The 54815-nt window shown below is 67.8% G+C and carries 56 protein-coding genes, 1 tRNA gene and 2 riboswitches (1 of these 59 running past the window's edge); of the genes, 28 read left to right on the top strand and 29 right to left on the bottom strand.

Translation table 11 applies throughout. The features are described from left to right. The 4 genes from VL129_RS00285 to trxA form a co-directional block, all read right to left on the bottom strand. Nucleotides 1-933, bottom strand: partial view of an ABC transporter permease gene (locus tag VL129_RS00285; protein ID WP_325408889.1) — the 5' portion only. It extends 333 nt beyond the left edge of the window; 933 of the gene's 1266 nt are visible here — the first part of the coding sequence; the start codon lies at nucleotides 931-933; its stop codon lies beyond the left edge, outside the window. Between the two features lies 1 nt (nucleotide 934). Further along, nucleotides 935-1630: an ABC transporter ATP-binding protein gene (locus VL129_RS00280; protein WP_325408954.1), complete on the bottom strand. Its 696-nt coding sequence runs from the start codon at nucleotides 1628-1630 to the stop codon at nucleotides 935-937. A 17-nt stretch (nucleotides 1631-1647) separates the two neighbouring features. Next, nucleotides 1648-2232, bottom strand: a complete 585-nt coding sequence (locus tag VL129_RS00275) for a DUF2796 domain-containing protein (RefSeq protein WP_325408884.1) — start codon at nucleotides 2230-2232, stop codon at nucleotides 1648-1650. A gap of 147 nt (nucleotides 2233-2379) precedes the next feature. Next, nucleotides 2380-3252: a thioredoxin gene (gene trxA / locus VL129_RS00270; protein ID WP_325408882.1), complete on the bottom strand. Its 873-nt coding sequence runs from the start codon at nucleotides 3250-3252 to the stop codon at nucleotides 2380-2382. Between the two features lie 254 nt (nucleotides 3253-3506). Between trxA and VL129_RS00265 the strand changes: the two genes are divergently transcribed. The 3 genes from VL129_RS00265 (at nucleotide 3507) to yedF (ending at nucleotide 6361) form a co-directional block, all read left to right on the top strand. Next, a complete protein-coding gene (locus tag VL129_RS00265) occupies nucleotides 3507-4778 on the top strand; it encodes a hypothetical protein (RefSeq protein ID WP_325408880.1) in 1272 nt (423 codons plus the stop codon). Nucleotides 4779-4929: 151 nt separating this feature from the next. Beyond that, nucleotides 4930-6159, top strand: coding sequence for a selenium metabolism membrane protein YedE/FdhT (yedE, locus tag VL129_RS00260; protein WP_325408879.1), 1230 nt, complete (start codon nucleotides 4930-4932; stop codon nucleotides 6157-6159). Next, nucleotides 6125-6361, top strand: coding sequence for a sulfurtransferase-like selenium metabolism protein YedF (gene yedF, locus VL129_RS00255; protein ID WP_325408877.1), 237 nt, complete (start codon nucleotides 6125-6127; stop codon nucleotides 6359-6361). Before yedE ends, yedF begins: the two co-directional genes overlap by 35 nt. Before the next feature lie 4 nt (nucleotides 6362-6365). On the opposite strand, the gene VL129_RS00250 is transcribed toward yedF, so the two are convergent. Continuing rightward, the gene (locus tag VL129_RS00250) at nucleotides 6366-7022 is read right to left on the bottom strand and encodes a class I SAM-dependent methyltransferase (protein ID WP_325408875.1); all 657 of its coding nucleotides are present in this window, start codon (nucleotides 7020-7022) and stop codon (nucleotides 6366-6368) included. Nucleotides 7023-7136: 114 nt separating this feature from the next. Here VL129_RS00250 and nrdR point away from each other — a divergent pair, with 114 nt between their 5' ends. The 8 genes from nrdR to VL129_RS00210 all read left to right on the top strand — a co-directional run bounded on the left by nrdR (nucleotide 7137) and on the right by VL129_RS00210 (nucleotide 13527). Further along, nucleotides 7137-7601 (top strand): transcriptional regulator NrdR, encoded by a 465-nt coding sequence (gene nrdR, locus VL129_RS00245; RefSeq protein ID WP_325408873.1) that lies wholly within the window; start codon nucleotides 7137-7139, stop codon nucleotides 7599-7601. Next, on the top strand, nucleotides 7598-8698 hold the full coding sequence (gene ribD / locus VL129_RS00240) for a bifunctional diaminohydroxyphosphoribosylaminopyrimidine deaminase/5-amino-6-(5-phosphoribosylamino)uracil reductase RibD (RefSeq protein WP_325408871.1): 1101 nt from the start codon (nucleotides 7598-7600) through the stop codon (nucleotides 8696-8698). Before nrdR ends, ribD begins: the two co-directional genes overlap by 4 nt. A 328-nt stretch (nucleotides 8699-9026) precedes the next feature. Beyond that, a riboswitch (FMN riboswitch) is annotated at nucleotides 9027-9171 on the top strand. A 122-nt stretch (nucleotides 9172-9293) separates the two neighbouring features. Further along, complete coding sequence (locus VL129_RS00235) at nucleotides 9294-9956, top strand: riboflavin synthase (protein ID WP_325408869.1); 663 nt, start codon at nucleotides 9294-9296, stop codon at nucleotides 9954-9956. Between the two features lie 12 nt (nucleotides 9957-9968). Beyond that, the gene (gene ribBA / locus VL129_RS00230) at nucleotides 9969-11054 is read left to right on the top strand and encodes a bifunctional 3,4-dihydroxy-2-butanone-4-phosphate synthase/GTP cyclohydrolase II (protein WP_325408867.1); all 1086 of its coding nucleotides are present in this window, start codon (nucleotides 9969-9971) and stop codon (nucleotides 11052-11054) included. A gap of 58 nt (nucleotides 11055-11112) precedes the next feature. Continuing rightward, nucleotides 11113-11589, top strand: a complete 477-nt coding sequence (ribH, locus tag VL129_RS00225) for a 6,7-dimethyl-8-ribityllumazine synthase (protein WP_325408865.1) — start codon at nucleotides 11113-11115, stop codon at nucleotides 11587-11589. After that, the gene (gene nusB / locus VL129_RS00220) at nucleotides 11586-12074 is read left to right on the top strand and encodes a transcription antitermination factor NusB (protein ID WP_325408863.1); all 489 of its coding nucleotides are present in this window, start codon (nucleotides 11586-11588) and stop codon (nucleotides 12072-12074) included. Before ribH ends, nusB begins: the two co-directional genes overlap by 4 nt. 3 nt (nucleotides 12075-12077) lie before the next feature. Then, nucleotides 12078-13034, top strand: a complete 957-nt coding sequence (gene thiL / locus VL129_RS00215; protein WP_325408861.1) for a thiamine-phosphate kinase — start codon at nucleotides 12078-12080, stop codon at nucleotides 13032-13034. A 4-nt stretch (nucleotides 13035-13038) separates the two neighbouring features. After that, nucleotides 13039-13527 (top strand): phosphatidylglycerophosphatase A family protein, encoded by a 489-nt coding sequence (locus tag VL129_RS00210; protein WP_325408859.1) that lies wholly within the window; start codon nucleotides 13039-13041, stop codon nucleotides 13525-13527. 195 nt (nucleotides 13528-13722) lie between these two features. On the opposite strand, the gene VL129_RS00205 is transcribed toward VL129_RS00210, so the two are convergent. Both VL129_RS00205 and vapB read right to left on the bottom strand, forming a co-directional pair. Next, nucleotides 13723-14232 (bottom strand): hypothetical protein, encoded by a 510-nt coding sequence (locus VL129_RS00205; RefSeq protein WP_325408857.1) that lies wholly within the window; start codon nucleotides 14230-14232, stop codon nucleotides 13723-13725. Nucleotides 14233-14572: 340 nt separating this feature from the next. Then, on the bottom strand, nucleotides 14573-14803 hold the full coding sequence (vapB, locus tag VL129_RS00200) for a type II toxin-antitoxin system VapB family antitoxin (RefSeq protein WP_325408855.1): 231 nt from the start codon (nucleotides 14801-14803) through the stop codon (nucleotides 14573-14575). 150 nt (nucleotides 14804-14953) lie between these two features. Between vapB and VL129_RS00195 the strand changes: the two genes are divergently transcribed. The 3 genes from VL129_RS00195 (at nucleotide 14954) to VL129_RS00185 (ending at nucleotide 16696) form a co-directional block, all read left to right on the top strand. Further along, nucleotides 14954-15595: a retropepsin-like aspartic protease family protein gene (locus VL129_RS00195; protein ID WP_325408853.1), complete on the top strand. Its 642-nt coding sequence runs from the start codon at nucleotides 14954-14956 to the stop codon at nucleotides 15593-15595. A 73-nt stretch (nucleotides 15596-15668) separates the two neighbouring features. Continuing rightward, a complete protein-coding gene (gene ribA / locus VL129_RS00190; RefSeq protein WP_325408851.1) occupies nucleotides 15669-16283 on the top strand; it encodes a GTP cyclohydrolase II in 615 nt (204 codons plus the stop codon). Further along, nucleotides 16283-16696, top strand: a complete 414-nt coding sequence (locus VL129_RS00185; RefSeq protein ID WP_325408849.1) for an MFS transporter — start codon at nucleotides 16283-16285, stop codon at nucleotides 16694-16696. The genes ribA and VL129_RS00185 overlap by 1 nt, the downstream gene beginning before the upstream one ends. Here the strand turns inward: VL129_RS00185 and VL129_RS00180 are convergent. From VL129_RS00180 to VL129_RS00135, 10 genes are all read right to left on the bottom strand, one after another. Then, a complete protein-coding gene (locus tag VL129_RS00180; protein ID WP_325408847.1) occupies nucleotides 16678-17217 on the bottom strand; it encodes an ATP:cob(I)alamin adenosyltransferase in 540 nt (179 codons plus the stop codon). The genes VL129_RS00185 and VL129_RS00180 overlap by 19 nt on opposite strands. A gap of 7 nt (nucleotides 17218-17224) precedes the next feature. After that, nucleotides 17225-17953 carry an ABC transporter ATP-binding protein gene (locus VL129_RS00175; RefSeq protein ID WP_325408845.1) on the bottom strand — a complete coding sequence of 243 codons (729 nt, stop codon included), beginning with the start codon at nucleotides 17951-17953 and terminating at the stop codon, nucleotides 17225-17227. After that, nucleotides 17944-18930, bottom strand: a complete 987-nt coding sequence (locus VL129_RS00170) for a FecCD family ABC transporter permease (protein WP_325408843.1) — start codon at nucleotides 18928-18930, stop codon at nucleotides 17944-17946. Before VL129_RS00170 ends, VL129_RS00175 begins: the two co-directional genes overlap by 10 nt. After that, nucleotides 18918-19688: an ABC transporter substrate-binding protein gene (locus tag VL129_RS00165; protein ID WP_325408841.1), complete on the bottom strand. Its 771-nt coding sequence runs from the start codon at nucleotides 19686-19688 to the stop codon at nucleotides 18918-18920. The genes VL129_RS00170 and VL129_RS00165 overlap by 13 nt, the downstream gene beginning before the upstream one ends. A 90-nt stretch (nucleotides 19689-19778) precedes the next feature. Then, nucleotides 19779-21692, bottom strand: a complete 1914-nt coding sequence (locus VL129_RS00160; RefSeq protein ID WP_325408839.1) for a TonB-dependent receptor plug domain-containing protein — start codon at nucleotides 21690-21692, stop codon at nucleotides 19779-19781. 94 nt (nucleotides 21693-21786) lie between these two features. Beyond that, nucleotides 21787-21992: riboswitch (cobalamin riboswitch) on the bottom strand. A gap of 321 nt (nucleotides 21993-22313) precedes the next feature. Beyond that, nucleotides 22314-22838 (bottom strand): alpha-ribazole phosphatase family protein, encoded by a 525-nt coding sequence (gene cobC / locus VL129_RS00155; protein ID WP_325408838.1) that lies wholly within the window; start codon nucleotides 22836-22838, stop codon nucleotides 22314-22316. Further along, nucleotides 22823-23599: an adenosylcobinamide-GDP ribazoletransferase gene (locus VL129_RS00150; protein ID WP_325408836.1), complete on the bottom strand. Its 777-nt coding sequence runs from the start codon at nucleotides 23597-23599 to the stop codon at nucleotides 22823-22825. Before VL129_RS00150 ends, cobC begins: the two co-directional genes overlap by 16 nt. Next, a complete protein-coding gene (cobT, locus tag VL129_RS00145; protein WP_325408834.1) occupies nucleotides 23596-24639 on the bottom strand; it encodes a nicotinate-nucleotide--dimethylbenzimidazole phosphoribosyltransferase in 1044 nt (347 codons plus the stop codon). Before cobT ends, VL129_RS00150 begins: the two co-directional genes overlap by 4 nt. A gap of 233 nt (nucleotides 24640-24872) precedes the next feature. Next, nucleotides 24873-26756: a 1-deoxy-D-xylulose-5-phosphate synthase gene (gene dxs / locus VL129_RS00140; protein ID WP_325408832.1), complete on the bottom strand. Its 1884-nt coding sequence runs from the start codon at nucleotides 26754-26756 to the stop codon at nucleotides 24873-24875. Nucleotides 26757-26830: 74 nt separating this feature from the next. Beyond that, complete coding sequence (locus VL129_RS00135) at nucleotides 26831-27124, bottom strand: hypothetical protein (protein WP_325408830.1); 294 nt, start codon at nucleotides 27122-27124, stop codon at nucleotides 26831-26833. 217 nt (nucleotides 27125-27341) lie between these two features. Between VL129_RS00135 and fdnG the strand changes: the two genes are divergently transcribed. The 7 genes from fdnG to VL129_RS00100 all read left to right on the top strand — a co-directional run bounded on the left by fdnG (nucleotide 27342) and on the right by VL129_RS00100 (nucleotide 36410). Continuing rightward, nucleotides 27342-30416 (top strand): formate dehydrogenase-N subunit alpha, encoded by a 3075-nt coding sequence (gene fdnG, locus VL129_RS00130; RefSeq protein ID WP_325408828.1) that lies wholly within the window; start codon nucleotides 27342-27344, stop codon nucleotides 30414-30416. Between the two features lies 1 nt (nucleotide 30417). Beyond that, nucleotides 30418-31389 carry a formate dehydrogenase subunit beta gene (gene fdxH, locus VL129_RS00125; RefSeq protein WP_325408826.1) on the top strand — a complete coding sequence of 324 codons (972 nt, stop codon included), beginning with the start codon at nucleotides 30418-30420 and terminating at the stop codon, nucleotides 31387-31389. Continuing rightward, nucleotides 31386-32051: a formate dehydrogenase subunit gamma gene (locus tag VL129_RS00120; protein ID WP_325408824.1), complete on the top strand. Its 666-nt coding sequence runs from the start codon at nucleotides 31386-31388 to the stop codon at nucleotides 32049-32051. The genes fdxH and VL129_RS00120 overlap by 4 nt, the downstream gene beginning before the upstream one ends. Nucleotides 32052-32082: 31 nt before the next feature. Beyond that, nucleotides 32083-33006 (top strand): formate dehydrogenase accessory protein FdhE, encoded by a 924-nt coding sequence (gene fdhE, locus VL129_RS00115; RefSeq protein WP_325408822.1) that lies wholly within the window; start codon nucleotides 32083-32085, stop codon nucleotides 33004-33006. Continuing rightward, nucleotides 33003-34403, top strand: a complete 1401-nt coding sequence (selA, locus tag VL129_RS00110; RefSeq protein ID WP_325408820.1) for an L-seryl-tRNA(Sec) selenium transferase — start codon at nucleotides 33003-33005, stop codon at nucleotides 34401-34403. Before fdhE ends, selA begins: the two co-directional genes overlap by 4 nt. Continuing rightward, the gene (selB, locus tag VL129_RS00105; RefSeq protein WP_325408818.1) at nucleotides 34400-36301 is read left to right on the top strand and encodes a selenocysteine-specific translation elongation factor; all 1902 of its coding nucleotides are present in this window, start codon (nucleotides 34400-34402) and stop codon (nucleotides 36299-36301) included. The genes selA and selB overlap by 4 nt, the downstream gene beginning before the upstream one ends. A 13-nt stretch (nucleotides 36302-36314) precedes the next feature. Continuing rightward, nucleotides 36315-36410, top strand: a tRNA-Sec gene (locus VL129_RS00100). A 256-nt stretch (nucleotides 36411-36666) separates the two neighbouring features. Here the strand turns inward: VL129_RS00100 and VL129_RS00095 are convergent. From VL129_RS00095 to VL129_RS00065, 7 genes are all read right to left on the bottom strand, one after another. Next, nucleotides 36667-37131, bottom strand: coding sequence for a glycine cleavage system protein H (locus VL129_RS00095; RefSeq protein ID WP_325408816.1), 465 nt, complete (start codon nucleotides 37129-37131; stop codon nucleotides 36667-36669). After that, nucleotides 37128-37493, bottom strand: a complete 366-nt coding sequence (locus VL129_RS00090; protein ID WP_325408814.1) for a DsrE family protein — start codon at nucleotides 37491-37493, stop codon at nucleotides 37128-37130. Before VL129_RS00090 ends, VL129_RS00095 begins: the two co-directional genes overlap by 4 nt. Nucleotides 37494-37503: 10 nt before the next feature. Continuing rightward, the gene (locus VL129_RS00085) at nucleotides 37504-38064 is read right to left on the bottom strand and encodes a DUF4136 domain-containing protein (protein WP_325408812.1); all 561 of its coding nucleotides are present in this window, start codon (nucleotides 38062-38064) and stop codon (nucleotides 37504-37506) included. A 34-nt stretch (nucleotides 38065-38098) separates the two neighbouring features. Further along, entirely contained in the window at nucleotides 38099-38686 is a 588-nt protein-coding gene (locus VL129_RS00080) for a DUF4136 domain-containing protein (RefSeq protein WP_325408810.1), read from the bottom strand. A gap of 24 nt (nucleotides 38687-38710) precedes the next feature. Continuing rightward, nucleotides 38711-39463, bottom strand: a complete 753-nt coding sequence (locus tag VL129_RS00075) for a methyltransferase domain-containing protein (protein WP_325408808.1) — start codon at nucleotides 39461-39463, stop codon at nucleotides 38711-38713. Beyond that, a complete protein-coding gene (locus tag VL129_RS00070; RefSeq protein WP_325408806.1) occupies nucleotides 39460-39765 on the bottom strand; it encodes a nucleotide pyrophosphohydrolase in 306 nt (101 codons plus the stop codon). The genes VL129_RS00075 and VL129_RS00070 overlap by 4 nt, the downstream gene beginning before the upstream one ends. A 172-nt stretch (nucleotides 39766-39937) precedes the next feature. Continuing rightward, entirely contained in the window at nucleotides 39938-40795 is an 858-nt protein-coding gene (locus VL129_RS00065; RefSeq protein ID WP_325408804.1) for a MaoC family dehydratase, read from the bottom strand. Between the two features lie 182 nt (nucleotides 40796-40977). On the opposite strand from VL129_RS00065, the gene VL129_RS00060 reads away from it, so the two are divergent. Beyond that, nucleotides 40978-41985: an AraC family transcriptional regulator gene (locus tag VL129_RS00060; RefSeq protein ID WP_325408952.1), complete on the top strand. Its 1008-nt coding sequence runs from the start codon at nucleotides 40978-40980 to the stop codon at nucleotides 41983-41985. On the opposite strand, the gene VL129_RS00055 is transcribed toward VL129_RS00060, so the two are convergent. Then, a complete protein-coding gene (locus VL129_RS00055; RefSeq protein ID WP_325408802.1) occupies nucleotides 41982-43328 on the bottom strand; it encodes a 3-oxoacyl-ACP reductase in 1347 nt (448 codons plus the stop codon). The two genes, VL129_RS00060 and VL129_RS00055, sit on opposite strands and share 4 nt — an antisense overlap. Nucleotides 43329-43488: 160 nt before the next feature. Between VL129_RS00055 and VL129_RS00050 the strand changes: the two genes are divergently transcribed. Beyond that, nucleotides 43489-44769 carry an acetyl-CoA C-acetyltransferase gene (locus VL129_RS00050; protein ID WP_325408800.1) on the top strand — a complete coding sequence of 427 codons (1281 nt, stop codon included), beginning with the start codon at nucleotides 43489-43491 and terminating at the stop codon, nucleotides 44767-44769. 335 nt (nucleotides 44770-45104) lie between these two features. Beyond that, nucleotides 45105-45572, top strand: a complete 468-nt coding sequence (gene bfr / locus VL129_RS00045; RefSeq protein ID WP_325408798.1) for a bacterioferritin — start codon at nucleotides 45105-45107, stop codon at nucleotides 45570-45572. A 168-nt stretch (nucleotides 45573-45740) separates the two neighbouring features. On the opposite strand, the gene cueR is transcribed toward bfr, so the two are convergent. From cueR to VL129_RS00030, 3 genes are all read right to left on the bottom strand, one after another. Further along, complete coding sequence (cueR, locus tag VL129_RS00040; RefSeq protein ID WP_325408796.1) at nucleotides 45741-46160, bottom strand: Cu(I)-responsive transcriptional regulator; 420 nt, start codon at nucleotides 46158-46160, stop codon at nucleotides 45741-45743. Between the two features lie 4 nt (nucleotides 46161-46164). Continuing rightward, nucleotides 46165-48543: a heavy metal translocating P-type ATPase gene (locus VL129_RS00035; RefSeq protein WP_325408794.1), complete on the bottom strand. Its 2379-nt coding sequence runs from the start codon at nucleotides 48541-48543 to the stop codon at nucleotides 46165-46167. A 67-nt stretch (nucleotides 48544-48610) separates the two neighbouring features. Then, entirely contained in the window at nucleotides 48611-49228 is a 618-nt protein-coding gene (locus tag VL129_RS00030) for a TetR family transcriptional regulator (protein WP_325408792.1), read from the bottom strand. 128 nt (nucleotides 49229-49356) lie between these two features. Between VL129_RS00030 and VL129_RS00025 the strand changes: the two genes are divergently transcribed. The 4 genes from VL129_RS00025 to VL129_RS00010 all read left to right on the top strand — a co-directional run bounded on the left by VL129_RS00025 (nucleotide 49357) and on the right by VL129_RS00010 (nucleotide 53465). Continuing rightward, nucleotides 49357-50526 carry a Bcr/CflA family multidrug efflux MFS transporter gene (locus tag VL129_RS00025; RefSeq protein ID WP_325408790.1) on the top strand — a complete coding sequence of 390 codons (1170 nt, stop codon included), beginning with the start codon at nucleotides 49357-49359 and terminating at the stop codon, nucleotides 50524-50526. 109 nt (nucleotides 50527-50635) lie between these two features. Continuing rightward, complete coding sequence (locus VL129_RS00020) at nucleotides 50636-52531, top strand: propionyl-CoA synthetase (RefSeq protein WP_325408950.1); 1896 nt, start codon at nucleotides 50636-50638, stop codon at nucleotides 52529-52531. A 58-nt stretch (nucleotides 52532-52589) separates the two neighbouring features. Then, nucleotides 52590-52943 carry a DUF2946 family protein gene (locus VL129_RS00015; RefSeq protein ID WP_325408788.1) on the top strand — a complete coding sequence of 118 codons (354 nt, stop codon included), beginning with the start codon at nucleotides 52590-52592 and terminating at the stop codon, nucleotides 52941-52943. 51 nt (nucleotides 52944-52994) lie between these two features. Then, nucleotides 52995-53465, top strand: a complete 471-nt coding sequence (locus VL129_RS00010; RefSeq protein ID WP_325408786.1) for a copper chaperone PCu(A)C — start codon at nucleotides 52995-52997, stop codon at nucleotides 53463-53465. Nucleotides 53466-53513: 48 nt separating this feature from the next. On the opposite strand, the gene VL129_RS00005 is transcribed toward VL129_RS00010, so the two are convergent. After that, entirely contained in the window at nucleotides 53514-54098 is a 585-nt protein-coding gene (locus VL129_RS00005) for an IMPACT family protein (RefSeq protein WP_325408784.1), read from the bottom strand. Nucleotides 54099-54815 lie beyond the last annotated feature (717 nt).

Genomic DNA, 54815 nt, shown 5'->3' with positions numbered 1-54815 from the left:
GATGGCGGTGAGCATGCCGACCAGGCCGATCAGCACCACGAACAGCGCGACCACGAACAGCGCCTGCTCGGCGACGCCCATCAGGCTCCACAGTTCCTGCAGGGCCACGCCGGGCAGGATCGCCAGCAGCGGTTCGCCGCCGTACTGGTTGATCTCCCGCTGCAGGGCGAAGGTGCTTACCCGGCTATGCAGGCCGAGCAGCACGGCGGTGATCTGCTTGGGCTGCAGATCGAGCTGGCGCGCCTGCTCGGCGCTGACGCGGCCGGCGCCGCGCGCCGGCATGCCGTTCCGCCAGTCCACATGCAGGGCTTCGATGCCTTGCAGCGGCACGTGCAGGGTGCGATCCACCGGTGTGCCGGTGCGCTTGAGAATGCCGACAATGCGAAACGGCTTGTCGTCATGGTGGGTCAGGCTCACCCGGGCCACGCCGTGGGCCAGCACGATCTCCTGGTCCAGCCGGTAGCCGAGGCTGCCGGCCACTTCCGCGCCCAGCACCACTTCGAAAGGCTCGCTGCCGAACGGCCGCCCTTCGGCCAACTGCAGCGCCTGCTGGCGGCCGTGACGGAAATGCTCGAAGTAGGCCGCGCTGGTGCCCAGCACCCGGAAGCCCCGGTGCGAATCGCCCAGCGACAGCGGGATCGCCCACTTCACCCGCGGGTGCTCGGCGAAGCGCTGGTAGCTTTCCCAGCGGATGTTGTTGGTGGCGTTGCCGATGCGAAACACCGAATAGAGCAGCAGATTCACCGCACCGGAGCGCGCGCCGACGATCAGGTCGGTGCCGCTGACGGTGCTGGCGAAACTGTTGCGTACTTCGCTGCGGGTGCGCTCGACGGCCAGCAGCAGGCAGACCGACAGGCCGATGGCGAAAACGGTCAGCAGTACGGTGAAACGGCGATTGGCCAGGCTGGCCAGGGCCAGGCGAAGCAGCGGCATATCAGACTCCCGGGCGCGGTGTTGCGCGGTTCAGCTCCGCCAGTGACAGGGCGCGGTCGAACAGCGGCGCGAGGCTCTGGTCGTGGCTGACGAACAGCAGGCTGGCGCCGGCTGCGCAGCATTCGGCGAACAACAGGCGCAGGAACGCCTCGCGGCTGTCCGCATCCAGCGCCGAAGTGGGCTCGTCGGCGATCACCAGCTCGGGCTGGCCGATCAGCGCCCGGGCGGCGGCGACCCGCTGCTGCTGGCCGATGGAGAGCGACGAGGCCGGCTGCGTGCGCAATTCGGCGGGCAGGCCCAGATCGCCCAGCAGGCGCTCGACGGCGGCGACCACGCTGCCATCCCGTTCCTGGGCGCGGCGCTGGCGCAGGCGCGAGAAACGACAGGGCAGCGCGACGTTTTCGGTCACCGAGAGAAAGGGCAGCAGGTTGAACTGCTGGAAGAGGTAGCCGGTATGGTCGACCCGGAAGCGGTCCCGGGCTGCGGGGCCGAGGCTGGCGAGATCCTGGCCGAGCAGGCGCACCTGGCCGCGTCCTGGCACCTGCACGCCGCCGAGCAGGCCGAGCAGGGTGGTCTTGCCGCTGCCGGATGGTCCACGCAGGAACACACTTTCGCCGCGCCGCAGCTGGAAGGCCGGGATGTCCAGCAGCTCCGCCTGGCCGGGCCAGGCGAAGCCGAGCTGGACAATGTCGAGCAGGGGGTCGGTCGTCACGTTCAGAACTGCAGGACAGGATTGCGGGTGCTCAGGGTCTGGCCTTTCTGTCCGCGCGGGCCGATCAGCTGCACATCCAGCTCATGCACCCCCGGGTACTGGCGGAACAGGTTGCGCAGGTCGATCGAGCGCAGGGCCTGGGGCTTGGCGCAGGTGAACTGGTAATAGGCATGAATGTCGTGGTGATCGTCGGCGGGCACGGCCTCGGAGGTTTCGTCATGCAGGGCCAGGTGATCTTCATCACCGGCGGCCACGCCGAACAGCTCGCTGCTCACGGCCTCGCGTTCGAGTGCGCATCCGGCCTCGGCGGGCAGCGCGAACATCTTTTCCGGCTGGGTGAGGAAATCCCGCACGGCATTCAGGCGGGCCTGTTCCCGGGCATTGGCGGGAGCGCGTTCGAAGCCCGCCAGGTTCATGGCCGGACTGTGCAGCTGCAGCTCCAGCTGCTTGCCCTCCAGCGCGACATCCAGCCCGGCCTCGCCGTGGACATGGGCGTCCAGGCTGTTGTTGGCGTGCTCGTGGTCATGAGCCTGGGCCTGGGCGAAACCGGGCAGCAGCAGGGCGAGAGAAAGCAGAAGGTAATGCATGAAACCTCCTCAGGGGATGGAGCGGATGTCTGGCGTTCGGGGTTAATTGTTACTTTATAACTAAATTCCCGGGGTGCTTGCCACCGTGCTGCCCGGCTTTTGCGGAAGCGGCTGCATTCGCGCCGCTCTGGCAAGGTGCTCCGGCACTTAATACAGCGCCTGATACAGACGGCGACGGTACTGGGTGACCAGCGGGTGATCGTTGCCCAGCAAGTCGAAGACCTGCAGCAGCGTCTTGTGCGGCAGGCCATCGGCGTAATGCCGGTTGCGCATGAACAGCGCCAGCAAACCGTCGAGCGCCGCCTCGTACTGCTGGCGCGCCAGTTGCTGGATGGCCAGTTGATAGGCCGCCTCGTCATCGCCGGCATCCCGGGCGAGGCGTGACTTGAGCAGCGCCATCTCCGGCAGGTCGGCTGCCTGGCGCAGAAAGGTCAGCTGGGCGCGGGCGCCGGCCAGCGCCTGCTTGTGTTCGTCACCGGCGGGCACGGCGTTGAGTACCGTCTCGGCTTCGCCCAGCTCGCCGCGCTCGGCCAGGCAGCGAGCGTAGAGGATCAGCGCGGGGGCGTTCTGATTATCCTCGGTGAGCAGCTGTACGAGCAGCGCTTCCGCCTCGCCGATGCGGCCCTCGGCGAAGGCCGCCCGGGCGCTGTCCAGCAGGTCGGCCTCGGGTGTGGCGGGCAGCTGCACGTGGGGTTCGAGCATGGCGCGAATCGCCGATTCCGGCTGGGCCCCGGCAAAACCATCCACCGGCTGACCGTCCTTGAACAGCACCACGGTGGGCAGGCTGCGGATGCCCAGTTGCGTCACCACGCCCTGCTCGAAATCGCAGTTCACCTTGGCCAGCAGCAGCTCACCCTGATACTCCTCGGCGATCTTCGCCAGCACCGGCATCAGCGCCTTGCACGGCGCACACCACTCGGCCCAGAAGTCCACCAGCACGGGTTTGTGAAAGGAGTTCTCGATCACCAGCTTCTCGAAGCTGGCGTCGGTGACATCGAAGACGTACGGGGTTGCGCTCATCGGGCTTTCTCAAAGGAAACGGGCAATGCAGAGATGGTAAGACGGGTTGGCGCTGGCGGAAAGTCGGGTGCGTTCCGATAAGCGGATAGGCAGGATCGGCAATCCGGCGCGTTTATTGCTTCTCGTGGGGCGCCTTGACAAGATCTGGCGCTTCGCTTCTAGGCGCTGCCGGGGAATAAAGGCAAAATAACATCGCCTGCCGAACGGAGTCTGCCAACACCGGGGTAGGGATCATCAACGGGGGAGGAAAAACTATGTTTCGTAAACTAGTGCTGGCTTCGGCCATCGCGCTGACGGCGGTGCCTGCGCAGGCGGCTTTGTTTGAAGTGGAGCTTATCTGGGATGATGCCCCCACAGAGACGGCTCCTTATAAGGTGGCTTTTAACACGGCGGAGGACGCCATTGATGTAGTCGATGTCGATTACATCCGCAGCAAGTGGACGGGGTTCAACGAAAATGCGAACACTGCTATTGCCAATATTAAGTTCCGTGGTGTGCCCATCACCTTGACCCATAAGCCCGTCATTCAGAATGGCCAGACGGTTACCCAAGTGATTCTGGACATTCCCAGCCTGGGTATTAACGGTGAGGCATTCACCGATGATCTGTATGGTGGGGATGACGCGCTCGACAAGCTGGCCGATTATCTGGTCAAGGTTGATGGCGATCGGGAAATCCTCACCGAAATCAACAAGGCTGCTGTAGCCAACACCGGCTTCGATCCGGTCGCGGGTAACCCCAACAGCTTGATGGCCTCCATGGTCGGCACCATCCACGGCCTGACCAATACCTCGATCACTGGCACCAACCAGCAGGACATCGACAACCAGTGGGACCTGGGTATCCGCTACGGTTCGCAGACCGTGGCCGGCAACGAGATCACCAGCATTCACCTGCCGCTGGCTTACACCTTCAAGCTTGACTGGCTCCCCGGCCATCGCCTGCAGTTCCGCATGCCGATCAGCCACACCGAGATCAACAGCGAAACCAACAACTACAGCCTGCAGCTGGGCTTTGGCTGGACCATCCCGCTGATCGACGGCCTGGAGACCACTCCGGCCATCGACTACGGCATCGCCGGCTCCGGCGAGCTGATGACCGCCGGCATCCTGCGCGCCCTGTCGCTGACCACCCGCTTCGACTTCTCGCTGCTGGGCCAGAACTTCACGCTGACCAACAGTCTGGCGAAGATCGATAGCGTGCGCTTCGAGTATGAAGACGAGGACGAAGATACCGGCATCACCGACGTCTATGTCATCGACTACGACCTGAGCAACAAGGCCATGACCAACGGCGTGGCCTGGCATGTTGCCCTGCCGTGGAAGCTGGCGACCCAGGTGTATCTGCGCGACACCCGCTTCTATGGCGACACGCTGTATTCGGAGCAAAACAACGAGCTGGGCGTGAACTTCGGCTGGTCGGCTTCCACCGACACCAATACCCAGTTCTTCGTCGGTGCCAGCTATCAGCGTCACGACAAGAGCGAGTTTGACGGTGCCCGCCTGAACGTCGGTCTGACATTCTGATATCGGTTGATCGGCAGGGCGGGTGACCCGTCCTGCCGGCCACTGCCCTCGGGCCGGCTGCATGCCGGCCGCATTTTTCTGCTGCTCCGTTGCTCGTGTGCGACTAGAATCCGCGCCGCCGCGCTATTGAACCGCGGCTGAGGAGCAACACATGTCGAGTCTTTCCGCCTTCCGGGAGCGCTATCTGGTGCGCTTCTGGTCGCCGCTGCCTGCCCTGGTCGCCCTGGGCATCGCCTCCGCTTACTATTTCGCAATCACCGGCACCTTCTGGGCCGTCACCGGCGAGTTCACCCGCTGGGGTGGACATGTCTTGTCCTGGTTCGGCGCCGAGCCCGAGAGCTGGAGCTATTTCCAGCTGATCGGTTTGTCCGGCACGCCGTTGGATCGCGTCGATGGCGTGATGATCATCGGCATGCTGGCCGGTGCCCTGTGCGCCGCGCTGTGGGCCAACAATGTCAGTTTGCGCTGGCCGAACAGCAAGCGGCGCCTAGCCCAGGGGCTGATTGGCGGCATCATCGCCGGCTTCGGCGCGCGGCTGGCCATGGGCTGCAATCTGGCCGCATTTTTCACCGGCATCCCGATGTTCTCGCTGCACGCCTGGGCGTTCATGTTGGCCAGCGTGGCTGGTGCCTGGCTGGGGGTGAAGATCTGCTTGCTGCCGTTCCTGCGGGTCCCGCTCAAGGTCGGCGCATCGCCGGCAGGCCTGTTCCCGGACGCCGAAGTACTGGCGCGGCGCGCCCGCCGGCAATGGCTGTTGGGCCTGGCGGTACTGGCGCTGAGCCTGGTATTCGTCATCTGGCGCTCTCAGGTCTCGCTGGTGCTTGGCCTTGCCTGCGCGTTCGGGCTGCTGTTCGGCGGGCTGATCGAGCGGGCGCAGATCTGCTTTACCAGCGCCGCCCGCGACCTGTGGACCACCGGTCGCACCCAGGTGGCCCAGGGCATCCTGCTCGGTATGGCGGTGGCCTGCCTCGGCACCTTCGGTGCCATTGGCCTGGGTGCCGATCCGAAGATCTTCTGGATGGGCCCCAATGCCATCGTCGGCGGGGTGCTGTTCGGCATTGGCATCGTGGTGGCCGGCGGCTGCGAAACCGGCTGGATGTACCGCGCGATGGAAGGCCAGGTGCAGTTCTGGGTGGTGGGCCTGGGCAATGTCATCGGCGGCACCCTGGTGGCTGTCTGGTGGGACGAGCTGGGCGGCGCGCTGGCCTTGCCCTATCCGAAGATCAATCTGCTGGAATCCTTCAGTCCCGGCGCAGGCCTGCTGCTGACCTTCGTCGGACTGGCGCTGGCCATGTGGCTGGTGCAGCTCAATTCTCGTCGTTTCAAGACCACTCGGAGTGCCGTAAATGAAACCCACCCTGTCGCTCGACCTGCGCGGTGAACACTGCCCCTACAACGCCATCGCCACGCTGGAAACCCTGGCAACCATGCGCCCGGGTGAGCTGCTGGAAGTGGTGACCGACTGCTCGCAATCGGTCAATGGCATTCCGGAAGATACGCGTGCCAAGGGCTACGACTGCCTGTCGGTGGAGCAGCACGGTTCGCTGTTCCGCTTCCTGATTCGCGTGCCGGCGCAGGCCTGATTCGTCAATCGCGAGCTGCGTGGTAGAGGTTTACATGCCTGAACTCCGCCGGCTCCGCCAGATCCGGCCAGGTGCAGGCTTCTTGCTGACCGAGATGGCGGTACTGCGGGTGCCGGAAGTCTTTCACCCGCGAGTCGGCCACCAGCGCTGCCTGCCCGCGACTGAGAAAGGCATCCAGCAGCGGCAGGTTGGCGCGGTCGTAGAGCACGTCGGCGACGATGATCAGATCGTAGCGGTCGGCCTCGGCGAAGAAGTCCGCCGAATAACCCAGGGTCACGCCGTTGAGCACCGCGTTGGCGCGGCAAGCCTCTAACGCAATCGGATCCAGGTCGCAGGCCACTACTTCGGCGGCGCCAGCCTTGGCGGCGGCAATCGCCGCCACGCCCGAGCCGGCGCCGAAGTCCAGCACGCGCTTGCCGCGTACCCACTCCGGGCGCTCGGCCAGCCAGCGTGCCAGTACCAGTCCGCTCGCCCAGCAAAAGCACCAGTAAGGTGGCTCTTCGAGAATGCACCGGGTTTCTTCCTGGCTGAAGGCGCGCTCCATATTCGCCGGGTCGATCAGCCACAGGGATACGTCCGTGCCGGGCAGCGGCGTGGCGGTCAGGCGGGCATCCCCCAGCAGGGAATCGAGGGCGGTTTGCAGGGAGGCGGGCGGCGACATGACAACAGCGCTCGGTGGCAAAAGGCGCGCCTGTATAGCGCAAACCGGCGCAATTTGTCTCGCCCGGGCTATCGAGTACCATGGCCGCACTTTCAAGCCATACGGGCGCATCCCATGCATTGTCCCTTCTGTAGTGCCCACGACACCAAGGTCATCGACTCGCGGCTGGTCGCCGAGGGCGACCAGGTCCGTCGCCGGCGCGAATGCCTGGCCTGCGGTGACCGCTTCACCACCTTCGAGACCGCCGAACTCGTATTGCCGCGCCTGATCAAGCAGGACGGCAGCCGCCAGCCATTCGATGAGGACAAGCTGCGCGCCGGTATGCAGCGGGCGCTAGAAAAGCGTCCGGTCAGCGTCGAGCGCCTCGAAGCCTCCATCGCCCATATCAAGCATCAGCTGCGCGCCACCGGCGAGCGCGAGGTCAAGTCGCTGGTAGTGGGTGAGCTGGTGATGGACGAGCTGCGCAAGCTCGACGAGATTGCCTACATCCGCTTCGCCTCGGTATACCGCCGTTTCCAGGACCTCAACGAATTCCGCGAGGAAATCGAGCGTCTGTCCCGCGAGCCGGCCCGGCAATGAACGATCTGGGTTATATGGCGCGGGCCCTGGAACTCGCGCGGCAGGGCCTGTATTCCACCCACCCCAATCCCCGGGTTGGCTGCGTCATCGTGCGTGACGGCCAGATCATCGGCGAAGGCTGGCACGTGCGCGCCGGCGAACCGCATGCCGAAGTGTATGCGCTGCGCCAGGCGGGCGAGCTGGCGCGTGGCGCCACCGCTTATGTGACGCTAGAGCCGTGCAGCCATTTCGGCCGCACGCCGCCCTGTGCCGAAGCGCTGGTCAAGGCCGGCGTCGCCCGCGTGGTGGCCGCCATGCAGGATCCCAATCCCCAGGTGGCAGGGCGTGGCCTGGAGCGCCTGCGCAGCGCGGGCATCGAGGTCAGCTCCGGCGTGCTGGAGGCCGAAGCCCGCGAACTGAATGTCGGCTTTATCAAGCGCATGGAAACCGGTTTGCCCCATGTGCGGGTGAAACTGGCCATGAGCCTGGACGGCCGCACCGCCATGGCCAGTGGCGAAAGCCAGTGGATCACCGGGCCGGCGGCGCGCGCCGCCGTGCAGCGCCTGCGTGCGCGCTCCAGCGTGGTGGTCACCGGTGCCGATACCGTGCTCATGGACGCTGCGCGGCTGACCGTGCGAGGTGAGGAGTTGGGCGTCTCACCCGAACAGGCGACGCTGGCGCTGGGCCGTCCCCCGCTGCGCGTGCTGGTGGACGGTCGGGGCCGGGTGCCGCTGTCGGCGCCGTTCTTCCAGGCCGGCCCGGCGCTGGTGGTGACCGCGCTGAATACCCCGGTGGATTACCCCGCCGCCGGGCATGAGTGCCTGGCCTTGCCGGGCGACGGCGAACGGGTGGATCTGGCCGCACTGCTGCGCAACCTGGCCGAGCGCGGCGCCAACGAGGTGCTGGTCGAGGCCGGTCCGCGTTTGGCCGGGGCCTTCGCACAATTGGGATTGGTGGATGAATACCAGATCTTCATGGCCGGCAAGTTCCTCGGCTCCAGCGCCCGGCCGCTGCTGGATTGGCCGCTGGAATATATGGCTGAGGCGCCCGAGCTGCGCATCCGCGAAGTGCGCGCGGTGGGCGACGACTGGCGGATCATTGCCGTCCCGGCACGCTGAACACCCGCACGGAGCGCAGGCCTACGTAGGGTGGCCAACGCTTTTCTGCCACCGTCAGCGGTGAGCACCCTGCCGCCAATGGTGGCCAACGCTATGCGTTGACCACCCTACGGATCTGCACGAAACCTGTAGGAGCGACTTCAGTCGTGAGCTTCTGGCTACGGCCCGCACGAAACGCATCGCGGCTGAAGCCGCTCCTGCAAAGGCCCAGCAAATAACCGCCCACAAAAAACCGCCCACAAAAAACCGCGCACAAAGCCCCACTCCCCCTGTGGCTGCATGCCACAGCCATTTGTGGTAAAAACGCCGGCGGATCGGCCCTCCGATCCAACGTTCTCAGGGCGGGGTGAAATTCCCCACCGGCGGTGATGGCCTGAATGGCCCAAGCCCGCGAGCGCCCACCTTCGGTGGGGTCAGCAGATCCGGTGTGATTCCGGAGCCGACGGTCAGAGTCCGGATGAGAGAGAGCGGGACGCCTCGACGCGCGCGGTTCGTGCACGCGTCCGTTTCCCCTTCGATCAGCAGCGCCCTGTTTTTCCATGAAAACAGGAGTTCGTTCCATGCAGTGCGTTCTTTGCTCCGGCCGGGAGGCGACATGTTCACCGGCATAATCGAAGCCATCGGCACCATTCAGAGCATCACCCCCAAGGGCGGCGACGTCCGCGTCTATGTCAAAACCGGCAAGCTGGATCTGGGCGACGTCAAGCTCGGCGACAGCATCGCCGTCAACGGCGTGTGCCTGACCGCCGTGCAGTTGCCGGGCGACGGCTTCTGGGCCGACGTCAGCCGCGAGACCCTGGCCCGTACCGGTTTCGCCGACCTGAAGACCGGCAGCCGGGTCAATCTGGAAAAGGCCCTCACGCCGACCAGCCGCCTGGGCGGCCATCTGGTCAGCGGCCACGTCGACGGCGTGGGCGAAATCATCAGCCGCGAAGACAACGCCCGTGCCGTGCAGTTTCGCATCCGCGCGCCGCGCGAGCTGGCCAAGTACATCGCCCTCAAGGGCTCGATCACCGTCGACGGCACCAGCCTCACGGTGAACGGCGTCGACGGCGCCGACTTCGAGCTGACCATCGTGCCGCACACCCTGGCCGAGACCGTCATGGCCGACTACCGCGCCGGCCGCCGCGTGAACCTGGAAGTGGACCTGCTGGCCCGTTACCTGGAGCGCCTGCTGCTGGGTGACAAGGCCGCCGAGCCGACCGGTTCCGGCATCACCGAAAGCTTTCTGGCCGAACACGGCTACCTGACCAAGTAAGGAGCGGGCCCGATGGCTCTCAACACGATCGAAGAAATCATTGCCGACATGCGCGCGGGCAAGATGGTCATCCTCATGGATGACGAGGACCGCGAAAACGAAGGCGACATCATCATGGCGGCCGAGTGCTGCCAGGCCGAACACATCAATTTCATGGCCCGCCATGCCCGCGGCCTGATCTGCATGCCGATGAGCCGGGAGCGCTGCGAGCGCCTCAATCTGCCGCTGATGGCGCCGCGCAATGGCTCGGGCTTCGGCACCAAGTTCACCGTGTCCATCGAGGCCGCCGAAGGCGTGACCACCGGCATCTCCGCCGCCGACCGCGCGCGCACCGTGCAGGTGGCTGCGGCCCGCGAGGCCAAGGCCGAGGACATCGTCAGCCCCGGGCACATCTTCCCGCTGATGGCCCAGCCCGGCGGCGTACTGGCGCGTGCCGGCCACACCGAGGCGGCTACCGACCTGGCGCGTCTGGCCGGCTTCGATGCCAGCGGCGTGATCTGCGAGATCATGAACGACGACGGCACCATGGCCCGTCGTCCGGAACTGGAAGTGTTCGCCGAACAGCACGGCCTGAAGATCGGCACCATCGCCGACCTGATCCACTACCGCATGATCCACGAGCGCACCATCGCGCGGATTTCCGAGCAGCCGCTGGACACCGAGCTGGGCCAGTTCAACCTGGTGACCTATCGCGACAGCGTCGAGGACAACGTGCACATGGCGCTGACCATGGGTGACATCACTCCGGAAGAGCCGACGCTGGTGCGCGTGCACAATATGGAGCCGTTGCGCGACCTGCTGCAGGTCAAGGTGCCGGGGCGCTGGAGCCTGCGCGCAGCCATGGCGGAAGTCGCCAGTGCCGGCAAGGGCGTGGTGCTGCTGCTCGGCAAGCCGTTCAGTGGCCAGGAGCTGCTCGCCCAGCTCAGCCGTACCCAGCAGCCGACGCCGACCCCGGCGATGTACAGCACCGTCGGTGCCGGCTCGCAGATCCTGCGCGACCTGGGCGTTCGTCAGATGCGCCTGATGAGTGCGCCGATGAAGTTCAACGCGATATCCGGTTTCGACCTGGAAGTTGTAGAATACGTCGCCGCAGAATGATGCTCAGGGCGCCGCAGGAACGCGGCGCCTTTGTTCTTTTTCGAAAGAGACCTTTTTCATGACCCTCAAGACCATCGAAGGCACCTTCGTTGCACCCCAGGGCAAGTTCGCCCTGGTGGTAGGCCGCTTCAACAGTTTCGTCGTCGAAAGCCTGGTGGGCGGCGCCGTCGACACCCTGGTTCGCCACGGTGTCAGCGAAGACAACATCACCATCATCCGCGCCCCGGGCGCCTTCGAACTGCCGCTGGTGGCCCAGAAGGTCGCCCAGCGTGACGAATTCGCGGCCATCATCGCCCTCGGCGCGGTGATCCGTGGCGGCACCCCGCACTTCGAGTACGTGGCCGGCGAATGCACCAAGGGCCTGGCCCAGGTGTCCATGGAATACGGTGTGCCGGTCGCCTTCGGCGTGCTGACCGTCGATTCCATCGAGCAAGCCATCGAGCGCTCCGGCACCAAGGCGGGCAACAAGGGCGGCGAAGCGGCCCTTTCCGCACTGGAAATGGTCAGCCTGCTGACCGCTCTGGAGGTCAAGTGAGCCTGCACCACGACGACAGTCAGGACACCCCGCAGCCGGCTGGCAAGCCGACCAAGGGTGGTGCGCGCCGCGCGGCGCGCGCCCTGGGCATGCAGGCCCTTTACCAATGGCACATGGCGCGCCAGGCGCCGCACGAGATCGAAGCCCAGTTCCGCGTCGACAACGCCTTCGTCGGCGTCGACGGCGCCTATTTCCGTGAGCTGCTCAACGGCGTGATCGACAACCGTGGCGAGATCGACGAACTGATCGCGCCCTGCCTGGACCGTCCGCTGGCCGACCTCGATCCGGTGGAGCTGGCCATCCTGCGCCTGTCCACCTACGAGCTGAAGCAGCGCATCGACGTGCCCTACCGCGTGGTGATCAACGAGGGCATCGAGCTGGCCAAGACCTTCGGTGCCACCGACGGTCACAAGTTCGTCAACGGGGTGCTCGACAAGCTGGCGCCGAAGCTGCGCAGCGCCGAGCTGCGGGCCGGCAAACGCTGATCCGTGGGTGAGTTCGAGCTGATCCGCCGCTTCTTCGCCGCTGCGCGCTGTGCGCAACCCGGCGAAGGCGTGGCGCTGGGCATCGGCGACGACTGCGCCCTGCTCGAACTGCCGCCCGGCGAACAACTGGCGGTGTCCACCGACACCCTGGTCGCCGGCAGCCACTTTCCCCTGTCGTACGATCCCTTCCTGCTCGGTCAGCGCGCCCTGGCGGTCTCCGCCAGCGACCTGGCCGCCATGGGCGCCACGCCCATCGGCTTCACCCTTGCCCTGACGCTGCCGGAAGCCGACGAAGCCTGGTTGCGGCGCTTCGCCGACGGCCTGCAGCGCATGGCTGAACAGTGTCGGCTGACCCTGCTGGGCGGCGACACCACGCGCGGCCCGCTGACCCTCGGCATGACGGTGTTCGGCCGCGTGCCCAGAGGGCTGGCATTGGTGCGCTCCGGTGCGCGGGTCGGCGACCTGCTGTGTGTCGGTGGCAGCCTGGGTGACGGCGCCGGCGCGCTGCCGCTAGTGCTCGGCGAGCGACCGGCCGAGGGCGGGGCGGCGGAATATCTGCTGGCGCGCTACTGGCAGCCGCAGCCGCAACTGGCCCTCGGCCAGGCGCTGCGCAGCCGCGCCACGGCGGCGCTGGATATCTCCGATGGTCTGCTGGCCGACTGTGGTCATATCGCCCGGGCCTCCGGCGTGGCGCTGTGCATCGAGCGGGCGCGCCTGCCGCTGTCGGCGGCCTTGCGCGAACGATTCGATCTGGACGAAGCGCTGCGCTGTGCGCTGTCCGGTGGCGACGATTACCGGCTGGCGTTCACCCTGCCGGCAGGCGAACTGGATACGCTACAGGCCGAGTTCCCGGAGCTGGCCGTGATCGGCCGGGTCGAGGCGGGCGAGGGCGTGCACCTCTACGATGAGCAAGGACGCGAGTTGGCTCTGGCTGCCCGTGGCTACCAACACTTTGGATGATTCCGTGACCGAACAGACCGCCCCCGTGCCGCCATCGGTATGGCGCAACCCTTGGCACTTCCTGGCCTTCGGCTTCGGCTCCGGCACCCTGCCCAAGGCGCCGGGCACCTGGGGTTCGCTGGTGGCGCTGCCGTTCGTGCCGCTCTGGCAGATGCTGCCGGACTGGGGCTACTGGCTGATGCTCGGCGTCACCATGCTGTTCGGCGTCTGGCTGTGCGGCAAGGTGGCCAACGACCTGCGCGTGCACGATCACGAAGGCATCGTCTGGGACGAGATGGTCGGCATGTGGATCACCCTCTGGCTGGTGCCGGAAGGCTGGTACTGGCTGATCGCGGGCTTCCTGATGTTCCGCTTCTTCGACATCCTCAAACCCTGGCCGATCCGCTGGATCGACCGCCAGGTGCACGGCGGCGTCGGCATCATGCTCGACGACGTGCTGGCCGGCGTGTTCGCCTGGCTGGGCATGCAGGGGCTGGTCTGGCTGGTGGGCTGAGAGCCGCCCCGCACCGCTTTCCGCTTTCCGTAGGAGCGGCTTCAGCCGCGATGCTTTTCGTGTCGGCCGCTCAGAAGCTCGCGACTGAAGTCGCTCCTACAGGTCCGGCGGCGCAGCCGCTTGTGTGGGAGGGGCTTTAGCCGCGACGCTTTTTGTGTAGACCGAGCTTCGCAACTGAAGTCGGTCCCACAGGATCTAGGTCAGCGCCTTCCCCAGCCCCAGCCGATTCATCAGCTCCAGCAGTCGTGGATTGGCCGCCACCCGCTCCCGCATCTGCAGCCGCAGCGACTCGCTGGATTCACGGTCGAGAATCATGGCCTGGTAATGATCCGCCACGCTGTGGATGCCGTTGTCCTTCAGCAGCGCCTGATAGGTGCTCTGTAGCAGGCTGGAGTACTCGCTGCGCTCGGCGGACGAGGCCGTAGCAACCTGGGGATAGCGCTCGGTCAGCCAGCTGGCGTTTGCCCCCAGGGTATTGGGCGCCTGGATGTAGCTGCCGGCCATCCAGGCAGGTAGCTGATACATCTCCACCGGATGATCGTGCGTTTGCGCGGCGCCGGCGGCCCGCAGGCCGGCTTCGGACAGCGTGACGCGATCGGCGAGACTATTGGACGGTTCGGGCGTGGCGTCCGGTGCATGAGCCGTTTTGGCAGCGCTTGGATTGAAAGTCTGGATCGGTGATACCGAAGGCGCAGTGATTTGCATGCTGGATCTCCATTTCGCAGGGTTGCTAATGCACAGCGAGGAGATAGCAGCTTGCATGCCAGGTGCCCCAACCCTTGTGGGCTGTGGGCTCGGCCAACGGCTGGCCAAGGATGCACGGAAAATGCCTGCCGGCCCCGGCAAGCGGTTGCCGCCCGCGCAACGAACCTGTAGGGCCGGCTTTATGCCGGCCGACGGAGCTGAAGCTCCCGCTCCGGCGTCGCGTCCAGGCCGGAATGAACGGCGGCGTCAAAGTCGTAGGCGAGCACTTCCAGGCGCGCCGAGAATCCTTCGGTTCTTGATGGTGTAAATGCAGATGTTGGTATCGAGCATAACTTGAGCATCAGAGCGCCTCGCGCTCCTGGTCGGCGGGTTGCTCCCGTTCCGTCATGAAGTCGGCGCTGACGCCGGGTTCGTCAAACCAGCTGTCCCACGCTTCCCCCGCAGGCGTGATGATCCTGGTTCGACCGACGGCGACCACGTCCACGCGCCTCACCCCTTCCGGCAGGGCGACTGCCTTGGGCAAGCGAACGATCTGCCCGCGATTGCTTTGAAAAACGGAACCTCTCGCCATGACGACCTCCAACGAATGAGGCCATGGTAGTCCCGCTCCGAGATATATCAGGCGTCAGATCCACCACGCGTCTGTGAACCGTCCCCGCTCCAGCCGGCGCCAAGCTGGCTATCCTGCCCATCCCGTTCCGATGTCGCGCAGGAAGTGCCGATGCCCCGTTTCCTTTCGTTCGCCAGCCTGCTGCTGGCTGCTTCGCTGGCCCAGGCCGTGCCGGGACACGTGCAGGTGGTTGGCCTGTTCCCCAATGCCGCCGTGCTGACGGTGGATGGCGAGCGCAAGCTGGTACGGGTCGGCGAGACCGGCCCCGGCGGGGTGGTGCTGCTGGCGGCCGATGCGCAGGGCGCGCTGTTGCGCATCGCTGGCCAGACGCGGCGTGTCGAGTTGGGCCGCGAGCAGTCCGCCGGCTTCAGTGCGCCCACGCGCCAGCAGGTGAGCATCGCCCGGGGCGAGGGTGGTCATTACCGGGTGATCGGCGCGGTGAACGGCGTTTCCCTGCCGCTGCTGATAGACACCGGCGCCACCAGCCTGGCGATCAATGAGCAGCAGGCGCGACGCCTGGGCCTCGATTACCAGAAGGGCACGCCGATGCGGGCCAACACCGCCAATGGCGTGGTGAATGGCTGGCGCGTGCACCTGGATCGGGTGAATGTCGGCGGCCTGGAGGTGCCCGGCGTGGAAGCCGTGGTGCTGCAGGGCAACGCGCTCAACCAGGCGTTGCTGGGCATGAGCTTCCTCAACCGTGTGCGCTGGCGTGAGGAACACGGCGTGCTGGTGCTGGAGTCGCGCCTGTAGCCGGCCCGGCGTCGCCCGCAAGCCGCTTCACTGGGGTTATAATCCCGGCCTTTCCTTTTCTGGAGCGCCTCCGGTGTCCGTCGTTTTCGTCGCCGCTTCCAAACTGCCCACCCCCTTTGGCGAATTCACCATGCACGGTTTCCTCGACGAGGCCACCGGCAAGGAGCACGTGGCGCTGACCATGGGCAGCTTCGAGGACGGCCAGCCGGTGCTCGGTCGCGTGCATTCCGAATGCCTGACCGGTGATGCGCTGTTCAGCCAGCGCTGCGACTGCGGGTATCAGCTGGAGGCGGCGCTGAAGGCCATCGCCACCGAAGGACGCGGCGTGCTGCTGTACCTGCGGCAGGAAGGCCGCGGCATCGGCCTGCTGAACAAGATCCGCGCCTATCACCTGCAGGATGGCGGCGCCGACACCGTGGAAGCCAACGAGCGTCTGGGCTTTGCCGCCGACCAGCGCGAATACAGCATCTGCCTGCCGATGCTCGACCACCTGGGCATCCACGCGCTCAAGCTGATGACCAACAACCCGCGCAAGGTAACGGCGCTGGAAGGCTTCGGCATCCGCATCGCCGAGCGCAAGCCGCTGCTCACCGGTCTCAACCCACACAACCGCAACTACCTGCGCACCAAGGCCGGCAAGCTCGGCCACATGCTCGGCAACCTGCATCAGGACGAGTCGGAAGCCTGATGGAGCGCCTGACACAGCATCGCCGGCTGAATCGTCGCTGGTGGCTACTGTTGCTGGCCGGGGTGCTGCCCTGGCTGCTGCTGGTCAACGTCCCGGAACTGGCGCAGCTGCCGCCGATGACGTTGTTCGTCATTGGCCTGTGCGGTCTGCTGCCGACCCTGAAGGTGTTTCCGAGCTACAAGCGCGCACTCTGGGCGCTCAAGCCGCCGGTCGATGCGGCGCTGGAAGACCAGCGCTGGGCCGCCCTGGCCAGTGCGCAGCGCAACGGCATGCTGTGGGCCAGCCTGCCGGCCTGGCTCGCCGCGCTGGCCAGCCCGCTGGGTCTGGAAGGCGTGGCGGGACTGCTGCTGGTCACCGGCAGCGTGCTGTTGTCCCTCGTCTACCGCATCCCGCGTCAGGTGCTCTTGCCGTAGCTCTTGCTGGTGAAGTAGGTCTCCGCGAAACCCCGGCGCTGGTTCACCACCAGCGTCAGCACGAAGAAGAAATTGCACATCAGGTTGCACATACGCGGCAGGATCGGCGGCACCGCGATGCCTTCCTGATCGACGCGCACCAGCGCACGGATGGCCTTCTTGGCCGCCGAACGCGCCTGGTGCAGCTGCGGCACCGGTGGCAGTCCGCGCGGCAGCACGAAGCCCGTCAGCTGCTCGGCGACTTCCTCGCGGTAATGGGCCAGCCTTGCACCCAGCCAGACGATATCCGCTTCCTCGATGGCCAGCCGGCCACGCACCGAGCCGTTGACGTGGAAGGCCAGCGGTTGCAGCTGCTCCAGGTCGGCGCGCAGGTCGGGCATGTTGTCCGGCAGGTAGGCCAGCGCGCCGCCGATCAGTGCGCACAGCTCGTCGGTGACCACCTCGAAATCGCACAGGTACGAGGTGTCCTGGATGAACGGGTAGCAGACCTCGTCGAGGTTCTTGCTCAGTTTCAGCACCATGGCGAACTCACTTGGGCAGGATGATCGGCGGCTGGGCGTCGAGGTCCACATGCACCTCGACCTGGAAGGCGGCCGCCACATGGGCCTCGGTCAGCACCTCGCGCGGCGTGCCGAAGGCCAGCAACTGCCCCTCGGCCAGTAGGCAGAGCTTGTCGCAGTAGCGCGCGGCCAGGCCCAGGTCGTGGATCGACAGCACCACCGCGCGATCCTGGCGGGCGTGCTCGCGCAGCAGCTCCATCACCTTGCGCTGGTGCAGCAGGTCCAGGCTGGCCACCGGCTCGTCGGCCAGCAGCAGCACCGGCTGGCCGGCCAGCACACGGGCCAGCCACACGCGGGCCTGCTCGCCACCGGACAGCTCCGCCACCTTGCGCCGCCGCCAGGGCAGCACGCCGGTGCGCGCCATGGCCGACTCGATCAGCGCGGCGTCTTCATCGCCCCACGGCAAACGGCCGAGCGCCACCACGTCTTCGACGCACAGTGACCAGGCGCTGTGATGGCTCTGCGGCAGAAAGCCGATGCGCTGGGCGCGCTGTTTCGGCCCCAGGCGCCGGGCGTCGAAACCGAAGTAGTCCAGCGTGCCGGTGTAGGGCTGCACGCCCGCCAGCGCGTTGAGCAGCGTGGACTTGCCGGCGCCGTTGGGACCGATCACGCCGAGCATCTCGCCGGGCGCGAGGGCCAGGCGCAGCGGTTGCAGACGGCCGGGCACGGCCAGCCGGTCCAGGCGGATCAGATCCATTGCTTGCGCTCCTTCCACACCAGCCAGATGAACAGCGGCGCGCCGATCAGCGCGGTCAGGACGCCCAGCTTCAGTTCGCGTCCCGGCGGCAACAGGCGCACCGCCATGTCCGCCAGGCAGACCAGGCTGGCGCCGGCCAGCGCCGAGGGAATCAGCAGGCGATCCGGGCGATGGCGCACCAGCGGACGCACCAGGTGCGGCACCAGCAGGCCGACGAAGCCGATGCCGCCGGCCACCGCCACCGAGGCGCCGACCAGCAGCGCGCAACCCAGCACGATCAGCCGGCTGCCGCGCTTGTGGGCCAGGCCCAGGCTCTGCGCCACCTGCTCGCCGAGGCTCAGCCCGAGCAGCAGGCGGCGCTGGCTCCAGATCAGCCAGAAGCCGACCAGCAGCGCCGGGCCGAGCAGCAGCAGATGCTCCAGGCCGCGTTCGGACACCGAGCCGAGCAGCCAGAACACCAGTTCCTGCATGGCATAGGGGTTGGGCGCGAAGTTGAGCACCGCCGCCAGCAGCGCGCCGCTCAGGGTGCTGATCGCCAGACCGGCGAGCAGCACCATGCCGGCGCCACTGGAGCCGGCCAGGGCGAGCATCAGCACCAGCGCGATGGCCGCGCCGCACAGGCCGGCCAGCGCCGGAGCGAAGGCGCCGGCCCAGGGCAGCAGGCCGAAATAGAACACCGTGGCCGCGCCCAGCGCTGCGCCCTGGCTGGCGCCGGTCAGCCCCGGATCGGCCAGCGGATTGCGCAGCAGGCCCTGCAGCGCCGCGCCGGCAAGCCCCAGCGCCGCGCCCACGGTCAGCGCCAGCAGGGTACGTGGCAGGCGGATCTCGCCGATCACGATGGCGTCCGCGCCGTTGCCGCCGCTCAGCCAGTCGAGCAGGCCGGTAATGACCGACACCTGCGTCGAGCCCAGGCCCAGCGACAGCAGCGCCAGGCACAGCGCCAGCAGAACGAGCAGGGGAGTGATCAATCGAGCCATTGGTGCAGTTGTCCTATCAGTTCCCAGGTCCAGGGGCCGGGGCATTGCCAGCGCCAGTAGTCGGTGGCGAGCCAGCGTTCGGCGGGCACGGCGTGCTTGAGTGCAGCGTGTTCGGCGAACTGGTTGGCCAGCGCCTGGTGTTCCGGCGCGGCCCAGAGAATCGCATCCGGCGGATCGGTCACCACCTGCTCCAGGTCCAGGCGCTGGTAGCCATCGGCACTCAGGTAGTTGCGCCAGCCGGCGCGTTCGAGGATTTCGTGTTCCAGCGTGCCACGCCCGGTGCCGATGCCGTTGGCGCCGAGCAGCAGCAGGCGTTGCGGGCGATTCGGCGCCGGCAGCGCCGGCGGCGGGGCGCTGGCCAAGGTTTCGGACAGCTGGACGGCGCGCAGGAACTGCCGCTCATAGGCGGCCACCTGCGCCAGAGTCGTCGGCAGGGGCAGCACCTCCACCGACACGCCGATCGCCTGCAGGCGCTGGCGCAACAGGGTAGCGGCGAACTGGCCGACCACCACCTGATCAGGCTGGAGCGAGTACACCTGCTCCAGGCTGCCGTCATGGGCGGGCCACTGCGGGCCGATCCAGTCGACGGGGTAGCGCTGCTGCATCTGCGACAGCGCGGCCACCCGCGCGGGGGGCAGGTAATGGGCAACCATCCAATCCAGGCACAGGTCGAGGGAGACGATGCGCTGCGGCGCGTTGTCCGCCTGCGCCGGCAGGGCAAGCGACAGGAGCAGGGGCAGGAACAGGGCACGCAGCAAGACAACGCCTCGTCGAATCAGTGGAAGCGCCGTATCGACGGCGCTCGCGGAATATGGCGGGTTGCCGGCGCGCCGGCAACCGCTGGGGTGTTACAGGGAGGGGGTCCAGGTCACGCCGAGCATCAGGCTGAAAGGCGCCTCGCGGTAGCCATACGACTCGCCGTTGTAGGAATACAGCAGGCGGCTGTAGTCCTTGTCGAGGATGTTGGCCAGCTTCAGGTCGAAGCCCAGTTCGTTGCTGGCCTTCCAGCTGGCGCGCAGGTCGAGCACGCCATGGCCGGCGATCTCCTGCGTGTTGGTAGCGTCGTTGAAGCTGCGACTGACCGCCCGCCAGCTGGCGCCGACGCCCACGGTGCCGAATTGTCGATCCAGATCCAGGCTCAGGGTGCGCTTGGCGCGGTTGGGCAGGATACGGCCGGTTTCGCGATTGCGCGGGTCGATGACGCTGATGCCGAGGCCGGCCTGCCAGCCGAGCAGCTCCTGTTCCAGGCTGGCCTCGAAGCCGTTGATGCGGGCGACGCCCAGGTTCTGCGTGCTGCCGACCCAGGTGATCGGGTCGCTCGCATAGACCAGCAGATCGCGGAAGTCGGTACGGTAGGCCGAGGCCTCCAGGCGGGTTTCCGTAGCCAGTTGAGCACGCCACTTCAGCTCGTAGCTCCTGGATCTTTCCGGCTGCAGATCGGGATTGCCTTTGGTCCAGCCCTCATCCGGCCAGTACAGATCGGCGAAGGTGGGCACACGAAAGCCTTCGGCGTAGGAGACGATCATCTGATGGTCGGCATTGAGCGATACGCTCAGCGCGGCATTGAAGGTATTTTCATGGCCAAACTGTTCGTTCTGGTCATGACGCACGCCCAGCTCGGTGCCGAAGGATTCACCCTGGAATCTGTGTTGAAGGATGGCTGCCTGGTTCCAGCGGCTGGTCTGGTCGAACGCGTTGCTGCTGCTGACCTTGTCGTTGAGATAGTCGAGACCGACCAGCAGGCGGTGGGCGTCGTTCACGTGAAAGGTGTTCAGCCAGCCGGCGGAGTCGCGGTAGGTGTTGTTCACCGAACTGCCGGGGAACAGCTTGTCGAAGTTCTCCTGCTTGTCTTCGCTGTGGCCCAGTTCCAGAACGCTGTTCCAGCGCTCGCCGAACTGGCCGTCCACGTACAGGCTACTGCTGCTGACGGCGAATTCATCGTAGGGTGCGGCGGGGAAGCTGGTGAACAGCGTGTTGTCCCAGCGTCCGAACGGGTTGTCGATCTCGGTCTTGCCACGTTGGTCCAGCACCTTCAGGCCGGCTTCCAGGCTGTCGTTGAAGCGATGGCTCAGGCTCAGGGACAGCGCCCGGTTGCGATAGGCGTCGTCATCGGCATCGCTGGGGTAGGAGACCTGGGTGCGGTCGAAGCCGTCGGTTTCCTCCAGGCTGGCGCTGAGGTTGAAGCGCGTTTGCGCATCGCCGCCGGACAGTCCCAGGGTGCGTTCCCAGGTGTTGTCGCTACCGCCGGCCAGGCGCACGAAAGGTTTCAGCCCCTGGCCCTTGCTGCTGCGGGTGAAAACCTGAATGACACCGCCCATGGCGTCGGCGCCGTAGATGGCCGACCGCGAGCCGCGCAGCACTTCAACGCGTTCGATCTGATCGACATTCAGGTACTGCAGACTGGCGCCGCCCATGGTGGCCGAACCGACCCGCACGCCATCGACCAGGATCAGGCTCTGCGCAGTGCTGGTGCCGCGGATGTACAGGCCGTAACTGGCGCCGCGTCCGCCGTAGTTGGCGACCTGCACGCCGGGCACGTGAGTCAGCAGCTCCTGCACGGTGGCCGGGCGCAAACGGTCGATATCGGCACGGGTAAACACGCTCACCGAGGCGCTGCTGTCGCTGGCGGCTTCGAGGGTACGCGACGCCGTCACCACCACCTCCGACAGTTTCAGCTGTTTATCGAGGCGTGGCGTTTCATTGGCGGCGAAGGCCGCAGGGGAGGCCAGGGCGATCGCCAGGGCCAGACGGGACAGTTTCATCAGGAGAATTCCTCAAAAGATCAATGCTTTTGAGGAGGGCAGGATCACAAGCGCGGACGCGGAGACAGCGCTTGACGGTGCCGCCCTCCGCAACACCAGTCGCTTCCCGTCGGCCGGTCTCCGGACTCATGACCCTGACGACTCCGCCTTCCCAGGAAAATTCCCAGTGGCTGTAGGAGTCGCTGCCCGAGAGGGCGGTCATTCACCGTTGCGGGGGCAGTGCCGGGATGGCTCCTAAGAGCGCCACCGGCTTCCCGTTTAACGCAAAAACGCTTGCGCACCGACAAGAAAAACGCGCGCACCATAACGGGCGGGGCGATGGGAGGCAATGACCGGCGTTAAGAATGGCCGGGCAATGCCCGAGCGGCGGGGTTTGTGCGCGGCGGTGTTTTTTGTGGGAGCGGACTTGTCCGCGAGCTTTTGTGCGGGCCGACGCAAAAGCTCGCGAATGAATTCGCTCCCACAGGTCAGTGCGGAGGGCCGGCACCCTGGCTGCGGTCCCCGGCCGGGATAAACCCGGCCCTACAGGGGCGCGGTGCGGCTCCACGGGTGTTGCCTGGAACCTGTAGGGCCGGCTTTATGCCGGCCGAGGGACGTCAACCGCAGCGATGGGCCGACGGTTCAGCTTCCCAGCCGCAGCAGCTCGCCATAACCCACCGGACGGCGAAACGCCGTTTCCAGGGGTTCGCCGAGCAGCAGATGATGCAGGGCGCGGATCGGCCCGGCGTGGGTGATCAGCAGCGCGTCGCCGGTTTCGATCTCCGCGAGGAACCCCCGCAGCCGGGCCAGCAGCTCGGGCAGGGATTCGCCAGCGGGCGGTGCAGCGCTCTGCCAGTGGTCGCCCCAGTGACGCGCTTCCGGGGAGTCCAGCTCGGCCCAGCTGCGTCCTTCCCAGGCGCCGAAGTTCAGCTCCATCAGCCGCGCATCGGTGCGATACGGCTCGCCCAGAGCATCGGCCAGTGTGCGGCAGCGCAGGCTTGGGCTACTCCATACCGGCGGCAGGCCGTTGGGGAATTGCTGCAACAGTGCTCCTCGCACGGCCTGGGCCTCGTCCGCGAAGCCGTCCGCCAGCGGCACATCCAGCTGTCCGTAACACAGCCCCGGCGGGCAGCCCACGCGGGTGTGGCGGATCAGATAAAGCGGCACAGCGCCAAGGCCCCGAGCAGGAAGGTCAGCTCGCTCAGCTGCTGCAGCGCGCCGAGGCAGTCGCCGGTGAAGCCACCGATCCACTTGCGCAGCCAGCGGGCGAACCACAGGCGCAGGGGAATCAGCGGCAGCAGCGCCAGCCACAGCAGCGGCGGCAGCTCGATCCACAGGAACGGAGCCAGGGCCAGCGCAGCGGCGATCAGCAGGCCGAACAGCGAAATGCGCACCGCCAGCGGCTTGGCCTTGCCTTCCGGGCGCGCGTAGGACTCGGTGAGCATCATGGTCGCCGCGTTCAGCCGGCTGACCGCGTGGGCGAGGATCAGCAGCGGAATCACCAGCGCGGCGGGCAGCGACACCAGCAGCAGGAGCTTGCCGCCCAGCGCCGCCAGCAGCGTGGCGGCACCGTAGGTGCCCAGCCGCGAGTCCTGCATGATGGCGAGGATGCGCTCGCGGTCCCAGCCGCCACCCATGCCGTCCATGCAGTCGGCCAGGCCGTCCTCGTGGAAGCAGCCGGTGAGCAGCAGGCCGAACGCCATGCTCAGGAAGATGGCAATCGGCGCGTCCCACAGGAAGCTGGCGCCCCAGTAGACCAGCGCACAGGCCGCGCCGATCAGCGTGCCGATCAGCGGGAAATAGACCGCCGCCTTGTTCAGCTCGTTCTCGGAGTACGGCACCCGCGCCGGAATCGGCACGCGGGTGAAGAACTGCAGCGAGAGCAGGAAGCGGTCGATCTCCCGGCGCGGGGCGGAGCGCTCGCTCATCGGTCGGACACTCCAGCGGATTCGAACGAGGCCATCTCGTTGAGGAAACCGCAGGCGGCCTGCAGCAGCGGCCAGGCCAGCACCGCGCCGCTGCCTTCGCCCAGGCGCAGGTCCAGCTGCAGCAGCGGCGTGGCGTTGAGGTGCGCGAGCAGCAGCGGGTGGCCGCCTTCCTGGGAGCGATGGCCAAACACCGCGTAGTCGCGCACCGCCGGCGCGATCCGCATGGCGGCCAGCAGCGCGGCCGTGGCGATAAAGCCGTCGACCAGGATCAGTGCGCCTTTCTCGGCAGTGCCGAGCATGGCGCCGGTCATCATCGCCACTTCGAAACCGCCGACTTCGGCGAGGGCGGTGAGCGCCTCATGCGGGCCGGGGCCGACGCGCTCGGCCACCGCCTGCAGGGAGGCGACCTTGCGTGCCAGGCCGGCGTCGTCCAGGCCGGTGCCGCGCCCGGTGCAGGCGGCGATCGGCAGGCCGGCCAGCAGGTGGCTGAGCAGCGTGGCGGTGGAGGTGTTGCCGATGCCCATCTCGCCGAAGGCCAGCAGGTTGCTGCCCTTGGCCACTTCCTCGTGGGCGATGCGCCGGCCGGTTTCCAGGCAGCGCAGCGCCTGTTCGCGACTCATGGCCGGGCCTTCCAGGCAGTTGGCGGTGCCGTGGGCGATCTTCTCGTGGCGCAGCGGCAGGTCGGCGGGGAAGTCGTGGTTCACCCCGGCATCCACCACCTGGAAGGCGAAGCCGTGCTGACGCGCGAAGCTGTTGGTGGCGGCGCCGCCGGCGAGGAAGTTGAACACCATCTGCGGGGTCACTTCGGCCGGGTAGGCGCTGACGCCGGCGCGGGCCAGGCCGTGGTCGGCGGCGAAGATGGTCAGGCTCGGGCGCGTCAGCTGCGGATTCAGCGTCTGCTGCACCCAGCCGATCTGCAGGGCCAGCGCCTCCAGCTGGCCGAGCGCGCCGAGCGGTTTGGTCTTGCGGTCGATGGCGTGGCGCAGGGCCGGGAGGATGGCGGCGTCGGGGGCGGAAATGGCAAAGCGTGGCAGGGACATCTAAACGCTCGATAGCGCCGGCGGGACTGGTAAGCGCCGCCGGGGCGGGTGTGAATGGATGGAAAGGAATTCAGGGGGCTTGGGCTGCTTCCCCCCCTCTCCCTAGCCCTCTCCCACGAGGGGAGAGGGGACAGTTCGTGCACCAACCGCTTTTCTCCCCTCGCCCCTGGCGGGAGAGGGGCCGGGGGAGAGGGGGAAGGGGAGTCACTACCGAAGCAAAAGAATCGGCCGCCTTACAGCTTCCCCAACCGCGCCCGTACCGCCGCTTCGATCCCCGCCTCGTCCAGCCCGCACTCGGCGAGCATTTCACCGGGCTTGGCGTGTTCGACATAGCGGTCGGGCAGGCCCAGGTGCAGCAGCGGCTTGACGGTGGCTTCGCTGGCCAGGAACTCGCTGACCGCGCTGCCGGCACCGCCCATGACGCTGTTTTCCTCGAGGGTCACCAGCAGCTCGTGCTCGGTGGCCAGCTGGCGCACCAGCGCCTCGTCCAGCGGTTTGACGAAGCGCATGTCCACCACGGTGGCATCCAGGGTTTCGCCGACGCGCAAGGCTTCGGCCAGTTGCACGCCGAAGGCCAGCAGGGCGACGCGCGTGCCCTGGCGGCGCACCACGCCCTTGCCAATTTCCAGGGGCTGCAGACCGGGTTCCAGCGGCGCGTTCGGGCCGCTGCCGCGCGGGTAGCGCACGGCGGCCGGCCCGTTGTGCAGGAAGCCGGTGGTCAGCATGCGGCGCAGCTCGTTCTCGTCGCTGGGGGTCATGATGACCATGCCCGGGATGCAGCGCAGGAAGGAGAGGTCGAAGCTGCCGGCGTGGGTCGGGCCGTCCTCGCCGACCAGGCCGGCGCGGTCGATGGCGAACAGCACGTCGAGGTCCTGCACCGCCACGTCGTGGATCAACTGGTCGTAGGCGCGCTGCAGGAAGGTGGAGTAGATGGCCACCACCGGCTTGGCGCCTTCGCAGGCCATGCCGGCGGCCAGGGTCACGGCGTGCTGCTCGGCGATGGCCACGTCGAAGTAGCGGTCCGGGAAGCGCTCGCTGAAGGCCACCAGGTCGGAGCCTTCCTTCATGGCCGGGGTGATGCCCAGCAGGCGCGAGTCCTGGGCGGCCATGTCGCACAGCCACTGGCCGAACACGTTGGAATAGCGCGGGCCGGCCGGTTTCTTCGGCGCCTTGGGCGCGTCTTCCAGCTTGTTGATGGCGTGCCAGGCGATCGGGTCCAGCTCGGCCGGGGCGAAGCCCTTGCCCTTCTTGGTCACCACGTGCAGGAACTGCGGCCCGGACAGGTCGCGCATGTTGCGCAGGGTGGCGATCAGCGTCGGCAGGTCATGGCCGTCGATGGGGCCGATGTAGTTCCAGCCCAGCTCCTCGAACAGCGTGCCGGGCACCAGCATGCCCTTGGCGTATTCCTCGGTGCGGCGGGCGATTTCCCAGGCGCCGGGCAGGCGCGACAGCACCTTCTTGCTGCCCTCGCGCATGGAGGCGTAGGTGCGGCTGGAAAGAATCTTGGCCAGGTAGTTGGACATGCCGCCGACGTTGCGCGAGATCGACATGTCGTTGTCGTTGAGCACCACCAGCATGTCGGCACCGACTTCCGGGGCGTGGTTGAGCGCCTCGAAGGCCATGCCGGCGGTCAGCGCGCCGTCGCCGATCACCGCGATGGCCTTGCGCTTTTCACCGCGCAGGCGGTTGGCGATGGCCATGCCCAGCGCCGCGCCGATGCTGGTGCTGGAGTGGCCGACGCCGAAGGTGTCGTACTCGCTCTCGCTGCGGCGCGGGAAGGCGGCCAGGCCGTTCTTCTGGCGCAGGGTGGACATGCGCTGGCGGCGGCCGGTGAGGATCTTGTGCGGATACGCCTGATGGCCCACGTCCCACACCAGACGGTCATCCGGCGTGTCGAAGATGTAGTGCAGGGCGATGGTCAGCTCGATCACGCCGAGTCCGGCGCCGAAGTGGCCACCGGTCTGGCCCACGCAATAGAGCAGTTCCTGGCGCAGTTCGTCGGCCAGTTGTTCCAGTTCCGCTTCGCTCAGACGGCGCAGCTCGACGGGCGTTGCGGCGCGGTCGAGCAGGGGCGTGGCGGGACGCTGGCGGGGGAGTTCGTGGAACGTCTTGGGCATCAGACTGATCGTTTTATTGGAGGTAAAAGACGGCGCAGTTTACTCGAAGCGGAGAGACCTGCCCAAGCGGCCTGTCAATGGATGAACAGGCTCAGCAACCACAAACCCAGAAGCAACAGCAGTACCCCGGAAATGAAGGCGCGGCGCAGCAGGGCGCGCACCGCCGATACCAGGATCAGCAGGCCAACGACCAGGGCCGCCAGGCTGAGCAGCGAGGCGTCCATGCCCAGGGCGTTGGCCAGGCCGTTGAGAAAGCCGCGGCCGGCATCGGCGATCGCCTCGAACAGCCCGTACAGGCCATCGATGATCCAGCGCAGCAGGGTACCCAGCGCCTCGCCCACGCTTTCGAAAAAGCCTTCCACCCGCATCGCATCGACCTTCCGTTGAATGGACGCGCAGTGTAGGGGCTGTCGGCATGACTTTGCGAGCCTGCGGGGACGGCCGTCCGGCCGGTCGATTGCCAACTGGCCGGCATTGGCTACTGTTTAACCAGAGGTGACGGCTTCGGCAGAGGTCGCGCCTGCCGGCACAGCCTGTGGCACCGCACGACCGCAGGGACCGGCCAGCCTGAGCAGGAGATGCGTGATGGACATGAACCGTCGGCAATTCTTCAAGGTCTGCGGTGTCGGCCTTGGGGCATCCAGCCTGGCGGCGCTGGGCATGGCTCCGCCACCCGCCTACGCCGAATCGATTCGCCACTTCAAGCTTGCCCGCACCCGGGAAACCCGCAACACCTGCCCGTACTGTTCGGTGGGCTGCGGGCTGATCCTCTACAGCCAGGGCAGTGGCGGCAAGAACGTCAGCCAGGAAATCATCCACATCGAGGGCGACTCCGATCACCCGGTCAACCAGGGCACCCTATGCCCGAAGGGCGCCGGCCTGCTGGACTTCGTCCACAGCCCGCACCGCCTGACCCAGCCGGAGGTGCGCGAGCCCGGCAGCGACAAGTGGACGCCGATCAGCTGGAATGATGCCCTGGATCGCATCGCCCGCCTGATGAAGGACGATCGCGACGCCCACTTCATCGAGCGCAACGAGCAGGGGCAGACGGTCAACCGCTGGCTGAGTACCGGCTTCCTGGCGGCCTCGGCGTCGTCCAACGAGTCCGGCTACATCACCCACAAGGTGGTGCGCTCCCTCGGCATGCTGGGGTTCGACAACCAGGCGCGTGTCTGACACGGCCCGACGGTGGCAGGTCTTGCCCCGACGTTTGGCCGCGGTGCCATGACAAACCACTGGAGTGACATCCAGAACGCCGACCTGGTCCTGATCATGGGGGGCAACGCCGCCGAAGCCCACCCGTGCGGCTTCAAGTGGGTGACCGAGGCCAAGGCCCACAACAAGGCTCGGCTGATCGTCGTCGATCCGCGCTTCAACCGTTCGGCCTCGGTGGCCGACCTGTACGTGCCGATCCGCACCGGTACCGACATCGCCTTTCTCGGCGGGCTGATCAACTATCTGCTGGAGAACGATCGCATCCAGCACGAGTACGTGCGCAACTACACCGACCTGCCGCTGATCGTGCGCGAGGGGTTCGGCTTCGAGAATGGCCTGTTCAACGGCTACGACACCGAACGGCGCGGCTATCCGGACAAGTCGAGCTGGAACTACGAAATCGGCCCGGACGGTTACGCGCTGATCGACCCGAGCCTGACGCACCCGCGTTGCGTCTACCAACTGCTGCGCGCCCACTACAGCCGCTACACGCCGGAGCTGGTCAGCAGCATCTGCGGCACGCCGCTGGACGCCCTGCTCAAAGTCTGGACGACCGTCGCCGAAACCTCGGCGCCCGGCAAGGTCATGACCATCATGTACGCCCTGGGCTGGACCCAGCACACGGTCGGCTCGCAGATGATCCGCTGCGGCGCCATGGTGCAGTTGCTGCTGGGCAACATCGGCATGCCCGGCGGCGGCATGAACGCCCTGCGCGGCCACTCCAACATCCAGGGGCTTACCGACCTGGGCCTGCTCTCCAACCTGTTGCCCGGCTACCTGACCCTGCCCCGGGACAACGAGCAGGACTATGCCGCCTACATCGCCGGGCGGGCGCCGCGGCCGCTGCGGCCCAATCAGCTGTCCTACTGGCAACACTACGAACGCTTCCACGTCAGCCTGATGAAGGCCTGGTTCGGCCCCGCCGCCACGGCGGAGAACAACTGGGCCTACCACTGGCTGCCCAAGCTGGATATCCCCGGCTACGACGTGCTGAAAGTGTTCGACATGATGTTCCAGGGCCAGATCAACGGTTACTTCTGCCAGGGCTTCAACCCCATTGGCTCGTTCCCCAACAAGGCCAAGATCAGCGGCGCGCTGGCGCGCCTGAAGTATCTGGTGGTGATGGATCCGCTGCAGACCGAGACGGCCGACTTCTGGCGCAACGCCGGCGAGTTCAATGACGTCGACACGGCGGCCATCCAGACCACCGTGTTCCGTCTGCCCACCACCTGCTTCGCCGAGGAGAACGGCGCGCTGGTCAACAGCGGTCGCTGGCTGCAATGGCACTGGAAGGCCGGTGACCCGCCGGGGCTGGCGCGCACCGATGTGGCCATCATGGCCGGCCTGTTCCACCGGCTGCGCGAGCTGTACCGCAGCGAGGGCGGGGTATTCCCCGATCCGATCCTCGGCCTGCACTGGAATTACGCACGCCCCGACGAGCCCAGCGCCGAAGAGATCGCCATGGAGTACAGCGGCAAGGCGCTGACCAACCTGACGGACCCGAACACCGGCGCGATCGAGGTGCGCGCCGGCGAGCAGCTGGCCGGCTTCGGCCAGTTGCGCGCCGACGGTTCCACCGCCTGCGGCTGCTGGATCTGGTCCGGCTCCTGGACCCAGCAGGGCAACCAGATGGCGCGGCGCGACAACGCCGATCCCTTCGGCATGGGCCAGACCCTGGGCTGGGCCTGGGCCTGGCCGGCCAACCGGCGCATCCTCTACAACCGCGCCTCGGCAAGGCCGGACGGCCAGCCCTGGGAGCCGGTGAAGAAGCGCCTGGTGTGGTGGAACGGCACGCGCTGGGCCGGCACGGATGTCCCCGACTTCAAGCTCGACTCGCCGCCGGAGGAGGGCATGAGCCCGTTCATCATGACCCCCGAAGGCACGGCGCGCTTCTTCGCCGTGGACATGATGGCCGAGGGGCCGTTCCCCGAGCACTACGAGCCGTTCGAGACGCCCATCGGCCGCAACCCGCTGCACCCGGAAAATCCGCTGGCGCGCAGCAATCCGGCGGCGCGGGTGTTCAAGAACGACCTGGAGCTGTTCGGCACGGCCGAGGAGTTCCCCTACGCGGCCACCACCTACCGGCTCACCGAGCACTTCCACTTCTGGACCAAGCACTGCCGGCTGAACGCCATCACCCAGCCGGAGCAGTTCGTGGAAATCGGCGAGGCGCTGGCCAGCGAGCTGGGCATCGCCGCCGGCGACCGCGTGAAGGTGTCGTCCAACCGTGGCTACATCAAGGCGGTGGCGGTGGTCACCAAGCGCATCCGCCCGCTCACGGTGGACGGGCGCACGGTGCACCACGTGGGCATCCCGCTGCACTGGGGGTTCTCGGGGCTGGCCAGGAACGGCTTCATCACCAACACGCTGACGCCGTTCGTGGGTGACGGCAACACCCAGACCCCGGAGTTCAAATCCTTCCTGGTCAACGTGGAGAGGGCATGACATGGCGACCCAAGACCTGATTGCCCGCTCCGCCACCACCACGCAACCGCCCTCGGTGCGCGACACGATGGAGGTGGCCAAGCTGATCGACACCTCCAAGTGCATCGGCTGCAAGGCCTGCCAGGTGGCGTGCTCGGAGTGGAACGACCTGCGTGACGAGGTGGGCGAGAACCACGGCATCTACGACAACCCCATGGACCTGACGGCCGAGTCCTGGACGCTGATGCGCTTCGCCGAGTACGAGAACCCGGACTCGGGCAACCTCGAATGGCTGATCCGCAAGGACGGCTGCATGCATTGCGCCGAGCCGGGCTGCCTGAAGGCCTGCCCGAGCCCCGGCGCGATCGTGAAGTACGCCAACGGCATCGTCGACTTCAACCAGGACCACTGCATCGGCTGCGGTTACTGCATCACCGGCTGCCCGTTCAACATCCCGCGCCTCTCGGGCAAGGACAAGAAGGCCTACAAGTGCACCCTGTGTTCCGACCGCGTGGCGGTGGGCCTGGAGCCGGCCTGCGTGAAGACCTGCCCGACCGGCGCCATCGTCTTCGGCAGCAAGGACGACATGCGCAATCACGCCGCCGGGCGCATCGCCGACCTCAAGGAGCGCGGCTTCGAGCAGGCCGGCCTGTACGACCCGGCGGGGGTCGGCGGCACCCACGTGATGTACGTGCTGCACCACGCCGACCAGCCGCAGCTGTACAGCGGCCTGCCCGAAGATCCGACCATCAGCCCGCTGGTCAGCCTGTGGAAGGGCGTCACCAAGCCGCTGGCGCTGCTGGCCATGGGCGCGGCGGTGCTCGGTGGCTTCTTCCATTACGTGGGTGTCGGTCCGAACCGCGTCGAGGAAGAGTACGACCCCGAGGCCGGCGACCCGCCGCCGCCCTCCGGCGAAACCGTGGTGCATCAGGTTGACCCCGGCGTGCACCAGGTCGATCCGCGCGACCCGCGAAGCGGAGGAACCCCGAGATGATCCGCAGCAGACCCATCGTTCGCTATACCGCCGGCCAGCGCGCCAATCACTGGCTGGTGGCCCTGCTGTTCCTGGCCGCCGGCCTGTCCGGACTGGCGCTGTTCCACCCCTGGCTGTTCGGCTTGTCCGGCCTGTTCGGCGGCGGCACCTGGACGCGCATCCTGCACCCCTGGTTCGGGGTGGCCATGTTCGTGTTCTTCCTGTTCCTGGTCATCCGCTTCGCCCGCCACAACGGCATGGAGCGGCGCGACTGGCAATGGCTCAGACAGATGAACGACGTGGTGGCCAACCGCGAGGAGCGCCTGCCGGAGGTGGGTCGCTACAACGCCGGCCAGAAGCTGCTGTTCTGGGTGCTGATCGTGCTGATGCTGGTGCTGCTGCTCAGCGGCCTGGTCATTTGGCGCGCCTGGTTCAGCCACCTGTTCGACCTCACCAGCCTGCGCCTGGCCAGCGTGATTCACGCGGCGGCCGGCTGGTTGCTGGTGATGAGCATCATCGTGCACGTGTATGCCGGCCTCTGGGTGAAGGGCTCGATGGACGCGATGCTGTTCGGCACCGTCAGTCGCGCCTGGGCGCGCAAGCATCACTCCCTCTGGTACCGGCAGCTGACGGGCGAGGAGACGCCGACGACACGCAGCGTGCACAGGCCACCGCGCAGCTAGGCTCAACGCAAACCCGAAAAAGGACAGTCGTGTGACAGGGAAACTTCTCGAGCCGGGGCAGATCGAGGCGGCGGCCGAACGGCCGCCGTTCATTCAGCTGCCGCCGCACAATCTCTTCGCGCTGCGTGCCGCCCAGCTCGACACGCTGGCCACCGACCACCCGCTGGGCGACTACCTGCGCCTGCTGGCCGGCGTCTGCCGGGCCCAGCAGCAGGTGCTCGACCAGCCGCCCGCCGTGCCTGCGTTGAACGCGCGGCGCATCCAGGAATCGCTGGCGCACGGCCTGCCGCCGCTGGCCGCCGACACCCTGGTGCGCGAGAGCGCCTGGCAGCATCTGCTGGATGCCTGGCTGGATGTCTTCTACACGGCGGACAATCCCATGGTGCGCACCGCGCTGACCCGCCTGCACCGGGCCGACGAGACGCAGCGTAGGGCCTGGGGCGTGGCGCTGCTGGCCGGCCAGTACGAAGGCGTGCCAGCCGAGCTGGTGCCGTTCCTGGGGGCCGGCCTGCAACTGGCCTGGACCCATTGGCTGTTCGGCCTGCGCGAGCGCCTGGAAGCCTTGCCCGAACCGGGCGAGCTGACCCATTGCCCCTGTTGCGGCGCGCCGCCGATGGCGGGCGTGATCCGCCATCGGGGCAAACTCAACGGCCTGCGCTACCTGGTCTGCTCGCTGTGTTCGGCGGAGTGGCACTTCGTGCGCCTCAAGTGCAGCCATTGCCTGTCCACCCGCGAGCTGGACTACGTGCACCGCGACGGTACGCCCGGCGACGTGAAGGCCGAGGCCTGCCCCAGCTGTCACGGTTATCTCAAGCTGCTCTACCTGGAACAGCGCTCGGATGGTGAGTGCCTGTCCGCCGATCTGGCCAGCCTGGAGCTGGACATGCTGATGAACGAGCAGGGCTTTCATCGCCTGGCGCCCAACCTGCTGCTGGCGCCGGGAGGCGAGGGGTGAACGAGGCGGTGCGTCTGCCCTCGGTGGAACGCCTGCTGCAGACCCCGGCCATGGTGCCGCTGCAGGAGCGGCACGGACGCGCGGCGCTGCTGCACAGCCTGCGCGAACTGCTGGACGAGTTGCGCGAGCCGGCCCTGCAGGGCCGCCTGTCTCCGGTGGAGCTGGAAGCCGCCGTGCTGGCCGGGCGCGTCGGCGAGCGACTGGCCAGCCGGGAACGCAGCCAGCTGCGACGGGTGTTCAACCTGACCGGCACCGTGCTGCACACCAACCTGGGGCGTGCGCTGCTGCCGGAGGAGGCCATCGAGGCGATGTGCCTGGCGGCCCGCTATCCGTCCAATCTGGAGTTCGACCTGGCCAGCGGCCGGCGCGGCGACCGCGACGCGCTGGTCGAGGAGCTGCTTGGCGAGCTGACCGGCGCCGAGGCGGTCACCGTGGTCAACAACAATGCCGCCGCCGTGCTGCTGGCGCTCAACAGCCTGGGCGCGCGCAAGGAAGGCATCATCTCGCGCGGCGAACTGATCGAGATCGGCGGCGCCTTCCGCATCCCCGACATCATGGCCCGCGCCGGGGTGAAGCTGGTCGAGGTGGGCACCACCAACCGCACCCACGCCCGCGACTACGAGGCCGCCATCGGTCCGCGCAGCGCGCTGCTGATGCGCGTGCACACCAGCAACTACAGCGTGCAGGGCTTCACCGCCAGCGTGCCGACCGACCAGCTGGCGCGCATTGCCGCCCAGCACGACCTGCCGCTGCTGGAAGATCTGGGCAGCGGCAGCCTGCTGGACCTGTCGCGCTGGGGCCTGCCCAAGGAACCCACCGTGCGCCAGGCGCTGGCCGACGGCGCCGGGCTGGTGACCTTCAGCGGCGACAAGCTGCTCGGCGGTCCCCAGGCCGGGCTGATCGTCGGCCGGCGCGAGCTGATCCAGCGCCTGAAGAAGAACCCGCTCAAGCGCGCCCTGCGGGTCGACAAGCTGACCCTGGCCGCCCTGGAGGCGGTGCTGCGTCTGTATCGCGACCCCGAGCGGCTGGCCGAGCGACTGCCCACGCTGCGCCTGCTCACCCGCGCGCAGGGGGAGATCCGTGCCCAGGCCCGGCGTCTGCTGCCGACGCTAAGCGGCGCGCTGCCGGCCGACTGGCAGCTGGAGGTGGTGGATGCGCTGGGCATGATCGGCAGTGGCGCCCAGCCGGTTGCCCGGCTGCCGAGCGTGGCGCTGCGCTTCACCCCGCAACAGCCGCGCCGCCTGAGGAGCCGCGCCTTGCGTCAGCTGGAAGACGCCCTGCGTGGCCTGCCGATTCCGGTGCTCGGCCGCATCGACGACGACGCCCTGTGGCTCGACCTGCGCCAGCTGGATGACGAGCCGGCTTTCCTGGCCCAGTGGCCATTGCTGCGCGAATGATCATCGGGACCGCCGGCCATATCGATCACGGCAAGACCACCCTGCTGCAGGCCCTCACCGGCCAGGCCGGCGACCGCCGCCGCGAGGAACGCGAGCGCGGCATGACCATCGACCTGGGTTACCAGTACCTGGACCTGGGATTGGACGAGCCACTGGGTTTCATCGACGTGCCCGGCCACGAGCGCTTCATCCACAACATGCTGGCCGGGGCCAGCGGCATCGACCGGGTGCTGCTGGTGGTGGCCGCCGATGACGGGGTGATGCCGCAGACCCGCGAGCACCTGGCCATCGTCGAGCTGCTGGGCATTCCCCGCGCCCTGGTGGCCATCACCAAGATCGACCGGGTCGAACCGGAGCGGGTCGCCGAGGTGGCTGAGGACGTCCGCCAGTTGCTGGCGGCCGGCCCCTATGCCGGGGCGCCGCTGTTTCCGCTCTCGGCGGTGAGCGGTGAGGGCGTTCAGGTTCTGCGCGCCGCGCTGATCGACGAGGCCGGCGTGTGCCGGAAACGGCGCGCCGAGGGGCACTTCCGCCTGGCCATCGACCGCGCCTTCAGCATCGGCGGCGCCGGCACGGTGGTCACCGGCACCGCCTTTGCCGGCACGGTCAGCGTCGGCGACGAGCTGCTGCTCAGTCCCGCCGGGCTCCGGGTGCGGGTGCGTGGCCTGCACGCGCAGAACCGGGAGGGCCGGCAGGCCTGGGCGGGACAGCGGGTGGCGCTGAATCTGGCCGGGGAGCGCGTGTCCCCGGAACGCATCCGGCGCGGCGACTGGCTGCTGGCGCCGGCGCTGCATGCCCCGTCCAGCCGTCTGGATGTGCAGTTGCGCCTGCTGCCTGGCGTGCGCCCGCTGCGCCACTGGACGCCGGTGCATGTGCACCTCGGCGCGCAGGATGTCAGCGGGCGCGTCGCCCTGCTGGAAGGCGAGCTGCTGGAGCCCGGCACGCAGGGCCTGGCGCAACTGGTGCTGAACGCACCGCTGCACGCCGTGCACGGCGATGCCCTGGTGCTGCGCGACCAGAGCGCCCGCCAGACCCTGGGCGGCGGCCGGGTGCTGGATCCCTTTGCGCCCAGTCGCCAGCGGCGCAGTCCGGAGCGTCTGGCGCAACTGCAAGCGCTGGTCGCAGGCGGGCTGGAAAGCGCCCTGCCGGTGCTGCTGGCCCATGCGCCCAACGGCCTGGAACCGGCCATGCTGGAACGCCAGTTCAACCGCCTGCCCGACAGTTGGCCGTTGCCCGAAGGGGTACTGCGCATTGCCACCCGCGTCGGCCCGCGGCTGTTGCTGGCCGAGCGCTGGGAGCAGCTGGGCGAGACGCTGGTCGCCGGTCTGCAGCGCTTTCACGAGGAACAGCCGGACGAGCTGGGCCCGGATCGCGATCGCCTGCGCCGCTACGCGCTGCCGCAACTGGAACGCCCGGTGTTCATCGCCCGGCTGGAGGAGAGCATGGTCCGTGGCGAGGTGGCCAGCAGCGGACCCTGGCTGCATCGCCCGGACCATCAGGTGCGACTGGATGAGGCGGAGGAAGCGCTCAAGGCGCGTATCTGGCCGCTGCTGGAAGCCGGCGGCTTCGACCCGCCCTGGGTGCGCGATCTGGCCCGCGACACCGGCACGGCCGAAGCCGACATGCGCCTGCTGCTGCGCAAGCTGGCGCGGCTGGGGCAGCTGCAGCAGGTGGTGCGCGATCTGTTCTACCCGGAAGCCACCCTGCGGCGCGCGGCGCAAGCTCTGCTGGCGCTCCAAGCCGAGCAGGGCGCCGTGCGCGCCGCCGCCTTCCGCGACCGCATCGGCCTGGGGCGCAAGCGCAGCATCCAGTTGCTGGAACACTTCGACCGCGTCGGCCTGACCCGTCGCTTCGGCAATGAACGCCGGGTGCGGCGTGACAGCGGCCTGGCGGGCAACTAGGGTTACCGAGCCTGGAAGGCAAGCGTGTCCGGTGGCGCGGCTGGACTTCAAATTCAGTTGGGGGCGGCAGCCGCTCCCGGGTAGGTTCGACTCCTACTGCCTTCCGCCAATTCGGTGCGGGTGCCAACGGCGGCCAGAACGGCGCTGACCGTCCTACGCGCTCCGAGATGTTTTTGGATGGAACCTTGTAGGGCCGGCTTTACGCCGGCCGACGGCGCGTCGGCCACACCCGTGTTTCGTTCCCGCCCCCGGTTGGCCGGGATAAACCCGGCCCTACACCCAGCCGGACCTGTCGCTGCCCTCCTACAAAGCACAGGATCTGCAGGAGCGGCTTCAGCCGCGATCCGGCCGGTCCCCACTCCACCTCATTTCCACTTCAACGCTTGCACTGCCGGGTTGTCCGGGTCGAAGCCATCCAGGCGCATCTGTTCCTCCAGCGCCGCGCGCGCCGCTTCACCCTGGGGGAAGCGCTGGCGCTGCGCGGGCCAGTCGTTCGGGCGCAGGCGCACCAGCCAGCCGGCGCCGTAGCAGTCGCGATGAATCAGCGCCGGCCGCTGCTCCAGGGCCTCGTTGACCGCGCGCAGCTCGCCGCCCAGCGGGCAACGTGAGGAGGTGGCCGCCTTGGCGAACTCCAGCACGCCGAAGCTGCGCCCTTCCTCGATGCGCGCGCCGAGGCGCTTGGGGGTGAAGGCGAAGATCTCGCCATACAGCGCGCAGCCGTAGGCGTTCAGCCCGAGTGTCAGCTGGCCGTCCGCCTCCTCGCGCAGCCACAGGCCCAGCGCTGGGGCGTAATGGAGATCGTCGGGGAATTCCAGTCCGTGGATATTCACAAGCTCAGTACCTTTTCCGTTTCGAGAATCAGCCGCGCCAGTTCACCGCCGCTGGAGATGTCGTCCAGCTCCTCGATCAGCGCGGCCTCGTCCAGCGCCACGCCCGGCTGGCGGCACATCAGCAGGCGGGCGCCGGCCTGCTTGGCCTGGCGGATGAAGTGCAGCACGCATTCGCCCTCGGCCATGGGGCGCAGCGTTTCGGCCACCTGGCGCCGGGCCAGCTGCGTGGCTTCGCCGGTGAGGAACAGCGTGACCCGCGCATCCATGCAGGCCAGCAGGGTGGCGATGTGAAAGGGCGCGGCGCAACGGGCCGGGGTGCTCGGTCCGCTGCTCACCAGGATCAGTATGTCGCGACTGTCCATGTCGCCTCCGTCAGCGCGCGCGTGGCGGATATTGGCTGAGCACCCGCGCCGCCGTCTCGTGGATCAGCGCGGTACGTTCGCCGGGACTCTGCTGGCGGCGCGACAACACCTGCTCGTCGCTGCCGCGCCACACCAGCCGGCCATCGCGGCCGTCCAGCAGGTCGACCTGCAGGATGCCGACCCGGTATTCGTACTGGTTGGTCTGCGCGTAGCTGGGACCGCCCCACCAGCCGCCCGGGTAGCCCATGAACATGCCGCCGTAGTAGGTGGTGTAGCTGTCCTGACGGCGCTCCACGCTGAACCAGGCCTGCACCTTCAGGTCGGCCTGGTCGCTGGCCGCCTGACGCAGGCCACGCTGTTCCAGTTGCTGGCCAATCGCGTCGCGGATGCGCTGCTCGGTCAGGTCGCTCTTGATCACCGGGTCGTCCGGACGGTAGCGCACCGCCGGCTCCTGCCAGCTCCAGCTGCGGTAGGCGGCGAAGTCGCGGTTGGGGTCGTAATCCAGCTCCATGGTGCTCTGGCAGGCGCCGAGCACCACGAACAGGGGAATCAGCAAGAGGCGGTACGGCATGGCGGTAACCTCCGGTTCGGTGACGCCGGTCAGTCTACGGCGGAAAGCCGGACAGCGCTCTGCGCGCGGCCTGGTATAGCTTGGTTCGGTCGGCGCCATCGGCGGGGGACTCGCCATGGCCACGCCAGACCGCCTGGCCATCGTCACTGTCGCGCAGCTCCAGGTTCATGACCAGTATGTTGCGCCGATACGCGTAGACCCTGGGCATGGCGTTCCATCCCCCACCGAAGGCGCCGACGTGAGGTGCAAAACCCTGGCTGCCGCCGTAAGGCTCGACGACCTGTTGCAGGCGGCTGGTCTGGAACAGCTCGGCCCAGACCGTCAGGTCGGCGCTGGCGTCGTGGCGTTCACGCAGACCGAGCCGTTCCAGCTCGGCGGTGACGGCGTCGCGGACCTGCGTGGCGCTGTAATGGGCGCTGCCGGTCGGCTCCTGTTGCCATCGCCAGGTGCGGTAGGCGGCGTAATCACGCGGGGTCGCCGGGTAATACGCCCCGGGGGCGGGCTGGACGACATCCGGGCTGTCGGTGCCGGCTTGCGCCGGCAATGAGGTGGGAGAGGTGCTGCTGGTTGTCTGGCAGGCGACCAGCAGCGCATACAGGACCAGCAGGACTGAACGGGGCATACACGACTCCCACACCCCGCACGGTCATACAACGGGGCGACACACCCAGTGTAGATAGCGACCCAGCCCGATGAAGGCCGGATGGCGACGATAGGTCAGTTCCATCTCCAGCAGGTCGTCGAGCGCGGCCTTGGCCTGGAACTCCGCCGGCATGTAGTCGTGGAACACGCGCACGCCGCTGCGCGCTTCGATGCGCCAGTGCGGCGCCAGTTGCGTTTCCAGCTCGCGGGGGGCGAGCGGGCGCTGCGGCGTCAGGCTCTGCCCCTCACCGGCGAACCGCTCCTTGCGCAGCTTGCGGAAGTGGCCCTTGAGCAGGTTGCGGTAGATCAGTGCGTCGCGGTTGTAGAACGCCAGGCTCAGCCAGCCGCCTTCGGCGGTCAGCTGGCGTAGCGGCGCGAGGATGGCGGCCGGCTCGGCCAGCCACTCCAGCACGGCGTGGCAGAGCACCAGGTCGTAGGGTTCGTGGGCCTGCGCCGCCAGTTCCTGCCAGGAGGCCTGGATGAACTGCGCCGGCAGGTTGGCCGTCGCGAAGCGCTCGCGCGCGCCATCGAGCATCGGCGCGGCCGGCTCGGCGAGGGTCACCTGGTGACCCTGGCCGGCCAGCCAAAGGCTCATGTGCCCGAGCCCGGCGCCGACGTCCAGCACGCGCAGCGGCCGCGCGGGCAACGCCTCGGTCAGATCGGCCTGCAGCACGGCCAGGCGGATGGCGCCCTTGGCGCCGCCGTATATCTTCTCGGCGAAGCGCGTCGCCAGTTCGTCGAAGTGGCGGTCGCTCATTTGCCGTACCGCCGTTCGGTATCGGCCAGCTTGGCGCGCACCACCTGGTCCAGGTCCAGGCCGAGCTCCGCGCACAGCAACAGCAGGTAGAGCACCACGTCGCCGATTTCCTGGCCGGCATGTTCCAGTTGCTCAGGCGACAGGTGGCGCGACTCGTCCTCGCCCAGCCACTGGAAGATTTCCACCAGCTCGGCCATTTCCACGCTGGCGGCCATGCTCAGGTTCTTCGGGCTGTGGAAGCGCCGCCAGTCGTTGGCGTCGCGGATGGCGTGCAGGCGGGCGGTGAGGGCGTCGAGATTCATGGCGGCTCCGGGGTGCGAGCCGGGGATTATCCCGGAAGATGCCGACGGGGATAACCCCGGGCCAGCACCCGGCTGGCAGGAGGGACTTTAGCCGCGACCGGGTGCCCACGAACGTCGCGGCTAAAGCCCCTCCTACAACAGCAGGCCGGGCGGTGGCCCGGTCCAGCCCACGTTACGTTGGCGTCGCCCGCCAAGCGCCGCTCATGTGCGGCAGGTCATCACGGCCACGCAGTACGAACTGCCCCTCCGGTGCCGGGGTGCTGGCCAGCAGGCGCACCTCGCCGGGCAGCAGCACCGGCTTCTGGAAGCGCACCTCCACCTCATAGCCGCTATCCGGCAAGCGCTCGCCCAGGGCACTCAACGCGCGACCCTTGTTCCACAGGCCATGGGCGATGGCGCGGGGAAAGCCGAACAGCTTGGCGGTCGGTGCGGTCAGGTGGATCGGGTTGAAGTCGCCGGCCACCCGCGCGTAGCGGCGGCCGATGTCCGCCGGCGCCTTCCAGTGCGCGATTTCCTCCAGGGGCAGGGGTTCCGGCTCGACCCGTGCTGGCGGCGTGCCGTCCAGGCGCAGGCCGCGATAGAGAATGCGGCTGTCGCCTTCCCAGAGCAGGCCGAGCTGATCTTCCAGGCGCGTCACGATGCTGAAGGTCACGCCCTTGTCGTGGGGTGCCAGCCGCTCGGTGGTGACACTGATGCGAAAGGGTCCCAGTCCACCGAGCGCGCGCAGCACGCGAATGCGGTTCTCCAGATGCACCAGGCCGAGCAGCGGGAAGGGAAAATCGCTGGCCGTCAGCAGCTTCATCTGCAGGGCGAAGGCCAGGACATGCGGGTAGCTGGGCGGCAGTCGGCCATCGTCGGCGAAGCCGCACAGCTCGCGGTAGCGCGCCAGATTGCCGGGGTCCACGCTCACGCTGCAGGCCAGGCCACGCCGGGGCAGCGTGGTGCCCCGGGTGCCCCGGCGCAGGGCGGCGCGGGCAAACAGGCCGGGCAGGGCGGGGGCGCGCGGCAGTTCTTGCCAGTCGGTCAGCATCGGTGACTCTCCTTGATTCCGATGACCGCACAGGTTCCCGGGCTTTGCCGGTGCTGGCATTGGCCAGACTGTCGCGCAAGGGTGACGCAGCAGCCATTCCGCAGCGCCGTCGCCTTGAGCACCTGGCGAAAAGCTGTCTAAGATGCGGGCGTCACGCCTCACAAGAAAAATCAAAAATGACGATGCGAGATCTGACCGATGACGCGGCGCTGTTGCGCCCGGTGATCGAGGCTTTGCGTGCCAGCGGTGTCGATCCGGCCCCCGTGCTGGTCCAGTTGGGCCTGCCGGCGCAGGGCTTGCCGCAGGGGCGTTTTCCCCACAGCGCCCAGGCGCCGTTCTGGCAGGCCTGCGCCGAAGCGTGCGGCGAGGAGCATGTGGGGCTGCATCTGGTGGCGCACCTGGCGCCCTACCACGGCCTGCTGCTCGAATACCTGTTTCTCTCCAGCCCGACCTTCGGCGATGGCCTGCAGCATGCGCTGCGCTATGCCCGTCTGCTCTCCGACACCCTGTCCGCCAGCCTGGAAACCGGCGACGGCCGGGCGGTGCTGGTGCTGGGCGCGACGCCCAACCTGTCCCGGCACTTTCCGGAGATGCTGGCCGGCGCGGCGATTCGCCTGTTCGCGGCGCTGACCGACGGGCAATTCCGGCCGCTGGAAGTGCAGCTCATGCATGGCCAGGGCGCGCCGGCCGAGCGCTATGCCGAGGTATACGGCTGTCCGACCCGCCTGGGCGAGCCGCGCTATGCGCTGGTGTTCGACGCCAGCGTACTGGAGCGCCCCTCGCGGCATGCCGCGCCGGACCTGCTGCGCATGCACGAATCGCTGGCGCGTCGCCAGCTGCACGAGGTGGAGCGCCTGGATCTGGTGCGCCAGGTGCGCGAGCTGATCGGTCAGTTGCTGCTGGACGGCGGTCCCACCCTGGAGCAGGTGGCGGCGCGCCTGAACATGCCCACCCGCCGCTTGCGCGAACGCCTGTCGCTGGCCGGCGTGCGCTTCAACGACCTGGTCACCGATTACCGCTGCCGACTGGCCAAGGACCTGCTGCTCAAGACCGATGAGCGCATCGAGGTGATCGTCGAGCGCACCGGCTTCTCCGAACCGAGCACCTTCTACCGCGCCTTCAAGCGCTGGGTCGGCGAAACCCCGGTGGAATTCCGCCGCCGCGGCAAGGCCGCCGCCCGAGTGTCCTAAGCGCCCAGCAGGCTTTGTCCGCAGACGCGCAGCACCTGGCCACTCACCGCGCCGCTGCTCGGCTGGGCCAGCCAGGCCACCGCCTCGGCGACATCCTGCGGCAGACCACCCTGGTTCAGCGCGTTCATGCGCCGGCCGGCTTCACGGATGGTGAAGGGGATGGCGGCGGTCATCTGCGTTTCGATAAAGCCCGGCGCCACCGCGTTGAGGGTGATGCCACGCGGCGCCAGCAGCGGCGCCCAGGCCTGGGCCAGGCCGATCAGGCCGGCCTTGCTGACCGCATAGTTGGTCTGTCCGAGGTTGCCGGCGATGCCGCTGATCGAGGCGATCAGCACTACCCGACCCTCGTCGCGCAGCGTGCCGCTGTCCAGCAGCGCCTGGGTGAGGCGTTGCGGGGCGCGCAGGTTGACGTCGATCACCGCGTTCCACTGTTCCTCGCTCATCTTCGCCAGGGTCTTGTCACGGGTGATGCCGGCGTTGTGCACCACGATGTCCACGCCGTCCGGCAGCGCTTCGACCAGGCGCTGCGCGGCGTCCTCGGCGCAGATGTCCAGTGCCAGGGCGCGGCCACCCAGGCGCGCGGCCAGGGCTTCCAGCGCGGTGCCGGCCTGCGGCACGTCGAGCAGCAGCAGGTCGGCGCCATCGCGGGCCAGCGTTTCGGCGATGGCCGCGCCGATGCCGCGCGAGGCACCGGTGACCAGCGCCCGCTTGCCGGCCAGCGGGCGGCTCCAGTCCTTGACCTGGGCGCGATTGGCCTGCAGGCGGATCACCTGACCGGACACGTAGGCGCTCTTCGGCGAGAGGAAGAAGCGCAGCGCGCCTTCCAGTTGGTCCTCGGCGCCGTCGGCCACATACAGCAGTTGCACGGTACCGCCCCGGCGCACCTCCTTGGCCAGCGAGCGGGTGAAGCCTTCCAGGCTGCGTTGGGCGCTGGCGGCGAAGGGATCGGTGAGCGACTCCGGCGCGCGGCCGATGACCAGAATGTGCGGGCAACTGGCCAGGTGCGGCAGCGCCGGCTGGAAGAAACGCTGCAGCTCGATCAGTTGTTCGGGGCTGTTCAGCGCGCTGGCGTCGAACACCAGCGCCTTGAGCTTGCCGACGCCCGGCCAGCGTGTCAGTTCGCCCAAACCGTCGCGATCGGCATACAGCTCGTTGCTCAGGCGCTTGAGGCTGCCGGCCAACGTGCCGGCGAGCGCTCCGCCGCCGAGCAGGATCGCCCCGTCCACCGGCCGCGACCGGCCACTGACCCAGCGCTCCAGGCGGGTCGGGCGCGGCAGGCCGACCGCGCCGACCAGGCGGCGGCCGAGGGTCGAGTTGGCGAATTCCAGATAGCGGTCGGACATGGGGAATGACTCCGGCAGGGGGCAGAATGGCGTGCACTCTACCGGCTGGCGCGCATCCCGCATTGACCGGACTGACCGGTCAGCTGGCGAGGCGGCCAATGCGACGCGCGCGCGGGTCGCTAGCCTACAGCCGCCTTCCCCACCTGCCAGGAGTCCGTTCATGGCCCAGCTGCGCCGGGTCGCCATTGTTGGCGGCAACCGCATCCCGTTCGCCCGTTCCAACACCGTCTACGCCACCGCCAGCAACCAGGAGATGCTCACCGCGGCCCTGGAAGGCCTGATCGAGCGTTTCAACCTGCATGGCGAACGCCTCGGCGAAGTGGTCGCCGGCGCGGTGCTCAAGCACTCCCGCGACTTCAACCTGACCCGCGAATGCGTGCTCGGCTCGCGGCTGGCGCCGCAGACGCCGGCCTACGACCTGCAGCAGGCCTGCGGCACCGGCCTGGAAGCGGCGATCCTGGTGGCCAACAAGATCGCCCTCGGGCAGATCGACTGCGGCATCGCCGGCGGGGTGGACACCACGTCGGACGCGCCGATCGGCGTCAACGAAGGGCTGCGGCGCATCCTGCTGGAGGTCAATCGCGGCAAGTCCACCGGCGACAAGGTGAAAAGCCTGCTCAAGGTGCGCCCGCGCCACCTGGCACCGCACATCCCGCGCAACGGCGAGCCGCGCACCGGGCTGTCGATGGGCGAGCACTGTGAGCGCATGGCGCAGCACTGGCAGATCCCCCGCGACGAGCAGGACCGTCTGGCCTATGAAAGCCACCGCAAGCTGGCCGCCGCCTACGAGGAGGGCTGGCATACCGATCTGCTCACGCCATTCGGCAGCCTGAGCCGCGACCAGAACCTGCGCCCGGATATCGACCTGGACAAGCTGGCCACCCTGAGGCCGGTGTTCGACAAGAGCGGAAGCGGCACCCTCACCGCCGCCAACTCCACGCCGCTGACCGATGGCGCTTCGCTGGTGCTGCTGGCCAGCGAGGAATGGGCCAGGGCGCGCGGCCTGCCGATCCTGGCCTGGTTCAACGACGGTGAGGCGGCGGCAGTGGATTTCGTGCACGGCGCCGAGGGACTGCTGATGGCGCCGGTGTATGCCGTGCCGCGCCTGCTGGCCCGTCATGGCTTGCGCCTGCAGGACTTCGATTACTACGAAATCCACGAGGCCTTTGCCGCCCAGGTGCTGTGCACCCTCAAGGCCTGGGAAGACGCCGAGTACTGCAGGACGCGCCTGGGGCTGGATGCGCCGCTGGGTTCGATTGACCGCAGCAAGCTCAACGTCAAGGGCAGCTCGCTGGCCGCCGGCCACCCGTTCGCCGCCACCGGCGGGCGCATCGTCGCCAACCTGGCCAAGCTGCTGCATCAGGCCGGCCCGGGCAAGCGCGGACTGATCTCCATCTGCGCCGCCGGTGGGCAGGGTGTGGTCGCCATCCTGGAGAGCTGAACTGGCGAAAACCTGCACAATCCGAGGCCGGGGCCCGCGTGGCGGGCGTGAGCGGCCTCGGCTGACAGCTTGTCCACGGAGTTATCCCCAGGCTTTGTGGGTAAAGGGATCGCTGCCTGTGGATTTCGGCCTGCGGATTTTCCCTTTACCAACAAGCACTTGGACAAGAAGTGCACGATTTGAGGGCAGCCCCCGCAGCCACCGGGTCGGAAGGGTTCGGTGGACAGCTTCTCCACGGGGTTATCCCCAGGCTTTGTGGGTAAGCCGTGTCTTGACCTCGGGCGGAGACAGGCCGAAGCTTGCCAGGGTCAGTCAGCGCCCCGAGGAGTGGAACCATGCAAGGCCAAGCGCACGTTGTCGACTACCTGAAAACCCTGCTCAAGGGCGAGCTGGCCGCGCGTGACCAGTATTTCCTGCACTCGCGCATGTATGCCGACTGGGGCTTCACCAAGCTCTACGAGCGCATCAACCACGAAATGGAAGAGGAAACCCAGCACGCCGACGTGCTGCTGCAGCGCATCCTGTTCCTGGAAGGCACCCCGGACATGACGCCGGAAGCCATCCACCCGGGCACCGACGTGCCAACCATGCTGCGCAGCGACCTGGCGCTGGAGTACAGCGTGCGCGCCGCGCTGGCCAAGGGCATCGAGCTGTGCGAGCAAGCGAACGACTACGTCAGTCGCGACCTGCTGGTGGCGCAGCTGCACGATACCGAGGAAGACCATGCCTACTGGCTGGAACAGCAACTGCGGCTGATCGATCGCGTGGGTCTGCAGAATTACCTGCAATCGCAGATGAGCTGATGGCGGGACTCCACTGGCCGGCATAAAGCCGGCCCTACAGGTACATCACGGACCTTTGAGGCAGCCAGAAGACGCTGACCGGTGCCGGACGCAACACCACGTAGGGTGGACAACGCCGTTCTTGTCCACCGATGCGGCCCCACGGCGGCCAGAACGGCGCCGATCGCCCTACGCTTTGTGCCGTGTCGGATCGCAACAGCTTCCGGATTCCAGCTCGCTGAGTATCGGGCAGTCCGGTCGGTCATCGCCGTGGCAATGCTCGACCAGCGATTGCAGGGTGTCGCGTAGTTCGCTGAGCTCGGTGATCTTGTGGTTCAGTTCCTGCACATGGGCGCTGGCCAGGGCCTTCACGTCGGCGCTGGCGCGCTGGCGGTCCTGCCAGAGACTCAGCAGGCGGCCCACTTCCTCCAGCGAAAAGCCCAGGTCCCGCGCTCGGCGAATGAAGCCCAGGCGATGCAGGTCGTCCGTGCCATAGGTGCGGTAGCCGCTGGCGCTGCGCCCGGCCGGGCGCAGCAGGCCGATGGATTCGTAATAGCGGATCATCTTCGCCGACAAGCCGCTGTGCTTCGCCGCCTGGCCGATGTTCATCGCGTCACTCCTTCGGTTTCCAGCGCTTGAGCAGCAGCGCGTTGCTGACCACGCTGACGCTGGATAGCGCCATGGCCGCACCGGCCACCACCGGACTGAGGAAGCCCAGCGCCGCCAGCGGCAGGCCGATCAGGTTGTAGATGAAGGCCCAGAACAGGTTCTGGCGGATCTTCGCGTAGGTGCGCCGGCTGATCTCCAGGGCCGCCGGCACCAGGCGCGGGTCACCGCGCATCAGGGTGATGGCGGCGGCGTGCATGGCCACGTCGGTGCCGCCGCCCATGGCGATGCCCACGTCGGCGGCGGCCAGCGCCGGCGCGTCGTTGATGCCGTCGCCAACCATGGCCACCACCGCGCCGCCGTTCTTCAGTCGGGTCACTTCGGCGGCCTTGTCGGCCGGCAGCACTTCGGCATGCACCTGTTCGATGCCCAGCTGCTTCGCCACGCTGTGTGCGCTGCCACGGTTGTCGCCACTGATCAGGTGGGTGTGGATGCCGCGCCGTTGCAGGGCGGCCACGCCGGCGGCGGCGCCGTCCTTGAGCGTGTCGCCGAAGGCGAACAGGCCCAGCACGCGCGCGTGCGGCGCCGTTTCGATCAACCAGGACAGGGTGCGCCCCTCGGCTTCCCAGTCGGAGGCCTGTGCGGTCAGGGCGCCGGGCTGCAGGCCCTGTTCCTCCAGCATCCGCCGGTTGCCCAGGGCCAGGCGCCGGCCGTCCAGCTCGCCGGCGATGCCGCGTCCACCGAGGGCCTGGCTGGCGCGGATCTGCGGTACCTCCAGCTGGCGTTCGGCGCATGCGTCCAGTACCGCGCGGGCCAGCGGATGTTCGCTGCCGCGCTGCAGGGCGCCGGCCTGGCGCAGCAGCTCGGCCTCGTCGCCATCGACGGCGTGCAGGTGCACGATGCGCGGGCGGCCGGAAGTCAGGGTGCCGGTCTTGTCGAAGGCCACCACCGTCACCGCGTGGGCGCGTTCCAGGGCCTCGGCGTCCTTGATCAGGATGCCGTGGCGGGCGGCCACGCCGGTGCCGGTCATGATCGCCGCCGGGGTGGCCAGGCCGAGGGCGCACGGGCAGGCGATGACCAGCACCGCCACGGCGTTGATCAGCGCGGTTTCCAGCGCGGCGCCGGCCAGCAGCCAGCCACCCAGGGTGAGCAGGGCGATGAGCAGCACCGCCGGCACGAACACCTGGCTGACGCGATCGACCAGGCGCTGGATCGGCGCCTTGGCGGCCTGGGCGTCTTCCACCAGGCGGATGATGCGCGCCAGCACGCTTTCCGCGCCGAGGGCCTGGGTGCGTACCAGCAGGCGACCGTCGCCGTTGATGGCGCCGCCGGTAACCGTGCTGCCGGGCTGCTTGGCGACCGGCAGGCTTTCGCCGCTGATCAACGCCTCGTCGGCCTGGCTTTCGCCCTCGACCACCTCGCCGTCCACCGGGAAGCGCTCGCCGGGGCGCACCACCACAACGTCGCCCAGCTGCAGCAGGGCCAGCGGCACCTCTTCCTCGCGCCCTTCGCTCAGCCGCCGCGCACGCTCCGGGCGCAGGGCTTCCAGGGCGCGGATCGCCGCGCTGGTCTGGCGCTTGGCACGGCTTTCCAGATACTTGCCGAGCAGCACCAGGGCGATGACCACCGCCGAGGCTTCGAAATACAGATGCGGCATCTGCCCGGCCGGGGCGGCCCACCATTGGTACAGGCTCAGGCCGTAGCCGGCGCTGGTGCCCATGGCCACCAGCAGGTCCATGTTGCCGGCGCCGGCGCGCACCGCCTTCCAGGCCGCGCGGTAGAAGCGCGCGCCGAGGATGAACTGCACCGGCGTGGCGAGCAGGAACTGCGCCCAGGCCGGCAGCATCCAGTGCTGGCCGAACAGGTCGCCGAACATGGGAATCACCAGTGGCGCGGCCAGCAGCAGGGCAAGAATCACCGCCAGCCGTTCGCGGCGCAGGCGCTGTTCGGCGTCCGCGCCCTCGGCGCTGGCGCGGTCGGTCAGGCTGGCCTGGTAGCCGGCCTTCTCGACGGCAGCGATCAGAACGGCGTCGCGCACCTCGCCGACCAATTGCACATGGGCGCGCTCGCCGGCCAGGTTGATGGTGGCGGCGCGCACGCCAGGCACCTTGCGCAGCGCGCGTTCGACCCGTCCGGCGCAGCTGGCGCAGGTCATGCCCGTAATGGCGAGTTCCAGGCTGCGCGCCGGCACCTGGTAACCGGCGCGCTCGACGGCGGCGATCAGCTCGTCCAGCGTGGCGCCGTCGCTTTCGACGCGGGCGCGCTCGCTGGCCAGGTTGACTTCGGCGTGACGCACGCCGGCCAGTTTGTTCAGGGCGCGTTCGACACGGCCGGCGCAGCTGGCGCAGGTCATGCCGCTGATGGGGAAATCGAGGGTGGCGGACATGGGTTCCTCCTTGCGAGTCACCCTATGCTCGACCTTGACCTCATGGCAAGGTCAAGCGTTCCACCGTTCAGGCGCGCTCGCGAATCAGACCGCGAAACAGCGCGTCGAACATCGGCCCGGCATCGGTCTGCGGGTCGAACTGCTGCGGGTCGCGCAGCCAGTCGCCGATCAGGCCGATCAGCAGGCCATGTACCGCGCGCGAGGCCTGACGGGCGTTGATGCCCGGGTGCAACTGGCCAAGCCGTTCGCAGTCTTCCAGCAGGCGCTCGCAGATGGCGATGAACTGGTTGATGAACTGGTTGTGACGCTCCTCGGCCGGACGCAGCTCATCGGTGAACTCGCAGCGCTGCATGAGCACGGTGAAGATGCGGCGCTTCTGCTCGTTCTGCATCAAAATCTGCAGGCCGCTGACGCACATGTCGCGCAACGAGCCCAGCGACAGTTGCGGATCGGCGCTGAGCTTTTCGGCAATCTGTTCCGGCGGCAGGCGCACCTGGTTGAGCATGGCGTTGAACAGGTCGGCCTTGTTCTGGAAGTGCCAGTAGACGGCGCCACGGGTGACCCCGGCGGCCCGGGCGATATGTTCCAGGCTGGTGTGCGCCACGCCGCGTTCGAGAAACAGTTGCTCAGCGGCGTTCAGAATGGCGGCGCGGGTCTTCTCGGCATCTTCTTTGGTTCGACGCATGGGGTGGGTCCGGGGCCTCGGGCAGTCAGGAAAGGAGACGGCATTGTCGATTCGCCATTTACAAACGTCAATGTATGTAAGAGAGTCGCTGCCCCTCGCGGCGCGCTTACTCAGGAAATTTGTAGCTCATGCCTCTTCGTCTGCTGCTGATCCTTGGTGCCCTGTCGGCCTTCGGCCCGCTGGCCATCGACTTCTATCTGCCCAGTTTTCCCGCCCTGGCCCAGGCATTCAGCACCGATGTCGAGCATGTGCAGCAGTCGCTGGCGGTGTATTTCATTGGCCTGGCGTTCGGCCAGCTGATCTACGGGCCCTTGGCCGACCGCTACGGCCGGCGCGGGCCGCTGCTGTTCGGCGTGACGCTGTTCGTGCTGTCTTCGCTGGCCTGCGCGCTGGCGCCGAGCCTCGATGCGCTGATCGTCGCGCGCCTGGCTCAGGCACTGGGCGGTTGCGCCGGCATGGTGGTTTCGCGCGCGGTGGTGCGCGATCTCTGTGAGCCGCGCGACGCCGCCAAGGTGTTCTCGCAGCTGATGCTGGTGATGGGCGTGGCGCCGATCCTCGCGCCGCTGGCCGGCGGCCTGCTGTTGCAGCTGTTCGGCTGGCGGTCGATCTTCTATTGCCTGACGCTGTTCAGCGCGCTGGTCGGTCTGGCGCTGTACCGCTGGCTGCCGGAAACCCTGCCGGCCGGCGCCGAGCGCTTGCCGCTGCGTGGCAGCCTGGGGCGCTACCTGGGGCTGTTCCGCGACCGCGAGTTTCTCACCTTCGCCCTGGCAGGCGGGCTGTCGATTTCCGCCATGTTCGCCTACGTGGCCGGCTCGCCCTTCGTGTTCATCGAGCTGTACGGCGTGCCTGCCGCGCATTACGGCTGGCTGTTCGGCGTCAACGCCGCCGGCTTCATCCTCGCCGCCCAGCTCAACGCCTGGCTGATGCGCTTTCGGGGTCCGGGTTTCTGGCTGCGCCGGTTGAGCGCATTGTTCCTGTTCTGCGCGCTGCTGCTGTTGGCGTTCGCGGCCTGGCAGGCGCCGCTGTGGCTGCTGATGCTGCCGCTGTTCGTCGCCATGGGCTGCCTGGGCTGCATCCTGCCCAATGCCGCCGCCTGTGCCATGGCCCGCCAGGGCCGTCAGGCCGGCAGCGCTTCGGCGCTGATGGGCAGCCTGCAGTTCGCCGTGGCGGCGTTGGCCAGTGCGCTGGTCGGCGTGCTGCATGATGGCAGCGCCCTGCCGATGGCCCTGGTGATCGCCGGCTGCGCACTGCTGGCGGCGCTGCTGGCCTGGTACAGCGGTCAGGTAGAAGCCCGATAGCGCTTTCCCATCCCGATCTAGGTTCTGTCCAGAACCTAAGCAGGCTGGCGAGCGGCCGCTGGCGAACCATACTCGAAGCCATCGATAGCGCATGGCGTGAGGCATGGAGATGGGTTATCTGCAGGATTACCGGCGTTCACTGGCGGAACCCGCCGATTTCTGGGCCGAGCAGGCGCGGGATCTGGACTGGTTCCGAGCGCCGCGGGAAACCCTGCGCTCGCTGGACGATGGAACGCACCGCTGGTTTGCCGATGCGCTGCTCAACAGCTGCCATCTGGCCCTGGATCGGCACGTGGAACAGGGTCGAGGTGATCAGCCAGCGCTGTTCTACGACTCGCCGGTGGGCGGCGAGAAGCGCCAGTACAGCTATCGCCAACTGCGCGATCAGGTGGCCCGGCTGGCCGGTGCGTTGCGCGCGCTGGGGGTGGAGAAGGGTGACCGGGTGATCATCTACATACCCATGGTGCCGGAAGCGGCCATGGCCATGCTGGCCTGCGCGCGCCTGGGCGCGGTGCATTCGGTGGTGTTCGGCGGCTTCGCGCCGCAGGAGCTGGCGGTGCGTATCGACGATGCCCGGCCCAAGCTGCTGCTGACCGCCTCCTGCGGCCTGGAGTTCGATCGGGTGATTGCCTACCAGCCGCTGGTGGAGAAGGCGCTGGCGCTGGCCGAGCACCCGCCGCAACGGGTGATGGTGCTGCAGCGTCCGCAGGCGCCGGCGGCGTTGCGCGACGGCCGCGATCTGGACTGGGCGCAACAGGTGGCGCAGGCGTCGGCCGTGGAGCCGGTGCCGGTGCTCGGCGGCGATCCGCTGTACATCCTCTATACCTCCGGCACCACCGGGCGGCCGAAGGGCATCGTGCGCGACAACGCCGGCCACGCGGTGGCGCTGCGCTACTGCTTCGAGCGGGTCTACGGCATGCGGCCGGGCGACGTCTGGTGGGGGCTGTCGGACATCGGCTGGGTGGTCGGCCATTCGATGATCGTCTACGGCCCGCTGATGGCGGGCTGCAGCACAGTGTTCTACGAGGGTAAGCCGGTACGCACGCCGGACGCCGGGGCGATCTGGCGGGTGATCGAGGAGTACCGGGTGAATGCGCTGACCTGCGCGCCGACCGCCATTCGCGCGGTGCGCAAGGAGGACCCGCGCGGCGAGCTGCTCGGGCGCCACGATCTCGGCTCGCTGCGCGCCCTGTTCCTGGCCGGCGAGCGGCTGGATTCCAGCACGCACCAGTGGCTCGAGGAGCAGACCGCCCGGCCGGTGCACGACCACTGGTGGCAGACCGAGACCGGCTGGCCGGTGACCGCGCCCTGCGTGGGGCTGGACGACTATCGACGCAAGGTCGGTTCGAGCAACGCGGCGGTACCGGGCTACCACGTGCTGGTGGTGAACGAGGAGGGCGAGCTGCTGGATGCCGGCCAGGAGGGCGCCATCGTGGTTTCGCTGCCGTTGCCGCCGGGGTGTGCGCAGACGCTGTGGAACGATCCCGAACGCTACCGGCAGGCCTATCTGCAGGCGATGCCCGGGCATTACCTGACCGGCGACGGTGGCTACCTGGATGCCGACGGTTTTGTCTACGTCATGGGCCGCACCGACGATGTCATCAACGTGGCCGGTCATTGGCTGTCCACCGGAGAGATGGAGGATCGCGTGGCGCGCCATCCGGCGGTGGCCGAATGCGCGGTGATCGGCGTGCCGGACGCGCTCAAGGGCCAACTGCCGCTGGCGCTGGTGGTGTGCAAGGAGGGTGTCGAGATCGATCCGGATACCCTGCGCGCGGAACTGGCGGTCAGGGTGCGCGAGGAGCTTGGCGCGCTGGCCTGCTTTCAACACGTACAGATAGTGCGCCGGTTGCCCAAGACGCGCTCGGGCAAGATCCTGCGCGCCGTGCTGCGCAAGATGGCGGCCGGCGAGCCCTGCGCCCCGCCGGCGACGATTGACGATCCCGCCATTCTGGAAGAGCTGGCGGTGGCGCTGCGTGGCGATGGGGCGGCGGCTGCCCCGTGACATCGGGTCGCTTGTGGCGGTTCTTGCAGTCGGGCCCGGGGCTGGTAGAGTCGCGGGCATGATTGCCGCCCGTCGAATCCATCCCCTGCTGCTCTGGACGCTGTGCCTGAGCGTGCTGCTGAGCCAGCATTTCTGCGGCGTGCGGCACGGTCAGGCCAGCGCCCTGGCGCTGAGCGGGCTGGCGGGAGGCATCTGTTCCAGTGATGGTGCGGGTTTCGATGCGTCTCCGGCAGAGGGCGCGGAACCGCAGGATGACTGGAGCTGTCCGCTGTGCCAGAACCCCGGGGTAAGCGATGGCGGCTGGAGCGCGGATGGGCCGATGCTGGCGGGAACCGGGCTTCTCCTGCTAGCGGGACGTGCCGTTCGGCGCTCGCGTCGCCGTTTCACCCTGGCCTGTCCGCGCGCGCCTTGATCCTCATCGGTGGCCAATACGTTACTCATTCATTCGATCAAGGTGTTCATCATGCTGAAATTCCAACGCGCGCTGCTCGGCGCGGCGCTCTGCTTGTCTTCCGTCGTGGCGCAGGCCCAGGACATCCAGGTCGAGCAGCCCTGGTCGCGGGCGATGCCGCCCACTGCGCCGGCCGCGGCCGCCTATTTCGTGCTGCACAATCCGGGAAACCAGGCGGATCGTCTGATCGGCGCCAGCGCGCCCATCTCCGGGCGGGCCGAGCTGCACGAGCACGCCCACGTCGGCGGGGTGATGCAGATGCGTGAAGTGGCGGGCGGTATTCCGTTGCCAGCGGGCGGTCAGGTGAGCTTTCAGCCGGGCGGTTATCACGTGATGCTGCTCGAACTGCCGCGCCAGCTGAAGGAAGGCGAGCATTTCCCGCTAACGCTGCGCTTCGAGAAGGCCGGCGAGCTGCGTGTCGAGGTGCCGGTGCTGCGCATGGCGCCCGCACCCGCCATGCAGGGCGGGCATCGCGGTCATTGATGGGTGCGGATGCCGTGGCGTGGGCAGCGCCGCGGCTTCCGTTGCTTGTCACGGTTCCCGAAGGATGATGCGGCCGCGACTCAGGTCGGCGAGTTGCTGCTGTAGTGCTTCCCGCCGATCGGGCGGCAGGCGGAAGTGCAGTTCCACCCCATCTCCGAGAAATTCCTCGCGTTCCAATAGCGCCTCGGCGTCCAGCAGCCGCTGACGCACCAGCGCATGCTCGGCAAAGCCGCAGCGACAACACAGGCCGATGCGCTCGATCAGCGGCTGACGCTGGCCCCCCTGCAAACATTTCACGGCGCAGCCGCCGTAGGCGCGCGCCAGCCCGCCGGTGCCGAGCTGAATGCCGCCGTACCAGCGGATCACCAGCACCACCACCTGATCGAAGCCTTGCCCCTCGATGGCTGCCAGAATCGGACGTCCAGCGGTGCCGCCGGGCTCACCGTCATCATTGAAGCGGTATTGCTGGCCGACCTTCCAGGCCCAGCAGTTGTGCGAGGCGGCGGCGTCGCTGTGGGCGGCGAGAAAGGCCTGCGCGGCGGCCGCATCGGTGGCCGGGGCGGCCAGGGCGAGAAAGCGGCTCTTGCGAATGTCTTCCTGGTATTCGCAGGCTGCGCTCAGGGTCCAGGTCATGGGGGTATCCGAGCCGGAGGGGGCGGCCTGGGGCCGCGAAAAATTCGTGGGGATGGGGTACGGGGGACGGCGGTGCCCTTCGGCTGGGCGGACTTTAGGTGGCTGGCAAGGTCGGGGCAAGCGCCATGCTGTTTGTGTGCCGCGACGATGTATGCGTGCCGCGGTGCAATGGTGATGGCGATCATCAAGTGTATGGGTATTCGGGACTGTGTCATGGATGGTAGTGCCGTTCTGGCCTGAGCCTCACGATTACGGCCTTGGCCGAGCGCTTCGCTAGCCGCCTTCGTGAGGCTCACCGTAACCGCGCGGCTGTTTTTGTAATAAAACTACAAATATCCGTTGACGCCAGAAATGACAGCCCTATAATGCGCCCCACTTCCAGCGCAGAGCTGCTGAAAACTCCTTGTAAATCAATGAGTTGAATGTTCGGGTCTGAGTTGGAATGCTCGCTAGAGGAAGCGGGCTGCTGGTCGGGGCGGGGTTGACAGTGTCGTTTGGCGCTGTATGATTCGCCTCCCGCTAGCGAGCTGGGTTGATTCGGTTCGCAGTGGTAAGCAGTTGAGTTGAAACGAAAAGTTTTCAAAACAACGCTTGACAAGCAAAACGGCCGCTGTAGAATGCGCGGCCTCGGTTGAGACCTTCGGTCAGATCGAAACGCTCTTTAACAACTGAATCAAGCAATTCGTGTGGGTGCTTGTGGATGCATCGAGTGATAGT

This window comes from Pseudomonas sp. (genome assembly GCF_035497915.1).
Taxonomy (GTDB): domain Bacteria; phylum Pseudomonadota; class Gammaproteobacteria; order Pseudomonadales; family Pseudomonadaceae; genus Serpens.
This window is presented reverse-complemented; position numbering and strand designations above follow the sequence as displayed.

Excerpts from the sequence above, each read along its gene's own strand:
- VL129_RS00275 (WP_325408884.1), bottom strand. The coding sequence starts at position 2,232 with ATGCATTACCTTCTGCTTTCTCTCGCCCTGCTGCTGCCCGGTTTCGCC.
- trxA (WP_325408882.1), bottom strand. The coding sequence starts at position 3,252 with ATGAGCGCAACCCCGTACGTCTTCGATGTCACCGACGCCAGCTTCGAG.
- VL129_RS00265 (WP_325408880.1), top strand. The coding sequence starts at position 3,507 with ATGTTTCGTAAACTAGTGCTGGCTTCGGCCATCGCGCTGACGGCGGTG.
- yedE (WP_325408879.1), top strand. The coding sequence starts at position 4,930 with ATGTCGAGTCTTTCCGCCTTCCGGGAGCGCTATCTGGTGCGCTTCTGG.
- yedF (WP_325408877.1), top strand. The coding sequence starts at position 6,125 with ATGAAACCCACCCTGTCGCTCGACCTGCGCGGTGAACACTGCCCCTAC.
- VL129_RS00250 (WP_325408875.1), bottom strand. The coding sequence starts at position 7,022 with ATGTCGCCGCCCGCCTCCCTGCAAACCGCCCTCGATTCCCTGCTGGGG.
- nrdR (WP_325408873.1), top strand. The coding sequence starts at position 7,137 with ATGCATTGTCCCTTCTGTAGTGCCCACGACACCAAGGTCATCGACTCG.
- ribD (WP_325408871.1), top strand. The coding sequence starts at position 7,598 with ATGAACGATCTGGGTTATATGGCGCGGGCCCTGGAACTCGCGCGGCAG.
- VL129_RS00235 (WP_325408869.1), top strand. The coding sequence starts at position 9,294 with ATGTTCACCGGCATAATCGAAGCCATCGGCACCATTCAGAGCATCACC.
- ribBA (WP_325408867.1), top strand. The coding sequence starts at position 9,969 with ATGGCTCTCAACACGATCGAAGAAATCATTGCCGACATGCGCGCGGGC.
- ribH (WP_325408865.1), top strand. The coding sequence starts at position 11,113 with ATGACCCTCAAGACCATCGAAGGCACCTTCGTTGCACCCCAGGGCAAG.
- VL129_RS00205 (WP_325408857.1), bottom strand. The coding sequence starts at position 14,232 with ATGCAAATCACTGCGCCTTCGGTATCACCGATCCAGACTTTCAATCCA.
- vapB (WP_325408855.1), bottom strand. The coding sequence starts at position 14,803 with ATGGCGAGAGGTTCCGTTTTTCAAAGCAATCGCGGGCAGATCGTTCGC.
- VL129_RS00195 (WP_325408853.1), top strand. The coding sequence starts at position 14,954 with ATGCCCCGTTTCCTTTCGTTCGCCAGCCTGCTGCTGGCTGCTTCGCTG.
- VL129_RS00185 (WP_325408849.1), top strand. The coding sequence starts at position 16,283 with ATGGAGCGCCTGACACAGCATCGCCGGCTGAATCGTCGCTGGTGGCTA.
- VL129_RS00180 (WP_325408847.1), bottom strand. The coding sequence starts at position 17,217 with ATGGTGCTGAAACTGAGCAAGAACCTCGACGAGGTCTGCTACCCGTTC.
- VL129_RS00175 (WP_325408845.1), bottom strand. The coding sequence starts at position 17,953 with ATGGATCTGATCCGCCTGGACCGGCTGGCCGTGCCCGGCCGTCTGCAA.
- VL129_RS00170 (WP_325408843.1), bottom strand. The coding sequence starts at position 18,930 with ATGGCTCGATTGATCACTCCCCTGCTCGTTCTGCTGGCGCTGTGCCTG.
- VL129_RS00160 (WP_325408839.1), bottom strand. The coding sequence starts at position 21,692 with ATGAAACTGTCCCGTCTGGCCCTGGCGATCGCCCTGGCCTCCCCTGCG.
- VL129_RS00150 (WP_325408836.1), bottom strand. The coding sequence starts at position 23,599 with ATGAGCGAGCGCTCCGCCCCGCGCCGGGAGATCGACCGCTTCCTGCTC.
- cobT (WP_325408834.1), bottom strand. The coding sequence starts at position 24,639 with ATGTCCCTGCCACGCTTTGCCATTTCCGCCCCCGACGCCGCCATCCTC.
- dxs (WP_325408832.1), bottom strand. The coding sequence starts at position 26,756 with ATGCCCAAGACGTTCCACGAACTCCCCCGCCAGCGTCCCGCCACGCCC.
- VL129_RS00135 (WP_325408830.1), bottom strand. The coding sequence starts at position 27,124 with ATGCGGGTGGAAGGCTTTTTCGAAAGCGTGGGCGAGGCGCTGGGTACC.
- fdxH (WP_325408826.1), top strand. The coding sequence starts at position 30,418 with ATGGCGACCCAAGACCTGATTGCCCGCTCCGCCACCACCACGCAACCG.
- VL129_RS00120 (WP_325408824.1), top strand. The coding sequence starts at position 31,386 with ATGATCCGCAGCAGACCCATCGTTCGCTATACCGCCGGCCAGCGCGCC.
- selB (WP_325408818.1), top strand. The coding sequence starts at position 34,400 with ATGATCATCGGGACCGCCGGCCATATCGATCACGGCAAGACCACCCTG.
- VL129_RS00090 (WP_325408814.1), bottom strand. The coding sequence starts at position 37,493 with ATGGACAGTCGCGACATACTGATCCTGGTGAGCAGCGGACCGAGCACC.
- VL129_RS00085 (WP_325408812.1), bottom strand. The coding sequence starts at position 38,064 with ATGCCGTACCGCCTCTTGCTGATTCCCCTGTTCGTGGTGCTCGGCGCC.
- VL129_RS00080 (WP_325408810.1), bottom strand. The coding sequence starts at position 38,686 with ATGCCCCGTTCAGTCCTGCTGGTCCTGTATGCGCTGCTGGTCGCCTGC.
- VL129_RS00075 (WP_325408808.1), bottom strand. The coding sequence starts at position 39,463 with ATGAGCGACCGCCACTTCGACGAACTGGCGACGCGCTTCGCCGAGAAG.
- VL129_RS00070 (WP_325408806.1), bottom strand. The coding sequence starts at position 39,765 with ATGAATCTCGACGCCCTCACCGCCCGCCTGCACGCCATCCGCGACGCC.
- VL129_RS00065 (WP_325408804.1), bottom strand. The coding sequence starts at position 40,795 with ATGCTGACCGACTGGCAAGAACTGCCGCGCGCCCCCGCCCTGCCCGGC.
- VL129_RS00060 (WP_325408952.1), top strand. The coding sequence starts at position 40,978 with ATGCGAGATCTGACCGATGACGCGGCGCTGTTGCGCCCGGTGATCGAG.
- VL129_RS00055 (WP_325408802.1), bottom strand. The coding sequence starts at position 43,328 with ATGTCCGACCGCTATCTGGAATTCGCCAACTCGACCCTCGGCCGCCGC.
- VL129_RS00050 (WP_325408800.1), top strand. The coding sequence starts at position 43,489 with ATGGCCCAGCTGCGCCGGGTCGCCATTGTTGGCGGCAACCGCATCCCG.
- bfr (WP_325408798.1), top strand. The coding sequence starts at position 45,105 with ATGCAAGGCCAAGCGCACGTTGTCGACTACCTGAAAACCCTGCTCAAG.
- cueR (WP_325408796.1), bottom strand. The coding sequence starts at position 46,160 with ATGAACATCGGCCAGGCGGCGAAGCACAGCGGCTTGTCGGCGAAGATG.
- VL129_RS00035 (WP_325408794.1), bottom strand. The coding sequence starts at position 48,543 with ATGTCCGCCACCCTCGATTTCCCCATCAGCGGCATGACCTGCGCCAGC.
- VL129_RS00030 (WP_325408792.1), bottom strand. The coding sequence starts at position 49,228 with ATGCGTCGAACCAAAGAAGATGCCGAGAAGACCCGCGCCGCCATTCTG.
- VL129_RS00025 (WP_325408790.1), top strand. The coding sequence starts at position 49,357 with ATGCCTCTTCGTCTGCTGCTGATCCTTGGTGCCCTGTCGGCCTTCGGC.
- VL129_RS00020 (WP_325408950.1), top strand. The coding sequence starts at position 50,636 with ATGGGTTATCTGCAGGATTACCGGCGTTCACTGGCGGAACCCGCCGAT.
- VL129_RS00015 (WP_325408788.1), top strand. The coding sequence starts at position 52,590 with ATGATTGCCGCCCGTCGAATCCATCCCCTGCTGCTCTGGACGCTGTGC.
- VL129_RS00010 (WP_325408786.1), top strand. The coding sequence starts at position 52,995 with ATGCTGAAATTCCAACGCGCGCTGCTCGGCGCGGCGCTCTGCTTGTCT.
- VL129_RS00005 (WP_325408784.1), bottom strand. The coding sequence starts at position 54,098 with ATGACCTGGACCCTGAGCGCAGCCTGCGAATACCAGGAAGACATTCGC.